The sequence below is a fragment of the Streptomyces laurentii genome, from assembly GCF_040635425.1.
GTDB classification, from domain to species: Bacteria; Actinomycetota; Actinomycetes; order Streptomycetales; family Streptomycetaceae; genus Streptomyces; species Streptomyces laurentii.
In genome coordinates this window covers 1-56,006 of sequence record NZ_JBEYHT010000052.1, presented here as the reverse complement: position 1 = coordinate 56,006, position 56,006 = coordinate 1, and the positions used below count along the sequence as shown (strand labels likewise).

The following is a 56,006-nucleotide window of genomic DNA, read 5'->3' as shown; positions in this document are numbered from 1 at the left end:
GGGAGAGTCATTCGGCGACGGCCTGCTCACCAGCAGGCAGACGTTCCAACACCTCTTCGGGGCAAGCGAGCTCCGCGCCTACGTCGAGGAAGTTACTGGTGTACGGACAGTCTCCGCAGCACCAGGCATTGTCTACGCGTTCAAGGACGAGAGAGCGCGACTCGGCTACCTCGCTCGACGGATCGCTCCTGACGCGGAGTGGCTCGCATCCGAAGACACGACCTCGTCGATTGCAGCGGTGGTTGACTACGTCGAACGACGTGGGCGACTGCCCCGGATGGAAGAAGTTCCCCAGCCGATGGCCGAGTTGCTCGGCCACCTGCGCCTCAATGAGGTGCGTCGGCTCGTGCGGGACTCTGCCGACGCCAGCAAGGTCGAACGAGGAGGGAAGCGAACTACCCTCAACACCTTGCTCTTCCTCGCCGTCGAACTCTTCAACGGCCGTGGCCCCTTCGGCAGCCTTCCGCTCAGCGTGCAGCTCGACGTCCGTGCCTTCTTCTCCTCCTACAAGGAAGCCTGCCAGCGGTCCGACCGGCTGCTGCTCAAGCTGCGCGACGACGCGTACATCCGCGGAGCCATGAACGCGTCCACAGTCGGAAAACTCACCCCGACCGCTCTCTACGTCCACCAGCGGGCCGTTGACAGGATGCCAACGGTGCTACGCCTCTACGAGCACTGCGCCTCGATCGCCGCCGGCCGTCCGCAGGAATGGACCCTGACCAAGCTCCGCCACCAGGGCCGCGCGGTGAGCTGGCTGGACTACCCGGACTTCGACACCAACCCGCATCCACGGACACTGTCCTCGTACCACGTGGACCTGAAGTCGCTGGAGACGTCCTTCACCTCGTACGCAGACTCCCTGAACCGGCCCCTCCTCCACCGAAAGCACGAGTTCCTGGCCGCTGACGACCCGGACGTCGATCGCTACAAGCGGCTCACGGCAGCGGAGGTGAAGGCGGGTCTATACGAGCACCCTCACCTCATCGGCACAGAGGATGGCTGGGAAGCCGAGCTCGTTCGCTGCGGCCGTGAGCTTCGAGGCCACCGATTGGTGAGGCGCACTGCAGGCTGAGCGATCACGCAGGATCCGGCTGCATCTGCACGATCATCTCTGCAAGTTCTTCAGCGTCCAGGTCAGCAGCTTGGCTTGGGAACCAGGACAGACGGAGTCCGTTCGATGCCAACTCCTCCGGCAAGCCCATAGCTGTAAGCACGTGACTAGGCGTGTATGAGGCACTGGTGCATGCGGAGCCGGTCGCGACGGCAACGTGCTCCTTCAGCCTCACGATGAGTGCCTCGGCGTCGACGCCGTCGAACGACAGGTTGAGGATGTGTGGGACAACGTGGGTTTGATCGCCGTTGATATGGAAACGAGTTTTTTCCAGTGCGCTCAGGATACGGGCGCGAAGCTCCGCCGCACCCTTGCTCCACTGAGCGTGCTCCTTCTGGAAGATCTTCGCCGCTTCGGCTAGCCCCATGATCAGCGGCACCGCCAGGGTTCCCGGCCGCAGCCCTCGCTCCTGGCCACCACCGAACATGATCGGTTGGAGAGGCAACTCGTCAAAGCCCCGGTCGCGGGCGATCAACATGCCCACTCCCTTCGGGGCACCGATCTTGTGGCCACTAACGCTGATCAAGTCGATGGGAGCAGTGAGGTCCTGCGGCACCTTCCCATACCCCTGCGCCGCGTCCACATGAAAGAAGGTCGGAGTCTCACGCAGTCGCTCGGCAAGCTCTACGACGGGCTGGACGACACCTGTCTCATTGTTGACGTGCATCAGTGAGACGAGGAGTGTGTCCGGGCGTAGTCGGTCCATCACAGCATCGACCGTCACGCGGCCGGAGAGGCCAGGTTCGATAAAGTCGACTTCAAAGCCGCGGGACTGAAGATGCTCTAGCGGCTCGATGACTGCCTTGTGCTCGATGGCCGACGTGATGACGTGACGCCGGTCACTCTGCTCGCCGTAGGAAGCGAGGCCGAGCAGCGCGATGTTGTTGCTCTCGGTAGCGCCGCTCGTAAAGATCAACTCGTCTGCATCGGCATCGAAGGTCCTGGACAGGTACTCGCGCGCCTGCTGCACTGCCCGCTTCGCGCGGCTGCCGTATGCATGAGTGCGGCTGCCCGCGTTGCCGAAGTCTTCGGTCATCCAGTGCAGCACGACTTCGGCCACGCGCGGGTCCACGCGCGTGGTCGCTGCCGCGTCGAGATACGTCACCATTAGCTCCACCAGACCTCTGTGCGTTATTCCAGGACACCGTGTACGTGTAATGCCTGACGTACGATACCGTTACGCGGGTGGGATCACCGTCACCTTCGCAACTCGTTGACACCGCCACGTCTTCCGGCTTTGACTACATCTTTCCAGCCATCCGGGGCGTCCAGGCGGGGCGCGAGTTCTACGTGTCCATGTGTCCGCTTCGACTCATCCCGAAGATCTTCCTCTTCGATGAAGATGAGCTGGCGCCTGAGGTTCGCGCCCAGAGAGTCCTGAACAAGGGGCGCCTCCCGGCCCTCACTCGGTACATTATCGACAATCCGGACAATTACGTCTTCAGTGCGCTCACCGCTTCCGTCGACGGCGAGATGCACTTCGAGGGCATCTCGGACAGCGGAGTCGGGATGCGGGCCGGCCAGATCCGCATCCCGATGGCGGCCCGCTTCCTCATCAACGACGGTCAGCACCGCCGAGCAGCGATCGAGCAAGCACTCAAGGAGAATCCTGAGCTCGGGGAGGAGACGATCGCTGTCGTCTTCTTCCGTGACTCGGGCTTAGCTCGATGCCAGCAGATGTTCGCTGACCTCAACCGCCACGCTGTGCGACCGCCGCGGTCCATCGGGGTGCTCTACGACCACCGCGACGACCTGGCGATCATTGCCAGGCTCCTCGCGATGAGGTGCCCCGTTTTTAAGGGGCACGTTGAGATGGAGAGCAGCACTCTCGCCCAGCGGTCTCGCAAGCTTTTCACCCTCAGCTCCGTCTACTCCGCAACTCAGTCGCTGCTCCAAGGGTTGGAGATCAAGAAGGAGAAGGCGCAGGAGCTTGCGGAGCAGTTCTGGGAGGCTGTCGACGAGGTCATCCCTGAGTGGGATCTAGTGCGCCGCCGAGAGCTGGCAGCAGCCGAGGTGCGCAAGGACTACATCCACACGCATGGCATCGCTCTCCACGCTATCGGCAGGATCGGCAACACTCTCCTCCGGGGTTCTGAAGCTCCCAAGATCTGGCGACCGAAGCTGATTCGGTTGAAGTCAGTGGACTGGACTCGAACCAATTCGGATTGGGAGGGGCGCGCACTCATCGGCGGGCGCGTGTCGAAGAGCCATCAGAACCTGAACTTGACTGTGAACTACCTCCGACAGCACATGAAGCTCCGGCTGAGCCCCGAAGAGCAGCGTGTTGAGGACGCATATCTACGAGGAGACGCATGAGCACACCGACACGGACAGCCCCCTTCCAGGGGAGGCGCATGTCTGACGTCGTGAACGAGCTGACGGAGGAGGTCCGCGAGCTCTACACGGCGGACGAGGTGCCCTGGGTCATTGGATACAGCGGCGGCAAGGACTCCACGGCTGTTCTCCAGCTGGTGTGGCTTGCACTGAAGGATCTGCCGGCCGAGCAGCGCAACAAGCCCGTGCACGTGATCAGCACCGATACCTTGGTGGAGAACCCGGTGGTCGCCGCCTGGGTCTCCCGGTCGCTGGAGACGATGGGGAAGGCGGCGCAGGAGCAACAGCTCCCCATTGAGCCCCACCGTCTGACGCCAAAGGTTGAGGACACCTTCTGGGTAAATCTGATCGGCCGTGGCTACCCGGCTCCACGCCCGAAGTTCCGCTGGTGTACGGAGCGAATGAAGATTCGGCCTTCAAATACATTCATTCGTAAGGTAGTTCGCCGCCACGGCGAGGCCATCCTCGTCCTCGGCATCCGCAAGGCCGAGAGTCAGGCTCGCGCCCGAGCCATGGCCAAGCATGAGAAGGGCCGCGTACGGGATCGTCTCTCTCCTAACGGAAATCTACCCAACTCCCTTGTCTACAGCCCGATCGAGGACTGGACCAATGACGAGGTCTGGATGTTCCTCATGCAGCAGTCCAATCCTTGGGGCCATAAGAACAAGGATCTGCTGACCATGTATCAGGGTGCGTCGAGCGACTCCGAGTGCCCCCTGGTCGTGGATGACACCACCCCGTCGTGCGGCGACAGCCGATTCGGCTGCTGGACTTGCACCCTCGTGGACCAGGACAAGTCGATGGCTGCCATGGTCAACAACGACCGGGAGAAGAAGTGGATGGAGCCGCTCCTGAAGCTCCGAGACGAGCTTGACGATGTGTCGAAGGAGAAGGAAACCCGAGACTTCCGGCGTATGGACGGTCGGGTTCAGCTCTTCAATGACCGCGTCATCCCCGGTCCTTACACTCAGGCCGCTCGTGAGAAGTGGCTCCGCAAGTTGCTTGAGGCCCAAGCGATCGTGCGGAAGAAGGCTCCTGAGGACATGAGCAACATTGAGCTGATCACGATGGAAGAACTCCACGAGATCCGCCGGCTCTGGATCTTCAAGAAGCATGAGGTGGAAGACTCTCTCCCCAGGATTTACGAAGAAGCTACGGGAGAAGTTTTCCCGGGGAAGCCTCTCGATGAACAACTCGTTATCCGTGCTGGCGAGATCGAGATCCTGCGTGAAATCTGCGACGGTGACGAAATCCATTTCACGATGGTGCGCGAACTTCTGGCTGTCGAGCGGGAGTACCGGACAAAGACTCGTCGCTCCGGACTCTTTGAAGCCCTTCAAAAGGTGATCGAGAAGGGATTCTATAAAGACGAGCAAGACGCGACAGAATTCGCCAAGCGTAGGCGAGAGGCCCTTCAAGGAAATATCCAGCAGGAAGCCAAGACTGAGCCCCAGGCCCTGCCGCTAGACGAAAAGACGAACGACGATGCTCCTGCATAACATCACCCTGCGCGACTTCGGCGCGTACCAAGGTGAACAGCGACTTGAACTGCGCACGGAGCCCGGGCGGCCGATCGTCCTCATCGGTGGGTTGAACGGTTGCGGCAAGACGACACTGCTAGACGCCATCCAGCTGGTCCTGTACGGCCCCAAGGCAGACTGCAGTGGTCGAGGGAATCGTGCATACCTCGACTACCTCCACCAGTGCATCAATAGGAAGGCCAACATCGCCGAAGGTGCATCGATCGCACTGGAGTTCTCCGTCAGCGTGGAGGACAAGGAACGTGACTACAGGGTGGTCAGGAACTGGTACGTCAGCGGCAAGGCGGTGAAGGAAGTCCTCACAGTCTTGATTGATGGCGAGTTCAGCCGCACCATCACGGACGGATGGGCAGATCACGTCGAGACGATTCTCCCCATCGACGTAGCCTCCCTCTTCTTCTTCGATGGCGAAAAGGTTGAGTCGCTCGCAGATCCTGAGCGCGCAGCCAAGGTCATCGAGTCCGCGATCCAATCCCTGCTCGGGGTGAGCGCGATGGGACGGATCCGAAACGACCTCAAGGCCCTCCAGAATCGCCAGCGCCTGTCTGAGGAAAACCAGGAAGTCATCGACAGGATCCGCTTGCAGGAGCAGGAGCTGGCGCAGGCCACCCAGAACGCTTCGGATATCAAGCAGCGGTTGGGTGGTTACACGTCGCAGCTGGACGTCTGCAAGTATGACCTCCATAAAATTGAGAGTGATTTCGAGCGCGCTGGCGGTAAGGAATTTGAGCGCAGCAAGGAACTGGAAGCCGAGCGCGATCGCATCGCAGAGCAGGCTAAAGCAACGAACAAGGCTCTCATTTCCATCGCCGAAGGTTCCCTCCCTCTCCTGCTGCTACAGGAACAGCTCGTGGGCGTGAAGCAGCAAGCGCAGTTGGAGAAGGAAGCCGACGACGCCTCCCGGGTCATCGGGGTCCTCGAGCAGCGAGACGAATGGCTGCTCAGTCAGCTCGCGGACTCCCTGTCCGCAGAGGCGCGTACGGCGCTTAAGAGGAAGCTGACCACCGAGCGGAAGAAGCGTGCGGCCGCGGCGGACCTCGAGCAGAGTCTCGGGCTCCCACACGACGCGCTGATGCAGCTCTCCGCCCTGGACCAGGCGCTGGTATCCGATACCGCTCGGGCACGTGAACTGCTACAGGAAGCCTCGGACGTGGCTGAGGTCTTGGCGTCGGCAGACCGGCAGTTGGCCGCGGTCCCTGACGAAGTGCTTATCAAGGACCTGGTCACTCGGCGCAGGGCTGCCATGGAGAAGGTCACCGTCGCGCAGGCGCAGGTGGACCGCGGCGAAGCTTTGTATGCGGAGGCAGAAGCACGCTGTGTCCGCATGGCCGGCGACCTGAAACGAACGCAGCGAGATCGTGCGGTTGCCGAGTGGCGCTCAGAGTGGCTCGAGCGAGTCATCGAGTACTCGGAGAAGGGCCGCAACACGCTGGAGAAGCTCGGCGCCGCTCTACTCGACCGCCACATCGAGAACGTGGAAGTCGCGGTCCTCAGGAGCTTCAACACCCTCATGCGTAAGCAGGGACTCGTCCGCGACATTCAGATCGACACGGACAAGTTCACCCTCGTGCTGACCAACTCTGACGGAGAAGCAATCGATCCTGGCAGGCTCAGCGCCGGCGAGCGCCAGCTTCTGGCGGTGTCGCTCCTGTGGGGGCTGGCTCAGGTCGCGGTCAACCGGTTGCCCAGCATCATTGACACCCCGCTTGGTCGACTGGACAGCCGACACCGCCAGCATCTTGTGGACCGCTACTTCCCCAAGGCGGGACGGCAGGTACTGCTCCTGTCTACTGACGAAGAGATCGACGAGCACCTGTTCAACCGTTTGAAGCCCCACCTCGCACACACGTACACACTCGTTCATGACGACAAGAGCCTCACCACCACGGTGGAATCCGGCTACTGGTGGACCGAGGGAGCCCAGCATGTCGCTTGAGACAATTCGCCTCTCCCAGACTGCCAGGGACCAGCTCGTGTGGCTCAAGCGGCACACTGGGATCACCCATTGGAATGTGCTGTGCCGGTGGGCGCTGGCGCTGTCCCTGCGGGACGGTTCGACTCCGCTGGTGAAGGAGATCGTCACCGATTCCAACGTTGAGATGTCCTGGAAGACCTTCGCCGGGTCACACGGTGACATCTACCTTGCGCTCCTGAAGCAGCGGTGCATCGCCGACGGAGAAGAACCCACAGACGAAGCTGTGTCGCGCACGCTTCTCGTTCACATCCACCGTGGCGTTGGCTTCCTCCACGGACGTTCAGACCTGAGGAGTATCAGCGACTTCGTGTCGCTTGCTGTCGTCTGACAGAGGAGCGCCCGGTGGCCATGGGGCCTTCACCCCTTGCCACCGGGCGCCCTCGTACCCTGTTCCTGCTCGCTAGAGGACATCCTTGATCTTGGTCAGGTACTGCTCCGTGAAGCCGCCCCACCACTTCCGGAGTTCGCCGTACTGATCGATCGGGGTCTCGTGCATGGCCTCCGCCTTCGCGTAGGCCACGAGAAGTAGGACGATGGCCTCGATGGCTCGCCGTGCGGTGGCAGCCGTTGAGGAGGCATTGGCCGTGCTGTCCTTGGCCAGCACCTGCAGCGGTTCGTACATCTCGCGGTAGAAGCCATGGCGTTCATTGAGACGGATGATCGTCTGATCGCCGAGGTGGGTGAGCTGGAAGAGCTGATCGCCGGGGAAGTCGACCGTCTCAATCACGAACGGCAGATCCTTGATCTCCTGAACGTAAGCCTCCTTCTCCTCCTGGGACGAGCCACGCCCAGCATCCTTCGCCAGGTACTCGTACTCCTTCTCACGCTGCTCAGGAGTGGGCACGTGCTTGACCCGGCTTTTAGGCATCGTCCGGTCCGCCTCCCTCACCGCGCGCGCGATGGGCGCGTTCTCCCCGGACTTGACGGCGTCCTTTCGGGCTTCGACACCCCACACACGCTGGATCTCCTCGCGGGCCTTCGGGATCACACTCTTCGCGATGGTGTCCAGCGTCTTGCGGAGCTCGTCAGCCGGCACTGCTCCGCGCTTCACGTTGCGGACGCCCATCATCCGATCCAGCTCGGGTGTGAAGTGCACCTCGAAGCCGATGTACCGATCCGGAGTCTCGATGGAACCCGGGAAGAGCTTGGCCACGCGGCCGTAGCTGATCTCCCGGTCCAGCCGCATGAAGCTGATTTGCCCCTCTTCGCCGTTGCCCGGTACGCGGAGCTTCTTGGCGAGGGCATCGCCGCCGGCTCCCTTGTGCCGCAGGACCTCGGGCGGCGCCAGGGTGATGACGACCCTGATCTTGTGGTCCGACCCCTGAACCTTCACCTGCTCGTTGAAGAACACCTGACCGTGGAAGTGCAGCTCCTCCCCGTCCTTGCGAGTGACCTCGCCTGCTCGGGAGAGCTCCTCGGTGAGCACGTGGTCCACCCATGTGCCCTTCCGCAGGAAGGTCGGATCATGGGGCTTGAGGTTCAGCTGGTCAACACTGATGGCGATCCCTCCGCACAAGAACTCCCGGAAGATGCGGGACAGTTCCTTGTTCAGTTCGTTCCGCACGTGGTCCGGGGTGCTTCGACCATGGCCGTCGGAGACACGGTCGATCTTCGACCACAGGACCAACGTTCCGGAGCCTTCAGGGAAGTGCTCCTCCAGATGAGGCGGCAGAGGCTCGTCGTCCGGCGGGTTGATGCCGACAGCCTCCCCCCGCTTCTCCGCGTCAATACCTTCGAGGAGGTCGAAGGAGACGTGCCTGATGGCGTCGCTGTCGGCCGTACGTGACCAAGCCTCGATGCGCGTGCCCACGCTGAGGCCGGCGAGCTTGGCACCGACGCCGAACTTGCCGATGGTCTTCTCGGACATGAACCGCTTCGAGAAGCCCAACTGCAGGTAGTGATGCAGGGTGTCATCATCCATGCCTTCGCCGTCGTCGATGAAGGCGATCTGGTCGATGGCCTTCCTCCGGCCCTTCATCACTTCCTCGGTGAGGATCTGGATGTTGTTAGCTCGGGCTTCGATACTGTTGTCGATCACCTCACCCACGGCCGAGGGAAAGTTGTGACCGGACTCGCGGAGGCTCAGGAGGGCCTGTCCAGACAGGACCACGGGGATGACGTCCTTGCTGTTCTTGCTCATGCTGTACTCCTGATCTAGGGGTGTCGAGGGTGAGGAAAGGCCCGGAGCAGAGCGCGTGCAGTGGCCTGCTCAGGGCAGAACGGGCACCGACGGCCTGTGCCCGCGGGGCTGGCGGGGTGGATCTGGTTCCTGATTGAGCTGCCCGCGGAGCGGTACTGGTGGAACCAGAAGGACTCGGTCGCGTAGGCCTGGAGGGAGTTGCGGGCTGGCGCTATGACGAAGTGGGTCGCGCCCCCGCGCAACGGATGACGGGACAGCCTTCGGCGAAGGCAGGTATCTGACCGCCCAACGTAGAGGGCCTGGACACCTTGTTGTGTGTGCTCCAGCAGCAGGTACGCGCCGATGGTCCCGGCGGGAATCTGCATGCGCACGACGCTTCGTATGAAGCGAAGGGCCACCTTGGAGCTGCCCCTGTACGGTTCTCCTAACCGAACGGGGGTGCTGCGGGACTGACTCATGCGGTGATCCCGCTGATCAGTGAGCGAGCGTGCTCTCGGAGAGCGCGACGGGCACGCTCAACCGTCGCCACGGATACCCCAATCTGCCTCGCCGAACGAGGGACGGTCGCCATGTCGAGCATGCCCTGGAGACAGTCGGGACCATGAGGGCCAAGGGTTGCTGCAAAGGCAGCCAATTCCCGGAGGGTTTCCGACACGAGGGCTCGGGCCTCGGGAGTGTCGTGCGTGACCATTTCGACTACGAGCGAGCCGTCTGCTGCAGTGGCGGATGCGCGACGACGCCCGGCGTCTGCCAAAGGCCGGCAGGCGGCGCTCCGGCGGGCGTTGGCCTGCGAACGGCGGAGCGTGCGACGTGCGTCACGGATGACGTTCCGGCACAGGAGGTCAGGGTTGTCCGCCACGCGCTTCGGACCGAGCGAGAAGCTCAGGGCAGTGTCAAGGACGTCCAGGTACTCCCCGTCCCAGGCCCTCTTCGTGCTCTCCTTGTACAGACGACGCATCGTCTCGATGCGCACGTCGTTGAGCTGGAGCATCAAGCTCCTCCCCGGGTGCCCGGCTACTGTAAGCCGGACCCACTCAGTTGTGACCCACTCTCCCTTTGGCCGTTGTCGCCGTACGGTCGACTTCGGCATGAGCAGGTGTTTGAAACTGTAGAGCCTGCCACCGACAGCCGCTGGCGGAACGCTCTCATCTCATAGGGGACAGCTCAACGGCCCATCCCGTCAGACAAGTTGCAACATCACCTGTGTGATCGTCTTCGCCGCAGGTCAGGGGCAGGTGCTGAGCGGAGATCCAAGACCGACGGCGTAGGGCGGGCTCCACCAGGTAGCGTTGGCGTCATCTTGGATCAGTGCTCTGGAGGACCCCGCGTGAACGCGAAGATGATCACTTATACGTACCCGGCTCATATGACTCACCAGACTCCGTCGGGCAAGCCCCTGGTCTTCTTCGCCGCGCCGGCCACGCAGATTGATCAGTGGGTCGGTGTGCCTCAGCGCGGTCGTCTCGATAACGAGGAGACCATCGGTTTCCAGCGGCAGGAGAGCAAGTCAAGGATCCGAGAGCTGTCCAGCTTCTATCACGATGAACGCAACATCGTGCAGAACCCACTCCTGGCAGCGCCGCAGAGCGATACCTCCGTCACCTTCAAGCCTCTCGACGGCATGCCCGAGTTCGGCACGCTGGAGATCACGAGTGAAGACTTGAGTGACACCCCCTTGCTCGACCTGATGTCCCGGGTGGTTGCACGCCTCGAGTCTCGTATGTCAGAGCTCAAAAAAGCCACGCTGGACCAGGAGCGCCTCTCGTCGATCATAGATCGAGCGCGGAAGGAGCACGGACTCGAGGCGGTGGCAGATGAGGAAGATGATGACGAAGAGGCGGGAGCGGAAGAGGCGGGTAATGGTGACTATGCAGATGCGGCGAGCGTACTGCTGACCGACGAGACCCATCTGATCGACTTCTACACAGAGCTCAAGGGCCGCATCAAGGTACTCGAAGCCTTGGACCCTGATGTGAAGCCGAAGAAGATCCTCGGGTTCGACCGGGAAGCCATGATCAGCTATCTCAAGCCGATCATGCTTGTTGATGGGCAACATCGCCTGAAAGGTGCGGTCTTGGCCGCAGCGAGCCGTGCTGAGAGCCAAGACGGAGAGGTGTTCCTGTTGGAGGCGGCGGAGAACGGCCAGGATCCGGCTCAGGCCAAAACCGACTTCATTGCGGCACACGCGCGGCGGCTGCCCGTCTCCCTCTTGCTCGACCCCAGCCCGAGCGAGCACGTCTTCCAGTTCGTCGTCGTGAACCAGAAGGCTACGCCTATGGGCAAGGCCCTTCTGGGTACGATCGTGTCGACGAGCTTGAGCAAGGACGAGCTGGATCCGGTGGCGCAGCGACTGAAGGACGCCGGCATCAAACTGGACGACTCTCAGGCCATCGCCTATCTCACGCGTGCGGAAGAGAGCCCGTTCAAGAACTTCGTGCAGACCGGTATCGCGGGAGACAACAGGACCCTGCTGCAATGGCCGGTTCTCAAGGGGCTCGTAGGCATCTTCCGTGAGCTGTCCGGAGGCAAGCTCTACGGGCAGAGGGACGACTGGGCCCGCGTTTGGCGCAAGTACCATCTCGACGAAAGTGCGTTCGTCGCGGACTTCGACACTCACGACGAGAAGGTCGCGGCATGGGCCAGGCCTGACGGACCCTGGCGGGATGTCTTCATCAGGTTCTACTCGAACATCAGGGGGAAGTTCGGCGCCGAGGACCCTGAGGCCAAGAATGCCTGGGGGACCACACGCAGCAACCTGTACAACAAGATCAGCCTCACGATCTTGGCGGCTGACTATTTTGAATTCCTGCGCATGCACAGGAAGACGCTGAACAGCCTCGACGATGTCGACGCCACCATGGAGGCCTGGCTCACAGACGTCAATCCGGCCTACTTCAATCGGTTGTGGAATGTCGAGAAGAAGGACACGCCTCTCATTCGCAGGACCTGGAGCCGCCTCTGGCATGATTACCGGAGGAATCCCGAGTCGCTACCCAAGGAGGGCGAGTACAACCCTGCTGCTGGGGCGTGATGCAGCCTCAGGAGGTCGGCGAGTTCTTCGCCGAGATCAAGAATGCTTTGGATAGCAACTGGTCCGACGAGGCTCTCAAATCCCTTTCAAGGTGCAGCGTGCCGGAGGTCGTATCCGGAAATCACGGCTGGCTCTTGCGTGGGGACCTGTCAACGGTCTGGGGGCGATGGTTCATCGAGGGTTTGGTCGACCTGGCGCCCTATGAACTCGACTGCGAACTAAGTATCGGGCACCTTCATGCGCCCATACTGGAGTACTTCAATACTGTCAGTCCACAGGTCCCTGCGGACGAGCGAAAGAAGTACGCGCGTGTGGTGACGAAGTTTGCCTGGCAGCTTGTCGCTGCCAGGAGGAGGCGCAAGCGATCCGCAATCGGAGTCGCGATGCGTGAAGACCTGTGGGCGATGGGTCAGCCACAGCCTCGCTGTTACCTGTGCGGGTACCAGTTCGGAGACCACGCGCGCGATAAGTTTCTTGGCCTTGCCCCTGACGAACCGCCTACGCCACAGCTAGTTGACTTCACGCGCCCTCGTGGCGTGCGTGCCAGTCAGCTTTGTATCGAAGTGGACCACGTAGTTCCTGTTGTGGAGGGTGGGAGGACGACAGTCGAGAACCTGCGCCTCTCCTGTGGGTGGTGTAACTCCGTCAAGAACAGGTACACAAGCATCTATGACACGATTCCATGGCCTGCTGGCATATTTGACCACCAGGCCCTCGGGCCTGTGACGCAGCCTCAGCCTCTCTGGGTTCTGCGCACCGTGGCCACGCGCAGACGATGTGAATTCTCAGAAGGGTGCGCAGCAAGGATTGAGGACAGCGAACTCTTCGCTGGACCGCGGAACATCAAAGGTGCACTGACGCCGGTCAACCTGGCAGTTTTTTGTGAGCAACACGATCCGTGGCGACTGGATAGATGGATCGGACCCAAGCGCCTCGCAGCCGCTACCGCCAACTAGGAATCGCGAGATTCCCGGAGCGACGCAGGCTGCGCCGAATTGCTCAAGGCGCGCAGTATGCGGGCTGCCCAGCGACACGGCTGGATCTGCCGCACGATCGGGTGACACCTGAATTGGCTTGCCCTGTGAGGCGGGTGGGAAGGATGTCGCTGGGCCCAAGCCCTATCCGGAAGGGTTCCGCCAGGACGTCGTGCGGGTCGCGAAAAACCGCGCCCCGGGTGTGACGGTCGAGCAGGTGGCCACCGACTTCGGAGTCCATCCGATGACGTTGTGGAAGTGGATGCGCCGGGCGGGTATCGACGACGGCTCCAAGCCCGGAACCTCCAGCCAGGAGAGCGCGGAGCTGCGGGAGGCGCGTCGGCGGATCAAGCTGCTGGAGCAGGAGAACGAGGTCCTGCGCCGGGCCACGGCCTATCTGTCGCAGACACATCTGCCAGGAAAAGGATCTACCCGCTCGTGAAGGAGCTGGCCGGGGACGGGGTGCCTGTCACGGTGACGTGCCGGGTGCTCAAGCTCGCCAGACAGCCCTATTGATCAGAAACTCATGGGGTTCACTCGTCGATGACGTAGCGGACGTGCCGAGCGCCGAAGTATCCGCGCACGATGTGGGGCTGGCGTTGTCGGCGTTGGAAGAACCTGCGGGTTTCGGTGGCGAGTTCGGCCTGGTTCCTGGCCCGGTGGGTGTGGGGCAGACTGCGTTTGAGGTCGGCGTTGACGAGCTCGTCGGGGTTCAGCTCGGGTGAGTACGAGGGCAGGAAGTGCAGCTCGATCTGGTCCTCGTGGTCGGCGAGCCAGGTCCGGACGGACTTCAAGCGGTGGGCCGAGTGCCGGTCGACGATCAGGTGGACCTTGCGGTCGAAGTGGCCGACGAGCCGGGCGAGGAAGCGGCACATGACCTTCGCGTCGAAGGTCTCGGTGAAGACCATGAAGTGCATCCGGCCGCGGGTGCTGATCGCGGACATCGCGTTCACGGAGAACCGGTTGCCGGTGCGACGGACGACCGGCGTCGCACCTTTGGCGCCCCAGGTGCGGCCGGTGACCTGGTCCGAGCGGATCCCGACCTGGTCACCGAAGAGGACTTCGGCGCCTTCCGCCTTCGCCTTGGCCCGGATCGCCGGCCAGGTCTCCTCGCACCAGACGCGGACGGCCTCCGGGTCCTGTTCGACAGCCCGCTTGTCCGGCCGCTGGAAGGTCAGGCCCCACCGCTTGAGGTACTTGCCCACGCCGGGCTCGGTGAACCGGACTCGATACAGCTTGAAGATCAGTTCACCTATCAGCCCCCGCGTCCACAGCTGACCAGAAAGCCCCAGGTCGCAGGGGATGTGGTCGAGGACCGCCTGCCGCACGGCGGCCTGCTCGGCCTCGGACAGCACCTGGTGCTCGCCTGTGCAGCGGCCTCGCGGCCGGGACAGCAGCGCGTCCCGGCCACCCGTCTGCCACCTCGCCCACCAGTTGTCCACGGCCCTGACCGACACCTTGAACAAGGCCGCGACCTCCGACCGGTCCCTGCCCTCCACAAGCGCGGACACCGCCAGCAGCCGCACAGCCTCCTGCGCGTCAGGCGACCACGTCCGCGCATCCCCCACCAGATCACTCACGAACAGTCCACGAGCCTGAACCCAAAGCGTTTCGGATCAATACTTGCCGCGTACGAACCGCATGTCGACGTTCTCGCTGTCCAGGAAGGAGAGGCGGGTGGAGTCGCGGCTGATGGAGTGCTCGGAGTTTTCATACGCCAACTCACGTTCCAGGTTGCGTGCCAATGCAGACCTGCCCGTCGGCGACGCAGAGAGCGTTGATGGTGGTGAGAACCCAGTGCTGGTAGTCGAGGCTGGTGGTGGCGTTGATGACGGAGTCGAGGACCACCACTTCGTACAGGCCGTTGTCGCGCAACTCCCGTTCGATACCGCGGATCTGGCCGACGAGGTCAGGTCCCCAGTAGTGGGGTAGCCGATCAATCGGCGGTTGTGTTGGTGGTGTTGGGTAGTGCGGGGGACGCTTTCGGGGAGTTCGGCGGGGTAGATCTGGTCCATGCTGCCCTCGGGGCGGTAGCGGCGGGGGAAGGCGATCCACTCGTCGTGCATCTCGACGAGCACGGCGGTGACCAGCCGCAGGAGCGCGTCGTCGTTGGGGAAGACCTGGACGACGTCGATGCGGCGTTTGATCTCGCGGTTGACCCGTTCCAGCGGGTTCGTGGACTGGTTCTTCTTCCAGTGCCGTTCCGGGAAGGCGGCGAAGGCGGTGAGGTCGTCCTTGGCGTCCAGGAGCATCCGCTTGACCTGGGGGAACTGTGTGCCCAGCATGTCAGCGACCATGTCGAGCTGACGGCGGACGGCAGCCTGGTAGGGCTGGGCAAAGATGACGCGGATGGTCGCGGCGACCATCTCCGCGGCGTCCTTGGCGATCACGCCGAAGACATTGCGCAGAAAGTGAACCCGGCAACGCTGGTAGGCGGCGCCGATCATCACCTTGCGGATCGCCTTGACCAGACCCGAGTGGTGGTCGCCTAGCACGAAACGGACCCCGTTCTGGCCGCGTTCGCGCAGGTAGCGGAGGAACGGGCTCCAGAACACCTCGCTCTCGCTGTCGCCGACCATCACTCCCAGGATCTCGCGGCCGCCGTCCTCGGTGATGCCGGTGGCGATCACCACGGCCCGGGAGACGAGCTCGTGTGCGACCCGCGCCTTGCAGTACGTCGCATCCAGGTAGCGCTGCGACAGGACATGAAGTGAGCGCCACGCCGCGATGCATGGCTTCTACGACAAGGGCGTGCCGATCGACGCGATCTCCAAGACCCTCGGGCTCAACCGCAAGACCGTACGCCGTTACGCACACGCCGCCACCCCTGACGACGCCTCCTGCGTACCAGGCTCCCGCCGCTACGGCCAGATCCACGCCTACTCGCCCTACCTGTATCGGCGCTGGAACGAGGGCTGCACGGACGCGGCACGTCTTCACGCCGAGATCGTCGAGCTCGGCTACCGCGGAAGCAAGCAAACCGTCCGCCGCCACCTCCAACAGATCCGGGCCGACGGCAAACCCGCGCCCGACAAGCCTAAAGAGCTGACCGTCCGGAAGGCCCCATGGCTGATGACCGCCCACCCCGACAAGATCGACGAGAGCAACTCAAGCAGCGTTTGGCCCCCTGCCCGGAGCTGGATGCTGTCGGCAAATGCGTGCGCGCCTTCGCCCGCATGATGACCGTGCGTCGCGGCACCGACCTCGACGCCTGGCTCACCTGCCCCGAGGACACCGGCCTCAAGCCGCTCTGCAGCCTTGGCCCGTGGCCTGCGGCAGGACTTCGACGCGCCGGACTCACCCTGCAATGGAGCTTGGGCAAGGTCGAGGGCAACGTCAACAGGGTGAAGCGGATCAAGAGAGACGGGTATGGCCGGGCCGGATTCAACCTACTCCGCCGACAGATCCTCCTCACGGACTGAGCACGGTGACGCTCCGTGATCGGACCACACAAAGTGGATCAGAGCCCACGGGAAGTGACACAGCCACCCGCATCGGTCCTGGAGTGGTGGGCGTTGACCTCTTCTCCTCCACTGCCGGTGAACATGACGTCGCGCTGTCGGGTGGTTGCCTGGGCTCGTACGACGTCGAAGGCTTCTTGGTAGAACGCCCCTGCCGGATCATGCGGCCGGGGCCGACCGTATTGCCGTCGACCGACCGTTCTACTCGGGCAAACACAAGCTCGCGGGCCGCACGGACGTCATGGACGGACCGACAAGGGATACCAAGGAGCCGGGGGCACGGTCCGTGTTCCCTACCGCGGCCGGTGGGAGACGCTGTCCACAGGCCAGCAGGCCGTCAACCGGTCCCACGCGAAGATCCGGGCCCTGGTCGAGCAGGCCGTCGCCACCCTCAAGTCCTGGCGGCTTCTCCGCAAGCTCCGCTGCTCGACCACCCGCATCACGAGCCTTGTTCAGGCTGTCCTCACCCTGCATCTGGCCAGCTCAGGCTGAAGATGGAAAAGGCTCACGGCGCTCTTCGCCACCCATGACCACGAGTACCTGTTCCCGGCCATCGGCGGCGGGCTGCTGGCCAGCGCAAACCTCGGCTACTGGCAGCCGGTCTCGCGCGGTCGACCGGCCTCCGAGGAGTTCACGAGGGTCCGCCTGAACCAGCCTCAGCTGGTCACCTCCCGCCGTCCCCTTCCAGAGGTCCCCGCGACCGCGTACGCCGGGAAGCGGCTGTACCTGCTTCGTCACGGCGGCAAGGAGTGGCTGGACGAAGATCGACACAGTCGCATAGCCGTGGAGACCCGCATGGGCCACGAGGTCGCCGGTCTCGCACGTTCCCTTGACCATGGAGCAGGAGATCGCCAATTCGCTGCAAACCAGGTGGCTGCGCTTCGTGGCCGGCGAGGGAGAGCACTGGAAAGCGCCATCTCCCACTGCTCTCCCATTCAATCTTGATGAGTGGTGGAAACAGCAGGTCAGAGCCGCTCAGAACCTCGACTTGAACTTGTTCATGAAGTTCATCACGACGAAGTCCTTCATGCCGTTCGTGATCTACCGGATCGCCCTCGGCATCCTGCTGTTCATCCTGGTCGGCATGGGAGTCCTCAGCCCGGACGCGGGCGAGCCCGCCGCCGGCTGACCCCGGCCGCTCGTCCCGGCTTCACGGCGTCCGTCCAAGACCGTCCGAGACGGACGCCGCGAAGCCCACCCGCGCACGCCCCTTGGCCCCGCGCCCCCGCTGTCCGACACTGAGCCGATGACGCAGCGCGTGGATCTCGCCGCCGTGATGGCCCGGCTCGCCGTCGACGATCTGGTCACCGGCTACGCGATGGCCGTGGACGACGCCGACTGGACGGCGTACCGGGCGCTGTTCGCGCCGGGCGCGCGGGCCGACTACCGCTCCTCGGGCGGGATCGAGGGCCCGGTGGAGGAGGTCGCCGACTGGCTCGCGGAGTCGATCCGGCTGTTCCCCGTACGCCAGCACCTCATCGTCAACCGCCGGATCACCCTGCGGGACCCGGACGGCTACGCGGGCGACACGGCGACCGTCCGGGCCGACTACCTCAACCCGATGCGGTTCGCCTCCGGCGCGGAGTTCGTCGCGGGCGGGCGGTACGCCTTCACCGCGCTCCGCGGGGCCGAGGGCTGGCGGCTGGGCTCGGTGGTCGTCGAGGAGAAGTGGCGCCGGATGTGAGGCGGCCCGGCGCCCGCTCCGCTCCCCGGCCCGCCCCGGATCCCGCCCTCCCCCGTCCGGCTCCTCGCCGGCCAGCCCGGGCGCCCGGGCGCGCGCACACTGGAGGCGACTCCTGGAGGCACGGCATGCGGACAGCGTTCGCCGCGAGCGCCCGGGCCACGACCGCGCAGGGGGGCCGCTGGTCCGGAACCGGGCGGTCCGCGCTCGCGCTCGTCCTCGGCGGCCTGCCGGTGTTCGCCTTCCCCACCCCCGACCTGTGGTGGTGGGCGTACGTCTGTCTCGTCCCGCTGCTCCTGCTGATCCGTACGGCTCCGACCGCGCGCCGCGCCGGGTACGACGGCTGGTGCGGGGGCACCGGCTTCATGCTGGCCGTGCACCATTGGCTGCTGCCGAGCCTGAACGTCTTCCTGGTCGTCCTGGCCGTGCTGTTCGGTCTGCTGTGGCTGCCGTGGGGCCGGCTGGTACGGGCGCTGCTGGGCGGGACGCCGTCGCCGTGGCGGGCCGGGGCCGCCCTCGTCCTGATCCCCTCCGGCTGGCTGATGATCGAGCTGGTCCGGTCCTGGCAGGGCCTCGGCGGCCCCTGGGGACTGCTGGGGGCGAGCCAGTGGGAGGTGCCGGCCGCTCTGCGACTGGCGTCGGTCGGCGGGGTGTGGCTGCTGAGCGGCCTCGTGGTGGCGGTGAACACGGCCCTGGCGCTGCTCGTCGCCGCCTCGTCGCGGGTCCGGCGCAGTGCGCGGTCCCGCCATGCCGCGCTCGCCGGTCTGGCCGGACTCCTCGGCTGCGTCCTCCTCCTCGGTCTCGCCCCATGGGCGGTCCCGGCTCCGCGTACCACCGGCAAGGTGGTCCGGATCGGCGTCGTCCAGGCCGGTCTGCTCGGCGGGGCGGTCGGCGCGGCGCGGCGCTTCGACCGGGGCGAGGAGCTGACCCGGACGCTGGCCGGGCAGCGCCTCGACCTGGTGGTGTGGGGGGAGAGCAGCGTCGGCGCCGACCTGCGGACCCGGCCGGATCTCGCGGCCCGCGTCGCCGCGCTCTCACGGGAGGTCGGCGCGGACGTCCTGGTGAACGTGGACGCGCACCGCTCCGACCGGCCCGGCATCTACAAGAGCGCGGTCCTGGTCGGTCCCGAGGGGCCGACGGGGCAGCGGTACGACAAAATGCGGCTGGTCCCGTTCGGCGAGTACATCCCGCTGCGGCCGCTGCTCGGCTGGGCGACCTCGGTCGGCAAGGCGGCGGAGGTGAACCGGCGGCGCGGCACCGCCCCGGTGGTGATGACGCTGCCGCCCGGGGCCACGGGTTCGCCCGGGCTGCGGATCGGCCCGCTGATCTGCTTCGAGACGGCGTTCCCCGACATGAGCCGGCATCTGGCCGACATGGGGGCGCAGGTGATCGTCGCGCAGTCGGCCACGTCGACCTTCCAGGACAGCTGGGCCCCGGCGCAGCACGCCTCGCTCGGCGCGCTGCGGGCGGCGGAGACGGGGCGGCCGATGGTGCACGCGACGCTGACCGGGATCAGCGCCGCGTACACGCCCGACGGGCGGCGGACCGGTCCGGTGCTCGGCACCGACCGCAGCGCCACCGCCGTCTACACGCTGCCGCTGTCCGACACCCGGACCGGATACGACCGGCTCGGGCCGTGGCCGGTGTACGCGGCGGGCCTGGCGCTGCTCGTGGCCGGCGCGGTGGGCGCGGCGGGCCGGTTCAGGACGCCTGGGCGAGGACCTCGCGCACCACGTACTCGCACAGCTCGTGGGTCCGCAGGGCGTCCCGGGCACTGAGCGGCCGGCCCTCCCGTACGGCGTCGAGGAAACCGAGCACGGCCTGCTCGATGCCGCGCTGGCGGGGCACCGGGACCCAGTCGCCGCGCCGGTGCACGGTGGGGTCGCCGTGGTGGTCGACGATCTCGGCGAGGTTGACGACCTGGCGCTTGGCGTCCTGCCCGGAGACTTCGAGGATCTCCTCGGTGGAGCCGTTGGACCGGTTCATCACGCCGAGGGCGGTGAAGCCGTCACCGGAGAGTTCGAGCACCACGTGGTGCAGGAGCCCGTCCCGGACCCTGGCCCGTACGCCGGTGTGCTCGACCTCGCCGGGTGCGAGGAAGCGCAGGGTGTCGACGACGTGGATGAAGTCGTCGAAGACGAAGGTGCGCGGGTCCGCGGGCTGTCCGGTCCGGTTCTTCTGCAGCAGGATCAGGTCGCGCGGATGGTCCAGGCAGGAGGCGTAGCCGGGGGCGAGACGGCGGTTGAAGCCGACGGCGAGGCCCACGGCGCGCTTCTCGGCGAGTTCGACCAGCCGCTCGGAGGTGGCGAAGTCGTAGGCGAGCGGCTTGTCGACGTACGTGGGCACGCCTGCTTCGAGAAGCCGGGTGGTGATCTCGGGGTGCGCCTCGGTGGAGGCGTGCACGAAGGCGGCGTCGAGGCCGGCGGCGAGCAGCGCGTCGAGGTCGTGGTGGCGGCGTTCGGCGGGCAGGTGGTGGCGGTCGGCGACCCGCTCCAGGGTGGCGGGGGTGCGGGTCTGGAGGTGGAGTTCGACCCCGGGAAGGGCGGACAGGACGGGCAGATACGCCTTCTGCGCGATGTCACCGAGTCCGATGCAGCCGACCTTCACAGGGCCTCTCCTTCTGGTTCGTTCCCGTTCCGCCGTGCGTGTCGTCGCACAGGCCGTCGCACGTCTCGTCGTGCGTCCCGTCGTACGGGAGTTCGCGGCGGTCAGCTTACGCGCGCGGGCGAGTCGCCCACCGGGGGCCGCCAGTCCGCGATGCCGTCGAAGCCGCGCAGGATCAGGCCGGGTCCGAACAGGGAGACGGCGGTCATCGCGGTGTCGCGCAGGACGACGGCGGGGCGGGCGGAGAGCATCGAGAGGCGGCCGGTGCGGGCGGCCCTGCGGACCACGGCGGTGGTCCGCGGGAGCCGCTCGGCGGTGTACGCGGCGAGGGCGGCCGGGACGGGCCGGCCGGGTCCGGCGTGGTGGGCGAGGACGACGGCGTCCTCGATGGCCTGGTTGCCGCCCTGGCCGAGGGTGGGCTGCATGGCGTGGGCGGCGTCGCCGAGCAGGGCCGTGCGGCCGAGGTGGAACGCGGGCAGCGGGTCGATCAGCTGATGGACGTCGTGGCGCAGGACGGTGCTCTCGTCGCAGGCGGCCAGGATCGCGGGGACCGGGTGGTGCCAGTCCCCGAACAGCCGCTGGAGCAGGGCCTTCTCGCCGCCTGCCGCGTGCTCCCCGGCGGGGGCGGCGGCCATGGCGTACGCGTAGACGCGGCCGTCCGCGAGCGGCTGGCTGCCCCAGAGGCGGCCGGGGCCCCAGGTCTCGTGCGGGGCGAAGGGGCCGTCGGGGGTGGGCACGACGGCGCGCCAGGTGGTGAAGCCGGAGTAGCGCGGGCCGGGGTGGCCGGGGATGAGGGCGGGGCGGACGGCGGAGTGGATGCCGTCGGCGGCGACGACCAGTTCGGCCTCGATCTCTCCATCGGGGGTGGTGACGCGGGCGGGCCGGCGGGCGTCGCCGGGATCGGCGAGGGCGGCGGGGGCACCGGTGCGGACGACGCCCTCGGGCAGCGCGTCGGCGAGCAGGTCGACGAGGGTGGCGCGGTGCAGCCCGACGAGTGGTCCGCCGAAGCGCTCGATCGCCGCCCGGGCGCTGGTCCGGACGAGCCAGCGGCCGTCGGGGCGGCGCATGCCGCCGTCACCCTGCCAGGCGGCGAGGGAGCGGACCCGGTCGCCGAGGCCGACGACGTCGAGGGCGCGCAGGGCGTTGGGTGCGAGGCCGATGCCCGCGCCGACGGGGGCGAGGGAGGCGGCGCGTTCGAGGACGGTGACGTCCCAGCCGCGGGCGCGCAGGGCGAGGGCGGCGGTGAGGCCGCCGATGCCGGCTCCGACGACGACGGCACGGTTCCGTTGCTGTTCCATGGCTCCCCCTCGGGGATCGCGGGACGGACGACGAGACGGCCGGCGGCCGGGGCCGCCGACTACAGATGTAGTTACCCTTCGACCGTACTACAGCTGTAGTTCAGGGGGTAGCCGAAGCGCTCGATAGGTTGTCCTCATGACCGCGACACCGGCCCCCGCCGTCCCGCCCAGCCGCGCCGAGCGCATCGGCGACGCCGCTCTCGACCTGCTCGTGGAGCGCGGGATGCGCGGACTCACCCACCGCGCCGTCGACGAGCGGGCCGGACTCCCCCAGGGCTCCACCTCCAACCACGCCCGCACCCGCCAGGCCCTCCTGGAGACCGCCGTACGGCGACAGGCGCAACGAGAGGCGGGCGTGCTCGCCCCGCACGAACTGCCGGGCCCCGGCGCCACCGCCGACACCCTCGTGGACACCCTCGCGCTGGCCCTGCACCGCTACCTCACGGACCACCGGTCACTCCTGGTGTCCCGCTACGAACTGGCATTGGAGGCCACCCGCCGCCCCGAGCTGCGCACCTTCTTCGACTCCGCCGGGGCCGTCTTCCGCACCCCGGTGATCGCGATGCTGCACGCGGCCGGCTCCCCCGCGCCCGAGCGCCACGCGCTCTCCCTCATCGCCTGGTGCGAGGGGCTGATGTTCTCCTGCGCGGCCGGCTCCTTCCACGCCGAGGTGCCGAGCCGCGCGGAGCTGCGCACCGGCTTCGACGAGCTGCTGCGCGGCATGCTCGGCGGACGGCCGGGCGCGGAGAGCGCGACGACTCCCTGAGGAGCCACCGGACGTGACGTCCGTCGAATTCGCTGGCTCCCGTGCCGGACCGTCGGCGACCATACGGGGCATGATCACCGACGACAGCGCCCCCGCTCCCCGCGTCCGCCCCGACACCCAGAGCACCGAACGCGTCGCCCTGGAGCAGTGGCTCGACTTCCAGCGCGAGACCCTCGCCCTGAAGTGCCAGGGTCTCGACGACGCCCAGCTGCGCACCGCCTCCGTCCCGCCCTCCGACCTCACCCTCCTCGGCCTGGTCCGGCACATGGCCGACGTCGAACTCGCCTGGTTCCGCAGGATCCTGACCGGCGAGGACGCGCCGTGGAACTACGACGACGAGAACGACGAGGACCGGGACATCCACGTCACCGAGGAGGACACCTGGGAGGAGGCACACGCCACCTGGCGCAAGGAGATCGCCCAGGCCCGGGCCAACGCCGCCGGCCGCGGCCTCGACGAGCCCGGCGTGCGCAAGACCCGGCGCGGGGAGACCGTCGATCTGCGCTGGATCTATCTGCACATGATCGAGGAGTACGCCCGCCACAACGGTCACGCCGACCTCATCCGCGAGCGCATCGACGGCTTCACCGGCGTCTGACCCGGCCGCGCCACCCCGGCGCACGGGAGCATTCGGACGGGGCGCGCGGGTCAGTCCGCGCCACGGCGATCACCCATGCGGGGCATTCCCCGCGAGTAGGGGCGCGCCGGACGGGGTCCGGCCTGCAAAGTGGCGCGAGTGCATCGAACGAGAACCACCGTGACAATCCTCGCCGGGATGGCGATGGCCGCTCTGTCCGGCTGCGTCGCCGTCGAGCCGGCCACCCCGCGCCCCGCACCCGCCGCCTCGGCCGGCCCCGCCGGCGGACAGGCCGTGCCGCAGATCGTCCCGGGCCCCGCCCGGGAGGCCCTGGAGGCGGCGATGCCCGATCCACCGGAACCCGAACCCCGCTCGTCGCTCGCGGGGCACGAGGAGTCGGACGCGAAGGCCCCGGCGCACTCGCGCCCGCCCGCGAAGTCGCACTCCGGGCACGTACCGGCGCCGCTCGTCCGCCGTCCGCCGGAGGGCCACGCCACACCGCCGCGGCTGCCGGGCTCGCGCTCGGACATCTGCCGGCTGGGCGCGGCGTTCGGCGGCTGGGGCGCGGACAGCACCCAGGCCAAGGTCTGCCAGAACACCTACGCGAAATAGAGCGCCCCGGCAGCGATGGGGTGGCCTACGCGGGCCGGTCCCGCAGCCGCAGCTCCAGGCGCTCGATCGCGGCCCGCACCCCGTTGCCGTACCCGTCGTCGTCCAGGCAGACGGCGGCGGCGCGGGCCCGGTCCAGATGGATCCGGGCCGCGTCGAGGCGGGCCAGCTTCACGTAGTCGGCGGCCAGGTTGAGGTGGAGCGAGGGGTAGAGGGCGCGCAGGGCGACCGCCGAGTCGTGCCGCCCCAGCCGCTCCTCGTCCAGGGCCCCGGCGGCGGTCAGGGCCCGCAGGTCCCAGGCCAGCTCGGTGTCCGGGTCGTCCTGCGCGTCCGCCATGTAGTGGGCGAGGGTGCAGCGGTGAAGGGGGTCGCCCTCGGGTCCGAGCTGGTCCCAGATGACGCCGAAGCGGTTGCGGGCCTCCTCCCGGTCGCCGCCGTGGAGCAGCATCATCGCCTGCCCGATCCTGGTCATGACGGCGTCGTCCGACACCTGCTGCCCGGTCACTACGGCCTCCACGCGCTGTCGTCCGGCACCCGTACAAACTGCCGGATCCGACGCTAACCGCCACCGCGCCGGATCCGGGCGAGGCTCAGCCGAGGTCCGGAACGCGCCAGTCGATCGGCTCGTGGCCCTGAGCGGCGACGGCCGCGTCGATCTGAGTGAAGGGCTGGGAGCCGAAGAACTTCTTCGCCGACAGCGGCGACGGATGGGCGCCCTTCACCACCACGTGCCGGGTCTCGTCGATGAGCGGCAGCTTCTTCTGCGCGTAGTTGCCCCACAGGACGAAGACGGCCGGGTCGGGGCGGGCGGCGACGGCCTTGATGACGGCGTCGGTGAACTTCTCCCAGCCCTTGCCCTTGTGCGAGTTGGCCTCGCCGGCGCGGACCGTGAGCACCGCGTTGAGCAGCAGGACGCCCTGCTCGGCCCACGGCATCAGATAGCCGTTGTCCGGGATCGGGTGCCCCAGCTCGGCCTGCATCTCCTTGTAGATGTTGCGCAGCGAGGGCGGGGTCTTCACGCCGGGCCGCACGGAGAAGCACAGACCGTGGCCCTGGCCCTCGCCGTGGTACGGGTCCTGGCCGAGGATCAGCACCTTGACCTTGTCGAACGGGGTGGCGTCGAGGGCGGCGAAGACCTGGTCGCGCGGCGGGTAGACCGGACCCTTGGCCCGCTCCTCCTCGACGAACTCGGTGAGCTCCTTGAAGTAGGGCTTCTCCAGCTCCTCGCCGAGGACGCCACGCCAGGACTCGGGCAGCTGGTCGGTGTCGGTCACGGTCAACAACCTCCGGTGGGCTTGCGTTGTACTCCGAACGAGAACCTACCGGGGGCCACTGACAACGCCGTACCCGCCGCCCGCCGACCGCTCTCCGGCCGGGCCCGTCGTCCGGGCCCGGCCGCTTCCGTCACCAGCTGGTGCGGCGGCTGAGCTCCCACAGCTGCATGACGGTCTGCGGGTCGAGCGCCCGCTCGCCGCCGCCGATGTCCTCGCCGGCCGCGACGTACAGCTTGCCCTGCCACACGGGCAGCAGCCGGACGTCCTGGACCATGATCTCCTGCGCCTCGGTGAACTCGTCCGTGACGGCCGCGCGGTCGGTGTCGCGGCGCGACTTGGGGATCAGCTCGTCGGTGATACGGGAGTTGATGTACGGGGTGCCGAGGACGTTCTCCTTGCCCAGGAAGGGGGCGATGAAGTTGTCCGGGTCCGGGAAGTCGGGGAACCAGCCACGCCCGTAGACCGGGTACTCGCCGTGCTGGAAGCCCGCCTGGAACTCCTTCCACGGCTTGCCGTGGATCGTGATCTTGAAGAGCCCGGACTCCTCGAGCTGCTTCTTGATCTCGGCGAACTCGGCGGCGGTTCCGGAGCCGTAGCGGTCGGTCGCGTACCAGAAGTCCATCGCGACGGGCTCGGTGATGCCGGCGTCGCGCAGGATCTTCTCGGCCTTGTCCGGGTCGGGCCCGCCGAACCGGTCGAAGAACTTGGTGGTGTGACCGGCGATACCCTTGGGCACCATGGAGTACAGGGGCTCGGCGGTGCCCTGGTAGATGTTGTTCACCAGCCGGTCGCGGTCGACGAGCTGGGCGATGGCGCGGCGTACGGGCAGCTTGGCGGCCGTCTTGTCCTTGCTGTTGAAGACCAGGTAGCGGATGTCCGAACCGGTCGACTCGACGAGCTGGAGACCCTTGTTCTCGGGCTTGTCGTCCTCGAGGTCGACGACCTCCGCGGAGGTCAGACCGCGGTAGGTGGCGTCGATCTCCTTCTTCCGGAGCGCCGCGACCATCGGCTCGGACTCCTTGAAGTACCGGATGGTCACCCCGGCGTTCTTGCGGTCCGCGAAGCCCTTGTAGTTGTCGTAGCTGCTCAGCTCGGCCTTGTCGCCCTCCTTGTAGGAGTCGAGGACGTACGGGCCGGAGCCGGTGACCTTGCCGTCCTCGCGGAGCTTGTCCGCGGGGTACTCGGCCGGGTCGACGATGGACATGGCCGGCGTGGCGAGGATGAACGGGAAGGTCGCGTCGGGCTTGTTGAGCCGGAAGAGCACCGTGTTCGCGTCGGTGACCTCGATCTTGTCGAGGGAACCGAGCATTCCGTTGGGGCCGGCCTCGACGTCGATGGTGCGAATGCGCTCGATCGAGTACTTGACGGCCTTGGCGTCGAGCTTGTGACCGTTGGTGAAGGTCAGCCCGTCGTGGACCTTGCATTCGAAGAGCCGGCTGTCGTCGTCCTTGAACCGGCAGTCGGCGGCGTCGGGCTTGGGCGACGCGCTTCCGGTGGGATACGCCACGAGCGTCTGGAAGACATTCCGGAAAAGCTCCCAGGAGTTGTCCCAGGCGGCTGCCGGATCGAGCGTGGTGGGGGAACTCGTCGTCCCCACGACGATTCGCTGTTCCTCCGTGGATCCACTGTCCGAAAACACGCCGCATCCGGACAGGAGGGATATGGACGCAAGGGCTGCAGCGGCCTGCAGACTGGTCCGGTTGAACACGTGCACGCTCCTCGTTCAGCCTGGGATCGGCCGACCATACCGCAGCACCCTGCCAGGTCAATGATCCGCCCTGGCAGGGCACTTGAGGCATTCAGCGTGCAACCGGGGCCAAACCGGTCACGCTTTCAGGAAAGTGTCCGGATACCGGTCACCCGACACCGGCGTTCAGGAAAATGCCGCCGTCGACGACCAGCGTCTGACCGGTGATCCAGTCCGACTGTGACGAGGTCAGGAAGGCGGCGGCACCGCCGATGTCCCGCGGCTCGCCGAGCCGGCCCATCGGGTACGGGGCGGCCGCCTCGACCTCCCGGCCCTCGTACAGCGCGGCCGCGAATTTCGTCTTCACGACGGCCGGGGCGATGGCGTTGACCCGGACCACGGGCGCGAATTCGTGCGCCAGCTGGAGGGTCAGATTGATCATCGCCGCCTTACTCATTCCGTACGCGCCGATGAAAGGCGACGCGGAAAGGCCGGCGATCGAGGCGATGTTCACGATCGCCCCGCCGTTCTCCTTCTGCCAGGCCCGGTAGGTCTGCTGGGCGAATCCGAGGGCCGAGACGACATTCGTCTCGAACACCTTCCGGGCGACACCCAGGTCGAGTTCGGCGATCGGGCCGAAGACCGGGTTCGTACCGGCGTTGTTGACCAGGAAGTCGACGCGGCCGAATGCCTCCATCGTGGCGGCGACGGCGGCGGCCTGGTGGGCCTCGTCGTGGGCCTTGCCGGGCACCGCGATGACCCGGTCGGACCCCAGCCGCTCCACGGCCTCCCTGAGGGCCTCCTCACCGCGGCCGGTGATGCAGACCCGGTCGCCGCGGGCGACCAGGGCCTCGGCGACGCCGTAGCCGATGCCCCGGCTCGCGCCGGTGATCAGGGCCACCTTGCCGGACAGCGCGGGCAGTTCCTGCGTGCTCATGCGTGTGTCTCCTTCTGCGGCGGGGCGTCAGTTGAGCGGGCCGCCGGCCACGTACATGACCTGGCCGGAGACGAAGCCGGCGTCGTCGCCCGTGAAGAAGGCGATGGCGTTGGCGACGTCCTCCGGCCTGCCGACGCGCTGCACCGGGATCATGGAGGCGGCGGCGGCCTGGAAGTCCTCGAAGCCCATGCCGACCCGCTCGGCGGTCTGCGCGGTCATCTCGGTGACGATGAAGCCCGGGGCGACGGCGTTGGCGGTGACGCCGAACTTGCCCAGCTCCTTGGCCAGCGTCTTGGTGAGGCCCTGCAGACCGGCCTTCACGGCGGAGTAGTTGGCCTGGCCGCGGTTGCCGAGCGCCGAGGACGAGGAGAGCGAGACGATCCGGCCGAAGCCCGCGTCCACCATGTGCTTCTGGCATGCCTTGGCCATCAGGAACGCGCCCTTGAGGTGCACGTTCATGACGATGTCCCAGTCCGACTCGGACATCTTGAAGAGCAGGTTGTCGCGGAGCACGCCCGCGTTGTTGACGAGGATGGTCGGCGCGCCCAGCTCGGCGGCGACCCGCGCGACCGCGGCCTCCACCTGGGCGGCGTCGGAGACGTCGCAGCCGACGGCGAGCGCGGTGCCGCCGGCGGCGGTGATCTTCTCGACGGTGTCCTTGCAGGCCGCCTCGTCGAGGTCGAGCACGGCGACGGCGCGGCCCTCGGCCGCCAGGCGGATCGCGGTGGCGGCGCCGATGCCCCGCGCCGCACCGGTGACGACGGCTACGCGCTGCTCGGTGGTGGACATGGTTGTTCTCCTCGCCCTTGGGTTCGTCCCTGGATACGGCCCGCACCCGCGCCGCCCCACTCCCCCGAGCATGAGCGACCGCTTAGTATCGTCCGCAGACGAGACGCTAGAAGCCCTGGCACCCGGTGTCAACGGCCCACCGGGTGCACCCGCTCACAGGGGGTGACGAGGATCCGGGCTACCGGACGAGCAGGTCGAGCAGGCGTTCCACCTCGGCCTCGGGGTCGGCGGTCAGACCGGTGTGCACCGGGCCGGGCTGGACCACCGTGGAACGGGGCGCCATGAGCCAGCGGAAACGCCGGCCGGCGTCGTCGGGCGCGGCCTGGCCCGCGGCCTCGCCGCCCGCGCAGACCCCCTCGACCGCGCGCAGCGCGGCCCGTACGCCGGTGACGTCGGCACCCGGGTCGAGCGCGGCGAGCTTGGTCTCGTCGAGATGGACCCGGGCGGCCACGAAGGACCGGGCCCGGCAGTAGACGACCACCCCGGCGTTGAAGCACTCGCCGCGCTCGACGCGGGGCACGACGCGCAGCAGCGCGTACTCGAAGACATCGCGGTCGGTCACGTGGTGCTGTCCTTCGGGGTGCTGACCAGGGAGGTGCCGTCCGGGGCGGAACCGTCGCCGGCCGTGCCGTGCGACCGGGGGGCGAGGCGGTCGGCGAGCCAGCCGGGCGGCTGCTGGGGCCGGCGCTCGACGCGCGGGCCGAGGGTGATCCGCTCGTGGATGGTGGCCGCGCGCGGCAGCAGCGCCGTCACGTACGCCTCCCGCAGCTCGTCGGCGCTCGCGAAGCCGGGCTCGTCGACCAGCCACGCGTCGGGCACGTCGGCGGCGACCTCGGTCAGCAGCTCGCGGGTGACGAGCGGCGCCAGCTCGGCGGCGGCCGCGGCGATGTCGGGCGAGAACGGCGCGAGGGCGTGGTCGGAGGCGTCGTACGGCTTGGCGGCGGACGCCTGGGCGCCGGGCCAGTTGTGGTGCCAGATCATGCTGGCGCCGTGGTCGATGAGCCACAGGTCGCCGTGCCAGACCAGCATGTTGGGGTTGCGCCACGACCGGTCGACGTTGTTGATGACCGCGTCGAACCAGACGACCTTGCCGGCCTCCTTCGGGTCGACCTCGTACGCGAGCGGGTCGAAGCCGAGCGAGCCGGGCAGGAAGTCCATGCCCAGGTTGAGCCCGCCGCTCGCCTTGAGCAGCTCCTGTACCTCCTGGTCGGGCTCGGACAGCCCGATCACCGGGTCGAGCTGGATCGTCACCAGCTCCGGCACCCGAAGGCCGAGCCGCCGGGCCAGCTGCCCGCAGACGACCTCGGCCACCAGGGTCTTGCGCCCTTGGCCGGCGCCGGTGAATTTCATGACGTACGTGCCGAGATCGTCGGCCTCGACGATCCCGGGGAGCGAGCCGCCCTCACGCAGGGGCGTGACATAGCGGGTCGCTACGACCTCTTCCAACACTTTCCCGGGCCACCCATCTCTTCAGCCTTATAATCCACGGACGACTTCTCCGGAGCGCAGAGGCAGGAATCACGGGTCAACGGCGCTGGGGAGAATCCGGGGAGTCTCGGCGGGCGCGCCGATCCCCCCGCTCCCCAAGCAGACCGTCGATCGTGCCGCGCCCCTTGCAGCCGGCTTCCGGCATGAAGTGAGCATAGTAACCGAGGGTGATCGCCGGCGAGGAGTGTCCGAGCCACCGAGCCAGGGTCACGACGGACTCCCCGGCTTCCAACATGATCGAGGCGTAGGTGTGCCGAAGCACATGGAAACCGTCCTTCGGGGCCGCCGCCCACTGCCAGGCTTTCGCCCCCTCGGCGCGCGGCGGGATGACGCCCGCCTTGGCCAAGGCGGGCTTCCAGGTGCAGGTGTTCCATGTGTTCACCGCGACAGCGTTGCCGAAGCGCGTGGTGAACAGCAGGGAGAACTTGTTCCTCTCCCTCTCCGGGCCGCGATGTCACGCAGGCGTACCTCGGGGTCGCGGGCGATCCGCAGCAGCACCCGTCAAGCGCTCCGGCCTCGGTCCGGCTTCCGCGTCGGTGCGGGCGGTGCTGGCCCGCGTGATGCCGCGGGTCGATCCGCTCCATGTGGCTGACGCGGCGCGGCACTCCCGTCGACCCCGTGACCGTCCTGTGGGAGGCACAGCAGCACGGACTTCTCAACGCCAGGACTGTGCCGAAGGAGCTGCTCGACCTCCTCGCCGTGCCAGTCGGCGCCCCGGAGCACTGGGGCGAGCGCATCCTCCAGCGCTCGGTCCTCGCGACCGCACACCAAGCGGGCCGGCACATCGAAGCATTCACCGACGACCCGGCCACCACGCCGTACCAGCTCGTCGTCGGCAGCCACCGCGCTCTCGCCGACCTGTCCGCGGTACGCACCCGCTGGCAACACGCCACCGCGCCGGAGCCGACGAGGAGGCCCGCACGCACCAGGGCCACAGCTGCGCCCCGGGCCGGTCCTCCGACCACGGCTCCACCCGCCGTACGCATCTCCCGCCGACCCCAAGGCCCGCCGGCGGCCGACCTTCTGGTCTGGCCGCCGGCAGAAATGAGCACCGTTTCGTGGCATCCCAGCCCATCGACGCGCACGTCCGCCTCGACACGCATCCCACTCACCCCAGCGCCGTGACCGCCACTCTCACCGAGACCCAGGCCCACGTCCCCCACTTCGGCCTGGAGGCCGCCGGCTGACACGTCGCGGCGCCGAACACCCTGGTCCTGGCCCGCATCGACCACGAGGAGCCCTACTGGGCAGAGGAGGCCGCTCAGCAACTGGCCGCCGACGGGATCACCGTCTGGACGATCAGCGGCATCGTGTCCGGCAGGCTCCCGAAGTGTGCGCCCCCTCGGACATCAGGGCGTCCCGAAGATGGCGCCAGCGCAGTTCCATGACGGCATCGGGATGCTCGACGGCGGCATCGCGGGACGTGTCCAGGTAGACGGACGCGAAGGGACCCGGCTGGTTGCAGAGGGGTTCGAGGAAGGAAAGTCTCATCGACACTCCTGAGAGGGCTCTCGGCACCGCGTACCACCATGCCCGGGATGCCGCCGCACCGAGACACATCGGGTGGGCACCGCGATTCGTTCCAACTCCAGGATGCGCCTGCTCCAGGAGCCGCGCCCGCGCCGCGGAACGAGCCGCGTCGCGTCTCGCGCCGGCCTGATCACAGGCCCCCTCGCCCTCCGGAAGGACCCGAACGGCCCGTCACCACGACCCGGCTCCCGGCGTCATCCTGGTCAAAGAACAGGAAGACGGCAGCGAACGAGGTGAGCCTCGACGAAAGCGCACGAAGGCGACGTGCTGCGATTCACCGGCAGAACCGTGGGAACGCCCGAACACCGTGCCACCGTCGTGAAAGTGCTCGGCCACGACGGGGAAGCGCCCTATCGAGTGCGTTACGAGGACGGTCACGAGTCAGAGATCTTTCCCGGCCCCGGCTGCGTGGTCGAGCCCGGTCCGGTACGCGATCCCTCATCCGGGTAGCCCCGCCGCGAGCGGCAGTGACCGGCTTCACCGCCCGCGACGACCAGGGCTGCCGACTGCCGAGGACATCCCGAGGACCGCAGCAGCGCCCGCCCCGGGCTGCCTGAGCAGCCGGGGCGGCACACGCCACACAGTGACACGGCTCGGGTCCGGTTCAGGATCGCCGACGGTGGGTCCACAGCGGTTCCACGACGGCCCACTCGCTCTCCCATTCGTCCAGGGTGGCGGCCTCGGTACGCCGCAGCCGCAGGCCGACCACGCCAGCGGCGGTCAGGGAGAGCGCCCCGGCGACGAAGGCGCCGCCGACGATTGCGCCGAACTGTCCTTCGGCCGCGCTGCGCGGGGCGCGGGTGACCGCCCCGGCGTCGTCGACCCAGATGGTCACCGTGGTGCCTTCGGCGGTACGCGGCTGAACAGCGACCTTGCCGGTACGCGAGGTGCCGTCGGGGGCGCGCCAGGAAGCGGCGACGAGTGCCTCGGGCGTACCGAAGCGGGCCGCCGTCGACGAGCTGTTGACGCGGGCGAGGGTGGTCGCCGTGGTCTCGTGGCGGTGGGCGGCCTCGTCGCGGGCGGTTCGTGCCGCGTCGCTCCACAAGCGGGCACCCGCGATCACGCCACAGATCAGGGCGACGACACGGCGAAGGCGAGGCCGACATGCCAGCGGGTACGGATCCGGTCGCCGGGACGGCGCGGGGGGTTGGCGTCCGGACGGGCAGGGTCGCCGTTCCGGCCGTCGTGCCACGGCCGGAACGGCCGCCCGGGTGTCGGTGTCGCTCCGTCGCGCATGGCGGACCTCCAAATGGGACAACCTACGCCGGGCCGCACGGGCTCAGCGCGGTGTGATGGTGTCGGCCTCGCGGGGTGGATCCGGGATCGCACCGAGCTTCATACTGCGGATTCCGCCTCGCCGGATCCCCCCGCGCGGGTCACGGGAACGGTGTGGGAGCGGCTCTCCTGGGGCTGTCGGATGAAGACGCTGACGGTGAGGATGCCATCGGCGTACTCCGCCTTGACGTCCTCGGGGTTGATCACCTCCGGCAGACGCACCGCGCGCTCGAAGGAGCCGTAGCGAAACTCGGAGTGATCCTTCGTCTCGCTGCTCTCCTCGTGCTCGGCGCTGACCTTGAGCACGTCGCCATCCACCGTGATGGCGATGTCCTTTCCCGGGTCCACTCCGGGCAGCTCCGCCTTCAGCACGTACTGTCCCTCCCCGCTCGTCACCTCAATCGGGATGGCGTGCCGACCGAAAGCCGTGCGCCACGTCGGGAAGCGGGGAAAGTCGCCGAACCAGTCCCTGACGTCGGGGAACTCGGGGAAGAAGCTGCGACGGCGCTCCATGTCGCTCGACATGATCGTTCGCTCCTTGCGTCGTGGATCGGCCTGTCATCCCCACCCTGACGCCCGTCGGCCTGCTCTCCGAGTGCCGGACGGGCCGTGGAAAGGGCCGACCGGGGCACTGCTGTCAGGGACTACCGGCCCCTCCGGCGCCACAGCGCTGCCGGTCCGGCACGTCGCGGCCCGCATGCGCGGCAGGACTATCTGGGGTACTCCTCGAATGAGGAGTAAGGCAGGTGCTTCGGTCTGCGGCTGCAGACGTCCGCGCATCCCTGCCTGCGGCGTCGTTCGAGAGGGAGGCAATTGCCATGGAGCCCGTCGTCACGGTCGGCCTGGACGGCTCGCCCGAGAGCATGGCCGCCGCTCACTGGGCCGCCGACGAGGCCGAGCGGCGCAAGGTCACGCTGCGCCTGATGCATGCCTGGCCCATGCTCGCGCCCGAGCCGGTCCGCGCCGCATCGGAGATCGATCAGAACTACTGGGCAAAACAGATCGTGCACAAGGCGCAGGCGGAACTCCAGGCCCGCCATCCGGGCCTCCTGATCATCGGCAACCTGGTCGCCGACGACGCGCATGACGCCCTGCTGAAGGCGGCGTCCGAATCCGAGCTGACCGTGCTTGGTTCGCGCGGCCTAACGTCCGCCGAGAGCTATTTCCTCGGCTCCGTCAGCATGGCCGTCGTGGCACGGGCCACGCGGCCGGTGGTTCTGGTCCGTCCCGGGCCCCACGTAGAGGGCACGTCGCCCGCCACCGGCGGCGTCGTGGTCGCTCTGAAGCTGCACGGCCCCTGCGACGCCCTGATCGCCTTCGCCTTCGAGGCCGCCGCGGCCCGCGACGCGCCTCTCCGGGTAGTCCACGGCCGAAGCCTGCCGCTCCACGCGCACACCCCTTGGGGGGTGGATCACGACGTCACCAAGGAGATCACGGAGGACACGCAGAAGCAGCTGGGTCAGGTCCTTGGCCCCTGGCACGAGAAGTTCCCCGGGGTGGAGCCGGTCGATGCCGTCCGCCTCGAAAGCCCCGCCGAGGCTGTCGTGCGCGCCGCCGAAGGCGCCGACCTGCTGGTCGTCGGCCGGCGCAAGCACCGTCCCCCACTCGCACCACGCCTCGGCCCCGTAGCCCATGCCGCCCTGCACCACGCGCGCTGCCCGGTCGCCGTCGTCCCCCATGACTGAGCCAACCCCATTGAACGACCTGATCGCGACGGTGCGCCAAGAGCACACCGCCACGCCCCAGCCGGGCGCCGCCTCTGACACCGGCGCACTACCGCGGGCGGAGGTGCGCGAGACCCATACCGCAGTCGTGTTCTTCGTCGGCGACCGCGCCTACAAGCTCAAGAAGCCGGTCGACCTGAAGTTCCTGGACTACACCACGGTGGAGGCCCGGCGGGCCGCATGCGAGCGGGAAGTCGCTCTCAACCGCCGCTTCGCCCCGGACGTCTACCTGGGTGTGGGCGAAATCCGCGTCCCGGACGTGGAGACTCCCGAGCCCCTCGTGGCGATGCGCCGCATGCCGGCGGAGCGCCGCCTGTCTCAGCTCGTACGGGAAGGAGCCGTAGTCGACGATGCCCTGCGAACCGTCGCACGGCTCCTCGCCACCCGCCACGCGAACGCACCCCGCACACCCGACGTGGACGCGCAGGGCACACGGGACGCCCTGTCGTCGCGGTGGGAGGCGAGCTTCGCGCAGGTGCGGGAGATGTGCGGGGAAGGCCGCCTGCCCGAGGGCATGGAAGAGGTGGAGTGGCTGGTCCGCCGCTATCTCGCCGGGCGTGAGCGGTTGTTCGAGATGCGCGTCGAGCAGGGCCGCATCGTCGACGGCCACGGCGATCTGCTCGCCGAGGACGTCTTCTGCCTCGACGACGGCCCCCGCGTCCTGGACTGCCTGGAGTTCGACGACCACCTGCGCTACCTCGACGGCCTCGACGACGCCGCCTTCCTCGCCATGGACCTGGAACGGCTCGACGCCCCTGATCTGGCGGCGTTCTTCCTCGCCCGGTACAGCGAGTACTCCGGCGACCCCGCACCACCCTCACTGCGGCACCACTACGTCGCCTACCGCGCCTTTGTCCGCGCCAAGGTCTCCTTGATCCAGGCCCGCCAAGGCGCTCCCGATGCCGGCCTCACCGCACGGCGACTGATCACGACGACTCTGCGGCACCTGCGCACCGCCGCCGTCGGCCTGACCCTCGTGGGAGGACTCCCAGGCAGCGGAAAGTCCACCCTCTCCGGTGCGCTGGCCGACCGCCTGGGCGTCACACTCCTCAGCAGCGACCGCCTCCGCAAGACACTCGCCGGCATCCCGGCGGACCAGCCCGCTTCAGCCCCCTATGGCAAGGGCCTGTATACGCCCGAGCGGACCGCCTCGGCCTACGCGGCCCTGCTGGAACGCGCAGCCACCCTGCTGTCCTGCGGCGAGTCCGTCGTCCTCGACGCCACCTGGTCGAACGCCGCGCAGCGCGAAGCCGCCCACCGCGTGGCCGAACGCACCAGCGCCGACCTCGTGGCCCTTCACTGCCGGATCCCGGACGAGATGACGGCGGCTCGCCTGGAAGGCCGCACCACCGGACCGTCCGACGCCGACCTCGACGTGGCCCTCGCCATCGCGGAGCGGGAGCCGCCGTGGGCGGAAGCCGTCACGATCGACACCAGCGGCCCCCTGGAGACCGCGGTCTCCCGGGCACTGACAGCCGTACGCCCGCACGACACCGGCCCCCTGGTCTTCCGCCGCCCCTATACGGGGCCGGACTAGCGGCGAAGACACCGATGCGACCGACCCCGACCAGGACCGCGCACGACTCACCCCGACATCCGGGAGCGTCCGCTCCCCTTCTCCCCCGACAGAAAAGCGAACCGTGATGACCGAGAACATCGCCCCGAACGAGCACGAGAGGCTGCGCACCCTGGAGACCCAGGTGCGGGTCCTGGCCCAGGCCGTCAAAGCACTGGCCGAAGGGCTGGAGGAGATCCCCTCGGAGGATGTCGAGCGGGAGAAGCAAGCGGCACACGGCGCCCGGCTGGCGCACGAACTGCTCCTGTCCCAGGGGCTGTAGGAACCACGCTGATGAAGGTCTCCGAAGCGATGAGCCATCCGGCGGTGTCCGTGCCCGTGGGGACACCGCTGCAACAAGTCGCCCGCGAGATGGCCGAATACGGGATCGGTTCCGTGATCGTCACCGAGGACGGCGCCCTCCGCGGCATCGTCACCGACCGCGACCTCGCGCTGGCCGCCCTCGCCAGGGGCCTCGACGCAAACGACGTGGTCGATTCGCTGATGACCTCGCCCGTGATCACGGTGCACGTCACCGACGACGTCCACGTGGCCTACCGGACCTTCCGCACGGCCGGGGTCCGCCGCCTGCCCGTCCTGGAGGATCACCGGGTCGTGGGCATCCTGACCGTGGACGACATGCTCATCGACGTCTTCCAGCGTCTGGCCGACCTCCTGGGCCCGGTCGCCTGGAGCGTCCTGGAGGAACCACCCGGACCGCCCTCCGTGGACACCCGTTCACGCGGGGCCTGACCCTGCGCGCCCTGGCTGTTCATCCCTTGACGACCCCGAGCGGTACCAGGCGGGCGACCAGCCGGGCGAGCCCCGCGCCCTCCGTGGCGGCGGCCACGGCGTCGACATCCTTGTAGGCGTCGGGCGCCTCCGCGGCGAGCGCAGGCCAGGACTTCGGCCGGACCGCGATGCCGTGCGACTCCAGCTCAGCATGCAGTTCCTCGCCGCGGACCCGGCGCAGCGCCTGATGACGGCTCCAGACCCGGCCCGCGCCATGGGCGGAGGACCAGAAGGCGTCGTTGTCGGCGGTGCCGGCCATCACGTACGAGGCGGTCCCCATCGTGCCGGGAACGAGCACGGGCTGCCCGGCCTCCGCCAGGTCGTCGGGCAGGTCGGGGTGGCCTGGCGGCAGGGCCCGGGTCGCTCCCTTGCGGTGTACGCACAGCCGGCGCCGTACCCCGTCCACGTCATGGGTCTCGATCTTCGCCATGTTGTGAGAGACGTCGTAGACCAGGTCAAGCCCCGCCCCCGCGGCGACGGAGAACGCGTGGCGCGCGGCCTCGGTCAGCAACTGCCGGTTGGCACGCCCGTAGTTGGCGGCGGCTGCCATCGCCCCGAGGTAGGCGCGGCCCGGCGTCGAGACGGCCGGCGCGCAGGCCAGCTGCCGGTCCGGGAGGCTGATGCCGAAGGAGCGCAGCGACTGGTCCATCACGCGGACGTGATCGCTGCACACCTGGTGCCCCAGGCCGCGCGAACCACAGTGGATCATGACGCACACCTGGCCGGTGTGGAGGCCGAAGGCGGCTGCGGCCGGCTCGTCGTACACCCGGTCCACGGCCTGCACCTCCAGGAAGTGGTTGGCGGAGCCCAGGCTGCCCACCTGCCGCAGCCCCCGGTCCACCGCCCGCCGGCCGACCTGCGACGGATCCGCCCCTGCCAGCGTCCCGCGGTCCTCGCAGCGCTCCAGGTCACGGGGGACGCCGTGGCCGCGCTCGACCGCGTACGCCGCCCCGGCCACCAGCAGCTCCTCCATCTGCGGACGTCCCGACAGCTTCAGCAGCCCGCCGGGACCCAGGCCCCGCGGAACGGTGTCGCCGATGATGTCCATCAGGCGCCGCATCCGGGGCGCCAGCGGCTCGCGGTCGGTACCGGCGGCGAGCAGCCGGACGCCGCACGTAGCGCTCAGGATGGCGCAGGAAGGGACGCGCAGCAGGACCACGAGCAGGACGGCCAAGGTGGCGATGGGCAGCAGCCGGCGCGTCCAGGAGCGCGTCGGCGTGGGCGCCGGTGGCTTGGGCGGCTCACGGGGAGGGCCTGATCTCGCCGAGCGTGAGAGATGCTGGCCCGAGAAGAGGACTGATGCGATCACCGGACGACGCCCTTGGCATAGGGGCAGACCCCAGACGAGTCGGTTCCCGGATCCGGAGAAGAGGCGAAGAGGGCCGGAACGGGCTGTGCCCTGCGAAGCGCACGCGCTGTGACTCACGTGGGCCAGGCCAGTCCCCGGCGCCCGCCCGCTCAGCCGTCCCGTACGGTCAGCTCGTCGAGCACGTCGGTCACCGGCTCGAGCCCTTTCACCTCGGCGAGCAGCCGCGCCGCTTCGTCGCCCGTCACGGAGCCGCGGAGGCGGACCACTCCCTCGTGGACCGTGACCTCCACGGTGTCGGCGGCGTCGGGAAACGCCTGCTTGATGCGGCCCCGCACGCCCTCAAGGACGGCAGGGTCTTCCTTGAGCAGTGCGTCAAGCAGGATGTGCCGGTGGACGGTGCCCACGAGCCGACCGTCCGCTTCCGCCACGGGAACGCGCTTGAGACGGGACAGAGCCAGCAGCCAGGCGGCCTCGGGGACCGTCGTGTCCGGCTGGACGGTGATAGCAGGGCTGGTCATGAGGGTCTCGGCCGTCTCCTCGCCCGGCTCGACCGACGGCCCGGTCCCTCGCACCTGGCGCACGGCGCTGGGCCGATACGCCCGGGCGGCGACGACGGCGAGCAGATCGGCCTCGGACACGACGCCCATGACCCGGCCATCAGTGTCGGCAACGGGCAGCGACCCTGTCTCGTGCGCCGACAGCGCGCTGACGATGTCGGTCAGGGTGGTATCCGGGGCGACCGACGGCGGGGGCGCGTTCATCAGGTCACGTACGAGGAGGGCCGTACGGGGTGCCTGCTCGGCGGGCCGAGCCGTCTTGGCGGCGGACACGTTCGCGATCGCGCCGACGTAACGAATGAGGGCGTCCTGCCGCTGCTGCTCGTCGGGCCGCCAGCCGTGCCGGGGCACAGCTCGTCGGGCCTTGGCGCCCGCTGCGGACTTCTCACGCTCTTTCATGACGATGTCTCCAGATGGGCCATGTCGCCCGGGCCTGGGACGGCGCGGTGGCTCGTCCTGTTCAGGCGGCTGTAGTCGACGGCTCGCGGGCGGTGGGGGTAATGAGACCGTAGTGGCCGTCGTAGCGGTGGTAGAGGCCGTTTCCGCGGCCGATGCCGGCGTCGGCGAAGAACACGAACGGCCAGCTGGTGACATCCAGACGCTCCTTCGCCTCCATGATCGTCATGCGAGGGGCGGCGGCCGGGCTGACGGTCACCGGCACTGCCACCGGGCCGATCAGGTCGGGACGCGGATGCACCTGCGCCAGCCGGTATCCCTCCGGGTCCGAGCGGTACAACACGCTGTCCTCGGCCGGGCGCGGGAAGTAGTCGGGGCGGTGGGTCGGCTCGTCACCGTGTCGCCATGGGTGGGAGGTGCCCGGCGGATGCCTCCGGTCACGCCGGGCCTCCCAGTGCTCCGCCATCCGCGCCAGCACGCCTTCGATCCGGTCCCGGAGAAGATCGGCCGCCTCCGTGGCGTTGACACCCGCCACGTGCGCGCGGGCGGGCTTGCCGTTGACGTCCAAATTGGCCTGGGCCGTCACGGGCCGCTCCATCGCCGGGTTCGCGTACCGGGTCAGCTTCACCCGGGCGAAGAGCACGGGCCCCGGCGCCTGGCCGAACACGGCCCGCACCTTGTCCCGGGCGTAGGCGGCTTCGTCGCTGGACACACCGCCCCGGGTCTCCACCTGTACGTCGCTGAGGGGTTGTGCCGAGTTTCGTTTCATGATGGCCTCCGCCGAGGGGAGGAGTTCGCGTGGTCGGCCGCCCTTACGACCTCCTGGTCAAGCAGGCGTTCGTGCGCCAGTGGGGCCGCCGAGAACTCTTCGTCCCACGTGTGAGGTGCCGACGGCCCCTCGTACGTGGGTCCCGTCGACGCCCCCGGCCCGGGAGCTCGGCTCCAGCCACAGCTCTCACCCGCCATCCAGTCTTCCCTCGATCCACGAGACCCGCAGGGGCCGAACGGCCCCCTCTCGGGGACTGACAGTCCGCCGGGGAAGGCTCCTGGCTGGGCGCAGGCCACACCGACGCGCGGCGCCCCAGTCGCCCCCACCGTCGCACCCGGCGGTCAGAACCGCTGCGATCCGCATTGCCGTCGGGGTGGTTCGCCTCCGGACGAGTGCGGTCAGGGCATCATGCTGCTGGTCACGGCCCGACCCAGGCCGCCCGTACAGCGGCATGCCGGCCTGGGCCGACTACGTGCCCACGAGATCGTCATCGGAGCAGTGAGGTAAAGACCATGCCGTACGACCACACCGTCAAGCTGACGGGAACCTTCGAGGAAACGGCGGAGGCCGTCCGCCGCGCGCTGGCCGGCCAGGGCTTCGGCATCCTGACCGAGATCGACGTCCAAGCCACGCTCAAGGCGAAGCTCGACCACGACATGGAGCCGTACCTGATCCTCGGAGCGTGCAACCCCCCACTCGCCCGTCAGGCGCTGGACGCCGACCGTTCGGTCGGCCTTCTGCTGCCCTGCAATGTCGTGGTCCGCACCGAAGGCGACCAGGTGATCGTGCAGGCCATCGCCCCCTCCACCATGGTCGCTCTCACCGGCGTCGACGCGATGGCCCCCGTCGCGGACGAGGCGGCTCGCCGCCTCGACGCGGCACTCGCCTCCCTCGTGGAAGGCACTGCGTGAACGGTCAGGTCGCCGTGCAGGACCGGCCGGCCCTCCGCGGGAGCCGGTCGGCCATGGAAGCGCGTCACTCCGCGGGACCGTGTGCGGGCAGCTCGTCAAGCTGTCCGGCGATCTCGTCCGCCCATGCCTCGACCGCCGCCCAGTCCCGGTGATCTCCGTAACGGCAGCCGAGCAGGCGGAAGAGCACGGCCCCCTCGCGGTCCAGGTGTTCGCGCCGGATCACGCCGGAGAACCGCCGATGCTCCTGGGGACGGACGACATCGACGAGCGCGGCGATAGGCGGCTGCTCGGCACGGTCAGCCAGCAGGCGCAAGGGTTTGGGCAGCGCGGCGGACATACCGACGCTGAACATCCAGACCGGCTGTTCGCGCAACTGTTCGGCGCCACCTCGGACGGCGGCTTCGGCCTCCGGCAGCCAGGCCCCGTCATGAACCGCGCTCCCCATCACGAGCGCGTCAGCCTGGTCCAGCCCCTGCCTGCCAGGGGCCGGGTCCAGCGCCTGTACCTCGGCACGGTGACCGTGAGTTCTCAGCCGAGCGCCGATCCGCTCGGCGATCTCCTGTGTGGAGTGATGCTCGGAGGCGTACAGGATCCGCACGAAAGCCATGGCCTTTCTCCGTGTCCGATTCGGCTCGGGGCGGATGCACTACGTACCCCGGCCGCCGCCGCGCCCGCGCGGAATGGTCGTCATCAGCCAGGTGACCATGCGGCTGACGTCCGACGCCGAGACGATGCCGACCAGTCTGTCCCGGTCGAGCACCAGAACACGATGCTCCGCGCCCGGCTCGATACGGGTCAGCAGGTCGGCCAGAGGGCTGTCCGCGCCGACGACCGTGACCTGCGACAACGGCAGCATGACCTGCTCCACCATCACAGCGTGCCGCCGGTCCTCAGGGACCTTCCTGGCCAGGTCCAGAGTGATGAGGCCGACCGGTGCCGAGCCGTCGCCGGTCACCGGGAACGCCGAGTGGCGATACCGGTACCGGGGGCCGACCAGGAACTCGGCGACCGTGAGGCCAGCGGGGACGGTGACCGGTTCCGGTGTCATGGCGTGCCGTACCGGAATCCCGGCGAGGACGGCACGCAGCTGCGCCTGCTGTCCCTCGGCGGTGGCCGCGGCGACCAGGAACCAGCCGATCATCGCCAGCCACAGTCCGCCGAGGATGTCTCCCCTGACGAACAGGAACAGGCCCACCACCGTCAGGAACCAGCCGAAGGCGCGCCCGGCGGCGCTCGCGCCCGCGGTCGCCCGCAGCCGGTCTCCCGTACGCCACCACAGGAAGGCACGCAGCAGTCGCCCACCGTCCAGCGGGGCGGCCGGAACGATGTTGAACACCGCCAGCAGGATGTTGATCGCGGCGAGCCAGGCCAGCGCTTCGACGGCCAAGCCCGGCGCGGACGTGGTGTCGAGCAGCCACGCGGCGAGCGTGAAAAGCCCGCCCAGGACGAGGCTGACCAAGGGGCCGACGCCCGCGATCCGCAGTTCAGCCGCCGGATTCGGCGCCTCCGCCTTGAGCCGGGCCGCACCGCCGAGGAGCCAGAGGACGATGTCGTCCACCTCGACCCCGTTACGCCGGGCGAGGATCGCGTGCGCCAGCTCGTGCGCGAGCAGGGACGCGAAGAAGACCACGGCGGTCAGCAGCCCGACCGCCCAGTACACCGGCCAGGCGCGGCCCGGGTGCGCCTCGGGAAGGCGACCTTCCGCGAGCCCGAGGGCGATCACCGCGAAGATGAGCAGAACGCTCCAGTGGACTCCGATCCGCACTCCGGCGATCCGCCCCAGAACGAACGTCGGTCGCATGGTGCTCTCCCATCGTCAGATACGTGACGAACCCGTGCCCGCCGCTCCGGCCGGTGCGGAGGCCCACCGTCTGCGGACGGACCCCTCGTGCTCTGTCTGCTCCAGGCTCTGTTCGGCGGCGGCCAGTTCTCCACTCAGACGGGGGATCCGGTGGTGGCGCAGCGTGCGGACGCGTTGCCGTGTCCTGCGGATCTCGGCGGCCACGAGGCGGGTCGTCTCGCGCGCGGACGCGTACTCGGCCGCCGTCCTGACCACGTCGTGGTAAGCCGCCTCGGCCTGGACCAGCGCGCTGTTGCGCGGCGTCGGATCATCCGGTGAGTGGGCAGTGGGTTTGCACGTCACGTCGGCGGGGTGCCGTACCCCCATGGTGGTCGTGTACGCGATCGTGACCGTCGCCCTGTCTGCCGTGGTCCCTTGGGCGAGGGCCTGTTCCCCGCTCAGCAGCATGCCACGGAGCAACCACTTCCCGGCCTCGCGGAGCCGGGACGTCCAGAGCCGCTCCCCGGGCTGCGGGCGGCGGCTTCCCGGTAGGTCGAGCCGGCCAGACCGCGCAGGGCATGGGCAAGGGTTGGGCTCGCGGCCAGCTCGTGGGTGGCGGCGGACCCCAGTCGCTGGGACGTCAGAGCTCTGGCCCTGATCACACCGGCGACCCACCCGGCGCCCATGCGTCGCTCCCCAGACTGTCGGGGCGGCCGAGAGCGTACCCGGCCACCCGGTCGGCGAGACCGGGGATCCGCTCGCCGGCCCGCCTGCGCACCTGCTCCGCCGCGCTCCGCCCGGCCGCGAGAAGGGCGATCTCCTCACGGCGGGCCGCGGCCAGCGCGGAAGCCATGGCTTCCGTACGCACCCGACCGGCCTGTTCCTGGGCGTCGGCCACGATGTCGGCGGCCTGCCGGGCCGCCTCCCGTAGGAGGGCCGCGGCCTCGTCCCCGGCTCTGGCGCGGATCTCCGACGCCTGCTCCTGGACGCCCGTGAGCCGGGAAAGCACCGGCCCGAGTTCTGCGGCGGGGTCGCCCGCCCGGTCGTCCGGCACGGCGACGACGGCCGCACCGGGCGCGCCCATGAGCCGGAACCGTGCGAGGAAGGTCCGAAGTCGCATCCGGCGACCTCCTCTCTCACTTCGTTTCCAGTCTCGCCACCCCCGCGCGAGCTGTCGCCTCGAACCGCGACCTGGTGGACCGGGGGCGGGGCCCTCCGGACCGACCACCGGAGCGAGCCCCCGGGTCAGCGCTCGGCGGGCTGTCGCACCACGGCGACCGGGCTGTGCGCGTGGTGCAGCACCGCCTGGCTCACCGAGCCCAGCAGCAGGCCCGCGAAACCACCGCGCCCCCGTGCGCCGACGACCACGAGCTGCGCGGCGCTGCTTGCCTCGATCAGAGCCTCACGCGTCGCACCGTGCACGACGCGGAGCTCGACAGCGACGTCCGGGTACCGCTCCCGGCGGCCCGCGAGCGCCTCGGCGGGCAGACGCTCCTCGGCCTGGGCGAGCATGCCCGGTCTGCTCGCGTACGGTTCGGCGGGATCCTGCGGCGGAGGCACGGGCGCGTTCCACGTGGTCCAGGCATGCAGGGCGACGACGCCCACGCCGCGCATCGCGGCCTCCGCGAACGCGAAGTCCACCGCCGCCGCGCCGGCCCGGGAGCCGTCGACCCCCAGCACGATCGGCCCGGTCGGCTCCGGCTGGTCCCGCACCACGAGCACGGGACATCGGCCGTGCGCTGCCAGGTTCACAGCCGTGGAGCCCACCACCAGCCCGACGAAGCCGCCCATGCCCCGGGACCCGACGACCACCAGCTCCGCGGCACGCGACTGTGCCTCCAGCACCGCCACTGGCTCCCCCATCACCACAGCGGGGGTGACGTCAACCGACGGTGCCACCGTCCTGGCACGTTCTATCGCCTCGCTCAGCAGCCCCTCGGTCATCTTCCGGATCTCGCCCTCGTCCGGCATCGGCAGGGCCTGCCACAACGGCACACGTGCCACCGGCCAGTGGAAGGCGTGCACGATCCGCAGCCCCGCATCTCGCCACCGGGCCTCGCTGGCCGCCGTCTCGACGGCGGCCAGGCTCGACGCCGAGCCGTCCGCTCCCACAATCACCAGTCCGCTCACGGCATTCCTCCGCCCAGCCCCCATGTCAAGGCTCCCCCGGCGACGCTCGACGGCCACAGAGCACACCGACCGGCAGATCCTCCTGATGCCTGAACCAGGCGACCTGAATCGACCCGCCGCGCCTCGGAGCCGGTGGCTGGCTCGCGTGCCAGGACACGGTCAGGGTGGTCCCCGAATCCCTCATTCCTCCGAGGACCAGCCACCGTCTCTGGCAGCGGTGGTCGGGTGCCGTGGCCGTTCAGGCGCAGACGGCCTCGACGAACATCCCGACCTGCTGCTCGTCCAGGTGCCTGGCGAGGTCCGCTTCGCTGATCATGCCGACGAGCCGGTGGTCGTCGATCACGGGGACACGGCGAATGTGGTGCTCCGTCATGGTCCGCAGCACCTGCTCGCTGTCGGCGTCCGCGTCTACGGTGATCGGCTTGCCCTGGGCGAGGTGTCCGGCCGTCATATGGCGCGGGTCCTTGTCCTTGGCGAGACACTTCACCACGATGTCCCGGTCAGTGATCATCCCGTGGAGCCGGTCGTCCGGCCCGCAGATGGGCAGGGCGCCGATGCCGAGTTCGTCCATACGGCGCGCGGCGTCCACGAGAGTCTCGTTCTCCTGCACACAGACGGCGCCCGTGTGCATGATCTCGCGTGCGGTCGTCATGGCTGCTTTCTCCTTCGTTGATGGCCTGCTTCTTCCGGAGTGGTCCCGAGCTGTCAGAGGAAGAGGGCGCTCACACGAATGGTGTGCACTGGTCGCCTGGGACGTGTCCTGATCCCCTTCACCGGGACGTACGCCGTCACGCTCGGCGTGGGAAGCACGCCGCTCGGGATCTGCCGGCGGCCGGACCGGACCTTTTCCCTGGTCTCCCGTGTTTGGGGCGGCTGCGCCCTGGCGGTCACTGATGTCCTCCTTCCTCCGTTGTGCGCGGCCACTGTCCGTCGCCGTACATCTGCTCGGGTGAGACGAGGAGCACTTTCCCGCGCGCCTCGGCATCGCGGAGGTCCGGGCCGAACCCTGCGGCTCCGTAGCAGACGAGGCGGGTCCGGTCGGCGTCCTCGCCGAGAGCGGCGAGGTGCACCAGATGACCGCGCAGCCGTTCGAGGTGGGGCGTGTCCATGGGCTCCGTCCATGAGACCTGGCCGATCGACAGCAGCGGACCGCGGCGGAGGGCTTCTCGGCCGCGCACCACGATGTCGATCCCCGCAGGCTGATCGGTGACGTGTGGGACGGAGCCCGACAACGCGGATGCCGGTGCGTCTCCGAAGATATCCGCCGGGGCGAACCGGACCGCCCACTCCCGGCAGATCTGGGCGAAGTGCGGGCCCGCCACGTCTCGTTCGAACACGGACCGGGCCTGCCGCCAGATCTCGTCGATCGCTTTGGCATCCGCGTCCACGAGGTCGGCGCGGCGGGGGCGGATCACAGCGTGGTCGAAGGCCAGAAGCGGTTCGGTGATGCGGTAGTGGATCAGTCCGGGCTGGAAGGCGTCGGGCTCGCCGCGCACCAGGCCACGTGCTTCGAGGTGGGACAGGATGTGCGGCACCTCCGTCGCCGGCCGGTCGAGGAAGTCGGCGATCTCCCCGGGCGTGGATCGGCCGGCAGCGAGCGCGGCCACGGTGGAATGGCACGCGGCGATGTCCCAGCTGTCCGGTACGCGGTCCAGGATGTGCCCGGCCCTCCAGAACAGCGGCAGCCGGGGGCTGAGCACGCACTCGCGTATCCACCGGTCGAAGTCGGCGAAGCCGGCCGGGGGCCGGTCGCCTGCGGGGTCGAAGCGGAAGGCCGCGCTGCCACCGACAACGGCGTGCACCCGCAGCGCGAGCCCGAGGTCGTCGATCGCCCACATTTCTCGTGCCTGCCGGAAGTCCAGGGGGGCCAGCTCCACGACCTGGTCCACCCACATGGTCGAGGCGCTGAGCAGTCGGCTCATCACCGGTGTCGTGCTGCCGCAGAGCAGCAGCCGTAGCCGGGAGGAACCGCCCGGGCCGTCACCCAGCCGATGACACACCTCGCTGATCGTGGCCGGGAACCCTGGGCTCTGCCGCACGACCTCGGGGAATCCGTCTATGACGACCAACGCGGTCGGGCCACACCCCGAGACCGCCAGCGTGAGCAGCGCGTCCCTCCATCCCGTCCAGTGCGGCGCCCGTGCGAGATCAGCATGGCGCGCGTACCGCTGGGCGAGCGCGCGGAGGGTCTCGGCCTGGGCGGCCTCCTGAACAGCGAAGTAGAACCCACCCGTCGCACGGGCCAGGGCCTTGAGAAGAAACGACTTACCGTGCCCCCGTGGACCGGTGACGACACCGATCGCGGGCCTGGGACGCGGATCGTCGACGAACGCGACAAGGCGCTTCCACTCGGCCTCACGGTCGTAGAGCCCCTGCGGTCGGGCGACAGGGGTGATCAGATCTCCCACGGTTATCTCCCCTTCCCAGGGCACTCTCGTGCCTGTGGACGACCCGAACGCCAGGGGGGCGAGGAGAGGGGGGTCTTCGCCCCGTGCATCTCACGATACGAGCTGCGGGCCCAGGCCGTGAGGCTCCGATCAGCCCCTCGAAGAACCCGTTCGGCCCCTGCCCGAGCGCTACCCGTACGTGCTGCACTGGATGCCGACCGCTCAGGAGACGCTCTCGTCCAGAAGTCGCTGAGCGTCGGCACCGAGCCCGGTGAGCGCGAAGTCGACGCCCACATTTCTGCACATACGGTGGGTGCGAACCAGCGCACTCAGAGTCGCCGATGAGGGCTCGGTCAGCGGGACCTCCACGAGCACCCGCATGGGGTGGTGCGCCTGGACCAGGGTCTGGAGTGCCAGCGCAACCGCGGCTCGGTTGGTGACATCCAGGTCGCGATGGAGCGTGACACGGAGAATGTCTCCATCGACGCTGTGAGTGATGATCACGAGGGTCCTCCCGTCCACGGCGGAACGACGCCACTCGGCGACGTCTATCAGATGCCCCTGGAGCGGAGCCGGGGCTCTCGGGGATCCGGACGCGTGAGCGAAGACAAACGCCCTCCAAGGGTGGCACCCGACGAAGACGAACGCACCCGCAGTCGTCGGGTTCGCTCGCAGCCCGACTGCACGAGTGGGCCGCACCGACGCTGGACGAGCCGACCGGTTCCGCCGTGTGCGGGACCGGTGATCCTGAGATAATCGGGGGCACACGTCCAAGGTTCTCTTCCCTTCGTCGACTGGGGACCGACATGGCCGAGATACCCACCCCACCTGCCCGGGTCTTCCTCGTGGACGATCACGAGGTCGTGCGTCGAGGCGTGCGTGAGCTGATCGACGACGAGCCGGACATGGAGGTTGCCGGGGAGGCGTCGTCGGCGGAGCAGGCGCTGGCCCGTGGGCCCGCGCTGCGACCCGATGTCGCCGTTCTCGATGTCCGGCTGCCGGACGGGAACGGCGTCTCGGTATGCCGCGAGCTGCGTTCCCGGGTACCGGGGCTCGCCTGTCTGATGCTGACCTCGTTCGACGACGAGGAGGCTCTGCTGGACGCGATCATGGCGGGGGCCGCCGGCTACGTCCTCAAGCAGATCGAGGGTTCCGACCTGGTCGCGGCGATACGGACGGTGGCCACGGGCGCGTCGATGCTGGATCCAGCCACTACGGCTCGCCTCATGAGCACCCTGCGCGACCCTCAGGCCGGGAAGCCGCCGGAGGACCAGCGCCTGGCGGTGCTGACGGAACGCGAACACGCGGTACTCGACCTGGTAGGCGAAGGACTGACCAATCATGAGATCGCCAAGCGTCTGTACCTGTCGGAGAAGACGGTCAAGAACCACATCTCCCGTCTCCTCGACAAACTCGGCGTCGAGCGGCGCGTACAAGCCGCCGTGATCGCCGCCCAGGCACACGAGCACGACCACGGCCATGACGTGCCACCCCTCCGACGCCGACAGTCACGTTAGCGGCAACTGCCGCTCCTGCCGTGTGCCGAACGGTTTCCTCGCCTGTCGCCCTCCGGCACGCCAGCGCCGTCGGCGGGCATCGCATGGACCAGCGCGACGCGCACATGAGCGACGCCCGCCGGCCCGGCGCCCTTCGGCCCCTCCGCCGTCCCGATGCGGCGCTGGTGACCTCGCTCGTCGAGGACGCGGTGACCGCCCGGACGGTCACGGGGGATCCGCGCTCGATGGTGGGATACCTGCAGATGATCACAGAGTCGACTGCGGCCCCGCTGGACGGGTCACGCACCGCAGAGCGGTGGCGGAGGCTCGACTTCGCCTGAGCGATGTCCTCCTCCGGTCCACGGAACTGGCGGGGCAACCACAGGAACGACGCGAAGTGAGGGGGCGCCCGGCGGCGTACGGACATGAGGGAGCTGAGTGGCGTGTCGAAGGTGACGACGACAGACCTCTACGAGATCACCATGGCCCTCTCGTACTCCCGCGAAGGCATGCGATCACCTGCCACGTTCAGTCTCTTCGTGCGGGATCTGCCGCCGGGGCGCGGATTCCTCGTCGCCGCAGGTCTGGAGCCCGCGCTCGACTACCTCTCCGGCTTCACGGTCGGGCCGGCGGACGCCAGGGACTTCGCCGAGGTGTTGCACCGGCGTGAGCAGGACCTGCGGCCGCTTGTCGGACTTCGTTTCGACGGCGAGGTGCGGGCCGTACCGGAGGGAACGATCGTCCTCGCTGGCGAGCCGCTCCTTGAGGTGACCGCGCCGCTTCCGCAGGCACAGCTCGTCGAGACGTATCTGCTCTCGCTGGTCTGCCACCAGACCGCGGTCGCCTCGAAGGCCGCTCGCTGTGTGCTGGCGGCCGCTGGACGTCCGGTGATCGATTTCTCGCTGCGCCGCAGTCACGGCCCGCAGGCCGGTCTGGCCTCGGCGCGGCTCGGAGCGCTGGTGGGGTTCGCGGGCACGAGCAACGTGGCCGCGGCCGTCCGGTACGGGATCCCGGCGTCCGGCACGATGGCCCACTCATATGTCGAGGCGTTCCCGAGCGAACTGGACGCCTTCCGCGCGTTCGCCCGGGCCCACCCGGGGCCCGTGACACTGCTCGTCGACACGTACGACACCGAGCGCGGCACCCGGACCGCCGCTCGCGTCCTGAATGAGCTGGGGTCTCCGGACGGATGCGCGATCCGTCTCGACAGCGGCGACCTCGGCATGCTCGCGCGGCGCGCCCGCACCCTCCTCGACGAGGCGGGACTGCCGGGGGTGCGGATCATCGCCAGCGGTGGCCTGGACGAGTACGCGCTGGACGCGCTCGTACGGTCCGGGGCACCGATCGACGTGTACGCCGTCGGCACGAAGGTGGGCGTGGCCGCCGACGCCCCGTACCTCGACGCGGCTTACAAACTCGTCGCCTACGACGGACGCCCGGTCATGAAGCTGTCGTCCCGCAAGGTCACCGCCCCCGCCGCCAAGCAGGTCTTCCGCCGACCAGACCTCGTGGATGTCATCGGACTGCTTGACGAACCGGTCCCGCCCGGCGCGGAGCCGCTGCTCCGGACCGTGATGCGCAACGGTCGCAGGATCGGGCCGCGCCCCTCCCTCGCCGCGGCGCGCGCCCGCTTCGAGACGGACCTGAAACAGGCACCGGCGGCGGCGCGCCGCATCGACGAACCGCAGGCACCGGTGGCCTCCGTATCGCCACGCCTGGCGGCCCTGACGAACGAAGTGAGGCGGCGCATCGCCGCCACGACCGGGAGTGACAGCCATGAGGCACCGCAGCGTCGCTGATCTGATGACCCCCACCTCGGTGAGCGTCCGCCCCGACACTTCCTTGAAGGAGGTCGCCCGGCTGCTCGACGAGTTCGACATCACCGCCGTGTGCGTCGTCGACGAGGCGAGCCACCCACTCGGTGTGGTCTCCGAGCGTGATCTGGTCCGCCGCCAGGCGGACGGCGGTGGAGGAAGCACCGCCGGGGAACTCATGACGAGCCCCGCTGTGGTGGCACGGCCCGAGTGGAGCGTGGTGCGCGCGGTCCGGGTCATGGACCGGCAGGGCGTGAAGCGGCTGCCGGTCGTGGACGAGGAGGGCGTGGTCCTGGGCGTCCTGAGCCGCAGTGACGTGGTCCAGCTGTTCCTGCGCCGCGATCGCGCGGTCCAGGAGGAGATCGTCGAGGACGTCCTCACCCGCACCCTGCGTCTGTCTCCCTCAACAGTGAACGTCGAGGTCGCCGACGGCGTGGTGACCCTCAGCGGTGTTCTGCCGCGCCGCGACCTGGCACCCGTGGTCAAGCGGCTGTGCGGCAGCGTGGACGGCGTCGCGGGTGTCGTCGACCGGCTGCGGTACGACGACTGAGATCGGCGACGGCGCGGCCAGCACCGCCAGACCCGCCGGCGGGCGCGCCGTCACTGTCGCGGATGAGCGTCGTGTATGACCACGGTGCCCCAGGAGTGGCTGTGAGCGAACTCGGCGCCAGGGGCGGGGGTGCAAGTGCTGCCACGTCCCCGGCAAGCGCCTCGGTTCTTCGGCCGTACATCCCCGTCGGACTCGGCCATCTCCGTCACACTCTGCCCAGACGCGCCCAAGACGGGGCCGAACGGTCCACGTCGCGTCGGCATGGCGCGTACGAGGCCGCCTCAGACGTCACTCAGCGTTGGACCCGGGACGGGACTCTGGGGGTGCAGGTCACAGGGGATCTCCGTACGACACGGCCGCGACGGCCTCGTCCAAGGCGGACTCCGCCTCCGCCACGGTCCGTTTCACGGTGGGGAAGCTGTCGGGCGCCACCGAGATCGAGTCCAGTCGGGCGCGGACGAGGAGCGCGGTGAATCCGGGGTCGTCGCTGGGCCGCTGGCCGCACAGGCCGACCGGGCGGTCGACGGCGTGGGCGCGTGCGGCGAGGAGTCCGATGCTGCGGACGACGGCGGGGTCCCGCTCGTCGAAGACGTGGGCGAGGGCCTCGGAGTCGCGGTCGATGCCGAGGGTGAGCTGGGTGAGGTCATTGCTGCCGATCGAGAAGCCGTCGAACCGCACCGCGAACTCCTCCGCGAGGATGATATTGGCCGGTATCTCCGCCATGACGTAGACGTGGAGCCCGTTCTCGCCGCGCACGAGTCCCTCCTCTGCCATCACCCCGAGCACCCGGTCGGCCTCGCCGAGCGTGCGGCAGAAGGGGATCATGACGACGACGTTGGTCAGGCCCATCTCGTCGCGGACCTTGCGCAGCGCCCGGCATTCGAGTGCGAACCCCTCCCGGTAGCCCGGGCTGTAGTAACGGCTCGCGCCGCGCCAGCCGATCATCGGGTTGGCCTCATCGGGTTCGAAGGGGCGGCCACCGAGCAGCCTGGCGTACTCGTTGGTCTTGAAGTCGCTGGTGCGCACGATGACGGGGGCGGGCCAGCGGGAGGCGGCGATCCGGGCGATGCCACGGGCGAGCCGGTCGACGAAGTACTGCCCACGGTCGGGATATCCCTCGGTGAGGCGCTCGATCAGGTGCCGGTCGTGGGCGTCGAGGCGTTCGGGGTGCAGCAGCGCCATCGGGTGGACCTTTACCTGGTGGGCGACGATGAACTCCAGCCGGGCGAGGCCCACGCCGTCCGCGGGCAGCCGCCACCAGCGGAACGCGGCCGACGGATCGGCCAGGTTGAGCATGACGTGCGTCCGGGTGGCGGGCAGGTCCGCGAGGTCGGTCTCGGTCTCCTCGTACGGCAGTGATCCCTCGTACACCCGGCCCCGCTCGCCCTCGGCACACGAGACCGTTACCGGCATGCCGTCGTGCAGGAGGCGCGTGCCGTCGCCGGTGCCGACGACGGCGGGGACGCCGAGTTCGCGGCTGACGATGGCGGCGTGCGAGGTGCGGCCACCGTGGTCGGTGACGATCGCGGAGGCCCGTTTCATCACGGGTTCCCAGTCGGGGTCGGTGACGGCGGTGACGAGGACGCCGCCGGGTGGGAAGCGGTCGAGGTCTACCGGCGCGTCGAGAGCGACGACGGGGCCCTGGCCGATTGCCTCGCCCACAGCGATGCCCTCGACGAACGGGCTGGGTACGGGGGTGGCGGTCAGACGGCACCGGCGCAGCGTCGTGGTGCGGCGTCGCGACTGCACGGTCTCTGGGCGCGCCTGGACGATCCAGAGCTCGCCGGTGAGGCCGTCCTTGGCCCATTCGAGGTCCATGGGGCAGCCGTAGTGCTGCTCGACGGCCGCGGCCCACTCGGCCAGGACGCGCACCTCGGCGTCGTCGAGGACCCGCGCGCCGCGTTCCGTGTCGGGCGTGTCGACGGTCCGGGTCAGACCGTCCTCGGCATAGACGGCCTTGACGCGCTTCGCCCCGATCCGCAGGTCGATGAGCGGATCGAGCGCGGGATGTTTCAGAGTCGGTTTGAAGACCGTGTACTCGTCGGGATCGACCTGGCCACTGACGACGGTCTCCCCCAGGCCCCAGGCCGCGCTGACGACGATCACCTCCGGGAAGCCGCTCTCCGGGTCGAGGGTGAAGACGACGCCGGCACCGGCGAGGTCGGAGCGGACCATGAGCTGGATTCCGACCGACAGGGCGACGGTGAGGTGGTCGTAGCCCATGCGTTCGCGATAGTCGATGGCCCGGTCGGTGAAGAGGGAGGCGTAGCAGCGCCGGCACGCGTCCACGAGTCGGTCGACGCCCCGCACGTTGAGGTATGTCTCCTGCTGGCCGGCGAAGCTCGCCTCGGGCAGGTCCTCGGCAGTGGCGCTGGAGCGGACCGCCACGTCGGGATCCGTCCGGCCGCAGCCCTCAGCCAGTTGCCGGTAGGCGCCGATGATCTCGTCCCGCAGGAGCTCGGGCAGTGGTTCGGCGAGGAGGAGGGAGCGGATGGCGGCACCGACCTCTTCGAGCGGTGTCCCGTCGTGGAGGCGTCCAACCTGCTCCTCGATCCCCTCGCGCAGCCCATGGCCGGCGAGCAGCTCACGGTACGCCTCGGCGGTGGTGGCGAAGCCCGGTGGTACATGGATGCCCGCCGCGCCGAGTCGGGTGGTCAGCTCCCCCAGGGAGGCGTTCTTGCCGCCGACCCGGTCGACATCCTTCCGGCCGAGCACGGTGAACGGCACGACCCTGGACTCCGGCTTCCTGTTGGTGCTCACGATGTCCTCCACGGCTCTGGCCGGGGCCTCAGTACGGGAGCGGGCGACCGGAAGGCGTCCGCAGATCGAGGAGGCTGGGCCGACGGGGCGGCCGGGGCCGGCGGCTGATCCGGATCTGCTGCATCGTCCTCATCTCTCCGGCCCCGGGCGCGGTGCCGACGGTCCCTGTCGCCCGGGGCCTCGGGACGGTGATGACGGGGCAAGCCGCTCCGTGGAGGAGCCCGTGACCGTGGAGCCGAGCCGTACGGCGGAGCCGCCGCCATGGCCCCTTCGGCCGATGACGAGCGCCAGGGATTCCCGGGAAGCGCGGGTGAACTCCTCAACGGGGTGGCCGCGCACGACCTCCTGCTCGATGTCGACATCCGGGTACCTCTCCGAGCAACCGGCCACGGACTCGGCGAGCAACCGACTGCGTTCGGACAGTTCCTGGGCCACGTTGTCGTGGGACAGGAGGAGGGGGACCACACCCAGAGGGCACGCAGTCGTGCCTCGCGCAGGCTCGCCTCCGCCACGGCGAAGGCGACGGCCGCCCGGCAGTCCCTGCTGCCGCCCACGCCGACCACGCCGACCACGCCGAACGGAGGATGGACGGCGACGTGCCTGGGCACGCACGACGATCACAGGAACGGTGGCTCGGGCGGCCACACCCAGCCCGACCGATCCGAGCATCAGCGCGGCGAACCCGCCGAGGCCCCGGTTTGCCACCACGATCGTGCCCCGGCGGCCGGCGATCGCGCTGAGTGCCGCGACCGGCTCCAGTTTGCTGAGTTCCTTGACCACGGTCAGATCGGGGTGATCCTTCTGGAGTGCGGCAGCCGTCTCGTCGAGCAGGTCGCGACCCGCCTCCCGTATCGCTTGAAGAGTCTCCGCACGGACGAACAGGGCGCGCCGGTCGGTATCGGCGGCGTGCACGAGATGCAGGGACTGGCCGCGCCGCGCCGCCTCGTCGGCGGCCCACAGGGCGGCCATCTTGGCGGACGGGGAGCCGTCGACCCCCACAATGACGGTGCCGAGCTCCGAGTGGACGGGAAAGTCACTGCTCATCGCTCCTCCTCGGCAGTACGTCCCGGGGCCGGGGATTCCGTCCGCCCCAGGTGCGGCACCTTCCACGCTGGCACCACTCCGATACACCCGCGACTGGGCCCTTCGGTCCATTTCGAGCCCTCCCGGCCCCTCTCCGCGCGGAGCGGCCCAGGACGCCCCCGCAGGGAAGCCCGCCATGGCAGCCCCGGTCGTCGTCGGTCTTGACGGCTCGCCGACACCGCCGCAGCGAACCGGGCCGCACGAACCACGGTCCTGTGCGAGCGTCCACTCCGCCTCGTCCACGTCGATGCATGGCCGAGCACGCCCCCTCTCACGTTCGCACGGGAACCGGCGGGCGCACCGGCCGCCGCGCGCGCCGCCTACCATGATCTTGAGATGAGCGCCGATCAGCCGGGGGCGGGGAGGCCGAGGAGTTGACCGGCCGGGCGGACAACGCCGATCTGACAGTCCCCGGCTCCCGCCTGCACAGCCCTGCGAGGTCGTAGTGGGCGGGGAGCTGCACCGTCCCTGCGAGCCGCTGCTCGGTTTCGCCTTCGGGGAGAGAGCCCGCCGCAACTGCCCGCTGCGCTTCCCGCACAGTCGGACGCTGCCGCCGCGTACGGCTACGCGGCGATCACGGACCCGGCTTCTGCCCTGGTCAGCGACCTCGGCGCACTGCCGCGGCCGTGGCGGCGCACTCTCCGAAGGTCGAGGCGACGGCGAAGGCCGCCGTCGGGTCCGCCGCGTACCAGCTGGTCGAAGCGTCTCAGAAGCGTTGTCTGTGGTCGCCGGCCGCCGCCAGCGGCGGGATACCGCTCGGGCCCCATCTCGGCCATGTGGCGCACGCGCCGATCCACCACTGCCCGGTGCCCGTCGCGGTGCACCGCCACAAGCCCGGCCCTCACGGCCCGGCGTAGCGCGGCTTCGACCTCCTGGAACGGATGGCCGACGCGGGCGGCGAGGTCGGGCTG

The 56,006-nt window shown here is 68.9% G+C and carries 56 protein-coding genes and 4 pseudogenes (1 of these 60 running past the window's edge); 29 read left to right on the top strand and 31 right to left on the bottom strand.

All coding sequences use genetic code 11. The features are described 5' to 3' along the window. Positions 1-1,072, top strand: the 3' portion of a protein-coding gene (locus tag ABZ693_RS27220; protein ID WP_359882329.1) for a DNA phosphorothioation-associated putative methyltransferase. The gene continues 368 nt to the left of window position 1, outside the view; only the last 1,072 of its 1,440 coding nucleotides appear in the window; the start codon falls outside the window, past its left edge; it ends in the stop codon at positions 1,070-1,072. 4 nt (positions 1,073-1,076) lie between these two features. On the opposite strand, the gene dndA is transcribed toward ABZ693_RS27220, so the two are convergent. Next, complete coding sequence (gene dndA, locus ABZ693_RS27215) at positions 1,077-2,219, bottom strand: cysteine desulfurase DndA (protein ID WP_359882327.1); 1,143 nt, start codon at positions 2,217-2,219, stop codon at positions 1,077-1,079. Positions 2,220-2,296: 77 nt separating this feature from the next. Between dndA and dndB the strand changes: the two genes are divergently transcribed. The 4 genes from dndB to dndE are packed head-to-tail and all read left to right on the top strand — an operon-like array spanning position 2,297 to position 7,289. Then, positions 2,297-3,427 carry a DNA sulfur modification protein DndB gene (gene dndB, locus ABZ693_RS27210; RefSeq protein ID WP_359882324.1) on the top strand — a complete coding sequence of 377 codons (1,131 nt, stop codon included), beginning with the start codon at positions 2,297-2,299 and terminating at the stop codon, positions 3,425-3,427. Beyond that, positions 3,424-4,944: a DNA phosphorothioation system sulfurtransferase DndC gene (gene dndC, locus ABZ693_RS27205; protein WP_359882321.1), complete on the top strand. Its 1,521-nt coding sequence runs from the start codon at positions 3,424-3,426 to the stop codon at positions 4,942-4,944. The genes dndB and dndC overlap by 4 nt, the downstream gene beginning before the upstream one ends. Then, a complete protein-coding gene (dndD, locus tag ABZ693_RS27200; protein ID WP_359882319.1) occupies positions 4,931-6,922 on the top strand; it encodes a DNA sulfur modification protein DndD in 1,992 nt (663 codons plus the stop codon). Before dndC ends, dndD begins: the two co-directional genes overlap by 14 nt. Further along, positions 6,912-7,289, top strand: coding sequence for a DNA sulfur modification protein DndE (gene dndE / locus ABZ693_RS27195; RefSeq protein ID WP_359882316.1), 378 nt, complete (start codon positions 6,912-6,914; stop codon positions 7,287-7,289). Before dndD ends, dndE begins: the two co-directional genes overlap by 11 nt. A gap of 72 nt (positions 7,290-7,361) precedes the next feature. Here the strand turns inward: dndE and ABZ693_RS27190 are convergent, their stop codons facing one another. Further along, positions 7,362-9,101, bottom strand: a complete 1,740-nt coding sequence (locus tag ABZ693_RS27190) for an ATP-binding protein (protein ID WP_359882313.1) — start codon at positions 9,099-9,101, stop codon at positions 7,362-7,364. Positions 9,102-9,555: 454 nt separating this feature from the next. Next, positions 9,556-10,092 (bottom strand): hypothetical protein, encoded by a 537-nt coding sequence (locus ABZ693_RS27185; protein ID WP_359882310.1) that lies wholly within the window; start codon positions 10,090-10,092, stop codon positions 9,556-9,558. 336 nt (positions 10,093-10,428) lie between these two features. Between ABZ693_RS27185 and ABZ693_RS27180 the strand changes: the two genes are divergently transcribed. The 3 genes from ABZ693_RS27180 (at position 10,429) to ABZ693_RS27170 (ending at position 13,548) form a co-directional block, all read left to right on the top strand. Beyond that, complete coding sequence (locus ABZ693_RS27180) at positions 10,429-12,132, top strand: ParB N-terminal domain-containing protein (protein ID WP_359882307.1); 1,704 nt, start codon at positions 10,429-10,431, stop codon at positions 12,130-12,132. Further along, complete coding sequence (locus ABZ693_RS27175) at positions 12,132-13,088, top strand: HNH endonuclease (protein ID WP_359882342.1); 957 nt, start codon at positions 12,132-12,134, stop codon at positions 13,086-13,088. Before ABZ693_RS27180 ends, ABZ693_RS27175 begins: the two co-directional genes overlap by 1 nt. Positions 13,089-13,206: 118 nt before the next feature. After that, positions 13,207-13,548, top strand: coding sequence for a transposase (locus ABZ693_RS27170; protein ID WP_359882304.1), 342 nt, complete (start codon positions 13,207-13,209; stop codon positions 13,546-13,548). Between the two features lie 91 nt (positions 13,549-13,639). Here the strand turns inward: ABZ693_RS27170 and ABZ693_RS27165 are convergent, their stop codons facing one another. Both ABZ693_RS27165 and ABZ693_RS27160 read right to left on the bottom strand, forming a co-directional pair. Then, entirely contained in the window at positions 13,640-14,686 is a 1,047-nt protein-coding gene (locus ABZ693_RS27165) for an IS630 family transposase (protein WP_359882301.1), read from the bottom strand. 402 nt (positions 14,687-15,088) lie between these two features. Beyond that, positions 15,089-15,796, bottom strand: a pseudogene (locus ABZ693_RS27160) (IS256 family transposase); the annotation flags it as partial. 37 nt (positions 15,797-15,833) lie between these two features. On the opposite strand from ABZ693_RS27160, the gene ABZ693_RS27155 reads away from it, so the two are divergent. The 6 genes and pseudogenes from ABZ693_RS27155 to lnt all read left to right on the top strand — a co-directional run bounded on the left by ABZ693_RS27155 (position 15,834) and on the right by lnt (position 20,026). Beyond that, positions 15,834-16,286, top strand: coding sequence for a hypothetical protein (locus ABZ693_RS27155; protein ID WP_359882299.1), 453 nt, complete (start codon positions 15,834-15,836; stop codon positions 16,284-16,286). After that, a complete protein-coding gene (locus ABZ693_RS27150) occupies positions 16,265-16,528 on the top strand; it encodes a hypothetical protein (RefSeq protein ID WP_359882345.1) in 264 nt (87 codons plus the stop codon). The genes ABZ693_RS27155 and ABZ693_RS27150 overlap by 22 nt, the downstream gene beginning before the upstream one ends. A gap of 214 nt (positions 16,529-16,742) precedes the next feature. Further along, positions 16,743-17,059, top strand: a pseudogene (locus ABZ693_RS27145) (transposase family protein); the annotation flags it as partial. Positions 17,060-17,564: 505 nt separating this feature from the next. Continuing rightward, positions 17,565-17,696: pseudogene (locus tag ABZ693_RS27140) on the top strand (undecaprenyl-diphosphatase); the annotation flags it as partial. A gap of 117 nt (positions 17,697-17,813) precedes the next feature. Next, positions 17,814-18,251 (top strand): nuclear transport factor 2 family protein, encoded by a 438-nt coding sequence (locus ABZ693_RS27135; protein WP_359882297.1) that lies wholly within the window; start codon positions 17,814-17,816, stop codon positions 18,249-18,251. Between the two features lie 125 nt (positions 18,252-18,376). After that, positions 18,377-20,026 (top strand): apolipoprotein N-acyltransferase, encoded by a 1,650-nt coding sequence (gene lnt, locus ABZ693_RS27130; protein WP_359882294.1) that lies wholly within the window; start codon positions 18,377-18,379, stop codon positions 20,024-20,026. Here lnt and ABZ693_RS27125 read toward each other — a convergent pair. Continuing rightward, complete coding sequence (locus ABZ693_RS27125; protein WP_359882291.1) at positions 19,950-20,855, bottom strand: Gfo/Idh/MocA family protein; 906 nt, start codon at positions 20,853-20,855, stop codon at positions 19,950-19,952. The two genes, lnt and ABZ693_RS27125, sit on opposite strands and share 77 nt — an antisense overlap. A gap of 101 nt (positions 20,856-20,956) precedes the next feature. After that, a complete protein-coding gene (locus ABZ693_RS27120; protein ID WP_359882289.1) occupies positions 20,957-22,150 on the bottom strand; it encodes an FAD-dependent monooxygenase in 1,194 nt (397 codons plus the stop codon). Positions 22,151-22,286: 136 nt separating this feature from the next. Here ABZ693_RS27120 and ABZ693_RS27115 point away from each other — a divergent pair, with 136 nt between their 5' ends. From ABZ693_RS27115 to ABZ693_RS27105, 3 genes are all read left to right on the top strand, one after another. Next, a complete protein-coding gene (locus ABZ693_RS27115) occupies positions 22,287-22,916 on the top strand; it encodes a TetR/AcrR family transcriptional regulator (RefSeq protein WP_359882286.1) in 630 nt (209 codons plus the stop codon). Between the two features lie 70 nt (positions 22,917-22,986). Beyond that, the gene (locus ABZ693_RS27110) at positions 22,987-23,514 is read left to right on the top strand and encodes a DinB family protein (RefSeq protein WP_359882284.1); all 528 of its coding nucleotides are present in this window, start codon (positions 22,987-22,989) and stop codon (positions 23,512-23,514) included. A gap of 159 nt (positions 23,515-23,673) precedes the next feature. After that, entirely contained in the window at positions 23,674-24,105 is a 432-nt protein-coding gene (locus ABZ693_RS27105) for a hypothetical protein (protein ID WP_359882281.1), read from the top strand. A 25-nt stretch (positions 24,106-24,130) separates the two neighbouring features. Here ABZ693_RS27105 and ABZ693_RS27100 read toward each other — a convergent pair whose 3' ends face one another. From ABZ693_RS27100 to ABZ693_RS27065, 8 genes are all read right to left on the bottom strand, one after another. Further along, positions 24,131-24,574: a hypothetical protein gene (locus tag ABZ693_RS27100; RefSeq protein ID WP_359882340.1), complete on the bottom strand. Its 444-nt coding sequence runs from the start codon at positions 24,572-24,574 to the stop codon at positions 24,131-24,133. Positions 24,575-24,692: 118 nt separating this feature from the next. Continuing rightward, positions 24,693-25,376 carry a uracil-DNA glycosylase gene (gene ung / locus ABZ693_RS27095; RefSeq protein WP_359882278.1) on the bottom strand — a complete coding sequence of 228 codons (684 nt, stop codon included), beginning with the start codon at positions 25,374-25,376 and terminating at the stop codon, positions 24,693-24,695. 130 nt (positions 25,377-25,506) lie between these two features. After that, positions 25,507-27,084, bottom strand: coding sequence for an ABC transporter substrate-binding protein (locus ABZ693_RS27090; RefSeq protein WP_359882275.1), 1,578 nt, complete (start codon positions 27,082-27,084; stop codon positions 25,507-25,509). A gap of 148 nt (positions 27,085-27,232) precedes the next feature. Continuing rightward, positions 27,233-28,000 carry an SDR family oxidoreductase gene (locus tag ABZ693_RS27085; RefSeq protein ID WP_359882272.1) on the bottom strand — a complete coding sequence of 256 codons (768 nt, stop codon included), beginning with the start codon at positions 27,998-28,000 and terminating at the stop codon, positions 27,233-27,235. Positions 28,001-28,027: 27 nt separating this feature from the next. Next, positions 28,028-28,789, bottom strand: coding sequence for a 3-oxoacyl-ACP reductase FabG (gene fabG, locus ABZ693_RS27080; RefSeq protein ID WP_359882270.1), 762 nt, complete (start codon positions 28,787-28,789; stop codon positions 28,028-28,030). Between the two features lie 178 nt (positions 28,790-28,967). Further along, complete coding sequence (locus ABZ693_RS27075) at positions 28,968-29,351, bottom strand: DUF3037 domain-containing protein (protein WP_359882267.1); 384 nt, start codon at positions 29,349-29,351, stop codon at positions 28,968-28,970. Then, positions 29,348-30,238: a HipA family kinase gene (locus tag ABZ693_RS27070; protein WP_359882264.1), complete on the bottom strand. Its 891-nt coding sequence runs from the start codon at positions 30,236-30,238 to the stop codon at positions 29,348-29,350. The genes ABZ693_RS27075 and ABZ693_RS27070 overlap by 4 nt, the downstream gene beginning before the upstream one ends. Positions 30,239-30,314: 76 nt before the next feature. After that, positions 30,315-30,659, bottom strand: a complete 345-nt coding sequence (locus tag ABZ693_RS27065; RefSeq protein WP_435842556.1) for a tyrosine-type recombinase/integrase — start codon at positions 30,657-30,659, stop codon at positions 30,315-30,317. Between the two features lie 676 nt (positions 30,660-31,335). Here ABZ693_RS27065 and ABZ693_RS27060 point away from each other — a divergent pair. After that, positions 31,336-31,464: a hypothetical protein gene (locus ABZ693_RS27060; RefSeq protein WP_359882262.1), complete on the top strand. Its 129-nt coding sequence runs from the start codon at positions 31,336-31,338 to the stop codon at positions 31,462-31,464. A 112-nt stretch (positions 31,465-31,576) separates the two neighbouring features. Here ABZ693_RS27060 and ABZ693_RS27055 read toward each other — a convergent pair whose 3' ends face one another. After that, positions 31,577-31,768 carry a hypothetical protein gene (locus ABZ693_RS27055; RefSeq protein WP_359882259.1) on the bottom strand — a complete coding sequence of 64 codons (192 nt, stop codon included), beginning with the start codon at positions 31,766-31,768 and terminating at the stop codon, positions 31,577-31,579. Between the two features lie 297 nt (positions 31,769-32,065). On the opposite strand from ABZ693_RS27055, the pseudogene ABZ693_RS27050 reads away from it, so the two are divergent. Further along, positions 32,066-32,257, top strand: a pseudogene (locus ABZ693_RS27050) (DUF1918 domain-containing protein); the annotation flags it as partial. Positions 32,258-32,411: 154 nt separating this feature from the next. On the opposite strand, the gene ABZ693_RS27045 reads toward ABZ693_RS27050, so the two are convergent. Both ABZ693_RS27045 and ABZ693_RS27040 read right to left on the bottom strand, forming a co-directional pair. Continuing rightward, positions 32,412-32,999 carry an Rv1733c family protein gene (locus ABZ693_RS27045; protein WP_435842555.1) on the bottom strand — a complete coding sequence of 196 codons (588 nt, stop codon included), beginning with the start codon at positions 32,997-32,999 and terminating at the stop codon, positions 32,412-32,414. A 143-nt stretch (positions 33,000-33,142) separates the two neighbouring features. Next, a complete protein-coding gene (locus ABZ693_RS27040) occupies positions 33,143-33,607 on the bottom strand; it encodes an Hsp20/alpha crystallin family protein (protein WP_359882254.1) in 465 nt (154 codons plus the stop codon). Between the two features lie 293 nt (positions 33,608-33,900). On the opposite strand from ABZ693_RS27040, the gene ABZ693_RS27035 reads away from it, so the two are divergent. From ABZ693_RS27035 to ABZ693_RS27020, 4 genes are all read left to right on the top strand, one after another. Beyond that, entirely contained in the window at positions 33,901-34,767 is an 867-nt protein-coding gene (locus tag ABZ693_RS27035; protein ID WP_359882251.1) for a universal stress protein, read from the top strand. 103 nt (positions 34,768-34,870) lie between these two features. Further along, complete coding sequence (locus ABZ693_RS27030; protein ID WP_359882250.1) at positions 34,871-36,343, top strand: bifunctional aminoglycoside phosphotransferase/ATP-binding protein; 1,473 nt, start codon at positions 34,871-34,873, stop codon at positions 36,341-36,343. Between the two features lie 106 nt (positions 36,344-36,449). Next, entirely contained in the window at positions 36,450-36,644 is a 195-nt protein-coding gene (locus ABZ693_RS27025; protein WP_359882247.1) for a hypothetical protein, read from the top strand. Between the two features lie 11 nt (positions 36,645-36,655). Then, entirely contained in the window at positions 36,656-37,114 is a 459-nt protein-coding gene (locus tag ABZ693_RS27020; RefSeq protein WP_359882244.1) for a CBS domain-containing protein, read from the top strand. A 19-nt stretch (positions 37,115-37,133) separates the two neighbouring features. On the opposite strand, the gene ABZ693_RS27015 is transcribed toward ABZ693_RS27020, so the two are convergent. The 3 genes from ABZ693_RS27015 to ABZ693_RS27005 all read right to left on the bottom strand — a co-directional run bounded on the left by ABZ693_RS27015 (position 37,134) and on the right by ABZ693_RS27005 (position 40,184). Continuing rightward, positions 37,134-38,327 carry an RtcB family protein gene (locus tag ABZ693_RS27015; protein ID WP_359882241.1) on the bottom strand — a complete coding sequence of 398 codons (1,194 nt, stop codon included), beginning with the start codon at positions 38,325-38,327 and terminating at the stop codon, positions 37,134-37,136. 284 nt (positions 38,328-38,611) lie between these two features. Next, positions 38,612-39,418, bottom strand: a complete 807-nt coding sequence (locus ABZ693_RS27010; RefSeq protein ID WP_359882239.1) for a CBS domain-containing protein — start codon at positions 39,416-39,418, stop codon at positions 38,612-38,614. A gap of 61 nt (positions 39,419-39,479) precedes the next feature. Then, positions 39,480-40,184 carry a sigma 54 modulation/S30EA ribosomal C-terminal domain-containing protein gene (locus ABZ693_RS27005; RefSeq protein WP_359882236.1) on the bottom strand — a complete coding sequence of 235 codons (705 nt, stop codon included), beginning with the start codon at positions 40,182-40,184 and terminating at the stop codon, positions 39,480-39,482. A gap of 512 nt (positions 40,185-40,696) precedes the next feature. Between ABZ693_RS27005 and ABZ693_RS27000 the strand changes: the two genes are divergently transcribed. Next, a complete protein-coding gene (locus ABZ693_RS27000; protein ID WP_359882233.1) occupies positions 40,697-41,095 on the top strand; it encodes a DUF302 domain-containing protein in 399 nt (132 codons plus the stop codon). Between the two features lie 64 nt (positions 41,096-41,159). Here the strand turns inward: ABZ693_RS27000 and ABZ693_RS26995 are convergent, their stop codons facing one another. The 8 genes from ABZ693_RS26995 to ABZ693_RS26960 all read right to left on the bottom strand — a co-directional run bounded on the left by ABZ693_RS26995 (position 41,160) and on the right by ABZ693_RS26960 (position 47,896). Next, entirely contained in the window at positions 41,160-41,702 is a 543-nt protein-coding gene (locus ABZ693_RS26995) for a flavodoxin domain-containing protein (RefSeq protein WP_359882230.1), read from the bottom strand. A 39-nt stretch (positions 41,703-41,741) separates the two neighbouring features. After that, the gene (locus tag ABZ693_RS26990) at positions 41,742-42,896 is read right to left on the bottom strand and encodes a site-2 protease family protein (RefSeq protein WP_359882227.1); all 1,155 of its coding nucleotides are present in this window, start codon (positions 42,894-42,896) and stop codon (positions 41,742-41,744) included. Between the two features lie 15 nt (positions 42,897-42,911). Continuing rightward, the gene (locus ABZ693_RS26985; protein WP_359882224.1) at positions 42,912-43,550 is read right to left on the bottom strand and encodes a V-type ATP synthase subunit D; all 639 of its coding nucleotides are present in this window, start codon (positions 43,548-43,550) and stop codon (positions 42,912-42,914) included. Then, positions 43,534-43,995, bottom strand: a complete 462-nt coding sequence (locus tag ABZ693_RS26980) for a hypothetical protein (protein WP_359882221.1) — start codon at positions 43,993-43,995, stop codon at positions 43,534-43,536. Before ABZ693_RS26980 ends, ABZ693_RS26985 begins: the two co-directional genes overlap by 17 nt. Positions 43,996-44,120: 125 nt before the next feature. After that, a complete protein-coding gene (locus ABZ693_RS26975; protein WP_359882219.1) occupies positions 44,121-45,005 on the bottom strand; it encodes a universal stress protein in 885 nt (294 codons plus the stop codon). Positions 45,006-45,243: 238 nt separating this feature from the next. Continuing rightward, positions 45,244-45,657, bottom strand: a complete 414-nt coding sequence (locus ABZ693_RS26970) for a CBS domain-containing protein (RefSeq protein ID WP_359882218.1) — start codon at positions 45,655-45,657, stop codon at positions 45,244-45,246. A 235-nt stretch (positions 45,658-45,892) separates the two neighbouring features. Then, positions 45,893-47,413, bottom strand: a complete 1,521-nt coding sequence (locus ABZ693_RS26965; RefSeq protein ID WP_359882216.1) for an AAA family ATPase — start codon at positions 47,411-47,413, stop codon at positions 45,893-45,895. Positions 47,414-47,614: 201 nt separating this feature from the next. Then, positions 47,615-47,896, bottom strand: a complete 282-nt coding sequence (locus ABZ693_RS26960; protein ID WP_359882213.1) for an STAS domain-containing protein — start codon at positions 47,894-47,896, stop codon at positions 47,615-47,617. Between the two features lie 302 nt (positions 47,897-48,198). Between ABZ693_RS26960 and ABZ693_RS26955 the strand changes: the two genes are divergently transcribed. The 4 genes from ABZ693_RS26955 to ABZ693_RS26940 all read left to right on the top strand — a co-directional run bounded on the left by ABZ693_RS26955 (position 48,199) and on the right by ABZ693_RS26940 (position 51,252). Then, positions 48,199-48,909 (top strand): response regulator, encoded by a 711-nt coding sequence (locus tag ABZ693_RS26955; RefSeq protein ID WP_359882211.1) that lies wholly within the window; start codon positions 48,199-48,201, stop codon positions 48,907-48,909. Positions 48,910-48,992: 83 nt separating this feature from the next. Continuing rightward, a complete protein-coding gene (locus ABZ693_RS26950; protein WP_359882209.1) occupies positions 48,993-49,229 on the top strand; it encodes a hypothetical protein in 237 nt (78 codons plus the stop codon). Between the two features lie 102 nt (positions 49,230-49,331). Further along, positions 49,332-50,687 carry a nicotinate phosphoribosyltransferase gene (locus ABZ693_RS26945; RefSeq protein WP_359882206.1) on the top strand — a complete coding sequence of 452 codons (1,356 nt, stop codon included), beginning with the start codon at positions 49,332-49,334 and terminating at the stop codon, positions 50,685-50,687. Next, positions 50,665-51,252 carry a CBS domain-containing protein gene (locus tag ABZ693_RS26940; protein ID WP_359882204.1) on the top strand — a complete coding sequence of 196 codons (588 nt, stop codon included), beginning with the start codon at positions 50,665-50,667 and terminating at the stop codon, positions 51,250-51,252. The genes ABZ693_RS26945 and ABZ693_RS26940 overlap by 23 nt, the downstream gene beginning before the upstream one ends. Positions 51,253-51,582: 330 nt before the next feature. On the opposite strand, the gene ppsA is transcribed toward ABZ693_RS26940, so the two are convergent. Next, positions 51,583-54,012: a phosphoenolpyruvate synthase gene (gene ppsA, locus ABZ693_RS26935; RefSeq protein WP_359882202.1), complete on the bottom strand. Its 2,430-nt coding sequence runs from the start codon at positions 54,010-54,012 to the stop codon at positions 51,583-51,585. Between the two features lie 129 nt (positions 54,013-54,141). Next, positions 54,142-55,056, bottom strand: coding sequence for a universal stress protein (locus ABZ693_RS26930; RefSeq protein WP_359882337.1), 915 nt, complete (start codon positions 55,054-55,056; stop codon positions 54,142-54,144). A gap of 665 nt (positions 55,057-55,721) precedes the next feature. Between ABZ693_RS26930 and ABZ693_RS26925 the strand changes: the two genes are divergently transcribed. Beyond that, positions 55,722-55,952 carry a hypothetical protein gene (locus ABZ693_RS26925; protein ID WP_359882199.1) on the top strand — a complete coding sequence of 77 codons (231 nt, stop codon included), beginning with the start codon at positions 55,722-55,724 and terminating at the stop codon, positions 55,950-55,952. Positions 55,953-56,006: the final 54 nt, after the last annotated feature.

Coding starts and splice junctions, on each gene's coding strand:
- dndA (WP_359882327.1), bottom strand. CDS start 2,219: ATGGTGACGTATCTCGACGCGGCAGCGACCACGCGCGTGGACCCGCGC.
- dndC (WP_359882321.1), top strand. CDS start 3,424: ATGAGCACACCGACACGGACAGCCCCCTTCCAGGGGAGGCGCATGTCT.
- dndD (WP_359882319.1), top strand. CDS start 4,931: ATGCTCCTGCATAACATCACCCTGCGCGACTTCGGCGCGTACCAAGGT.
- dndE (WP_359882316.1), top strand. CDS start 6,912: ATGTCGCTTGAGACAATTCGCCTCTCCCAGACTGCCAGGGACCAGCTC.
- ABZ693_RS27190 (WP_359882313.1), bottom strand. CDS start 9,101: ATGAGCAAGAACAGCAAGGACGTCATCCCCGTGGTCCTGTCTGGACAG.
- ABZ693_RS27185 (WP_359882310.1), bottom strand. CDS start 10,092: ATGCTCCAGCTCAACGACGTGCGCATCGAGACGATGCGTCGTCTGTAC.
- ABZ693_RS27175 (WP_359882342.1), top strand. CDS start 12,132: ATGCAGCCTCAGGAGGTCGGCGAGTTCTTCGCCGAGATCAAGAATGCT.
- ABZ693_RS27155 (WP_359882299.1), top strand. CDS start 15,834: ATGCATGGCTTCTACGACAAGGGCGTGCCGATCGACGCGATCTCCAAG.
- ABZ693_RS27135 (WP_359882297.1), top strand. CDS start 17,814: ATGACGCAGCGCGTGGATCTCGCCGCCGTGATGGCCCGGCTCGCCGTC.
- lnt (WP_359882294.1), top strand. CDS start 18,377: ATGCGGACAGCGTTCGCCGCGAGCGCCCGGGCCACGACCGCGCAGGGG.
- ABZ693_RS27120 (WP_359882289.1), bottom strand. CDS start 22,150: ATGGAACAGCAACGGAACCGTGCCGTCGTCGTCGGAGCCGGCATCGGC.
- ABZ693_RS27115 (WP_359882286.1), top strand. CDS start 22,287: ATGACCGCGACACCGGCCCCCGCCGTCCCGCCCAGCCGCGCCGAGCGC.
- ABZ693_RS27110 (WP_359882284.1), top strand. CDS start 22,987: ATGATCACCGACGACAGCGCCCCCGCTCCCCGCGTCCGCCCCGACACC.
- ABZ693_RS27100 (WP_359882340.1), bottom strand. CDS start 24,574: ATGACCAGGATCGGGCAGGCGATGATGCTGCTCCACGGCGGCGACCGG.
- ABZ693_RS27085 (WP_359882272.1), bottom strand. CDS start 28,000: ATGAGCACGCAGGAACTGCCCGCGCTGTCCGGCAAGGTGGCCCTGATC.
- fabG (WP_359882270.1), bottom strand. CDS start 28,789: ATGTCCACCACCGAGCAGCGCGTAGCCGTCGTCACCGGTGCGGCGCGG.
- ABZ693_RS27055 (WP_359882259.1), bottom strand. CDS start 31,768: ATGAGACTTTCCTTCCTCGAACCCCTCTGCAACCAGCCGGGTCCCTTC.
- ABZ693_RS27040 (WP_359882254.1), bottom strand. CDS start 33,607: ATGTCGAGCGACATGGAGCGCCGTCGCAGCTTCTTCCCCGAGTTCCCC.
- ABZ693_RS27035 (WP_359882251.1), top strand. CDS start 33,901: ATGGAGCCCGTCGTCACGGTCGGCCTGGACGGCTCGCCCGAGAGCATG.
- ABZ693_RS27025 (WP_359882247.1), top strand. CDS start 36,450: ATGACCGAGAACATCGCCCCGAACGAGCACGAGAGGCTGCGCACCCTG.
- ABZ693_RS27020 (WP_359882244.1), top strand. CDS start 36,656: ATGAAGGTCTCCGAAGCGATGAGCCATCCGGCGGTGTCCGTGCCCGTG.
- ABZ693_RS27010 (WP_359882239.1), bottom strand. CDS start 39,418: ATGAAAGAGCGTGAGAAGTCCGCAGCGGGCGCCAAGGCCCGACGAGCT.
- ABZ693_RS27005 (WP_359882236.1), bottom strand. CDS start 40,184: ATGAAACGAAACTCGGCACAACCCCTCAGCGACGTACAGGTGGAGACC.
- ABZ693_RS27000 (WP_359882233.1), top strand. CDS start 40,697: ATGCCGTACGACCACACCGTCAAGCTGACGGGAACCTTCGAGGAAACG.
- ABZ693_RS26995 (WP_359882230.1), bottom strand. CDS start 41,702: ATGGCTTTCGTGCGGATCCTGTACGCCTCCGAGCATCACTCCACACAG.
- ABZ693_RS26990 (WP_359882227.1), bottom strand. CDS start 42,896: ATGCGACCGACGTTCGTTCTGGGGCGGATCGCCGGAGTGCGGATCGGA.
- ABZ693_RS26980 (WP_359882221.1), bottom strand. CDS start 43,995: ATGCGACTTCGGACCTTCCTCGCACGGTTCCGGCTCATGGGCGCGCCC.
- ABZ693_RS26970 (WP_359882218.1), bottom strand. CDS start 45,657: ATGACGACCGCACGCGAGATCATGCACACGGGCGCCGTCTGTGTGCAG.
- ABZ693_RS26955 (WP_359882211.1), top strand. CDS start 48,199: ATGGCCGAGATACCCACCCCACCTGCCCGGGTCTTCCTCGTGGACGAT.
- ABZ693_RS26950 (WP_359882209.1), top strand. CDS start 48,993: ATGGACCAGCGCGACGCGCACATGAGCGACGCCCGCCGGCCCGGCGCC.
- ABZ693_RS26940 (WP_359882204.1), top strand. CDS start 50,665: ATGAGGCACCGCAGCGTCGCTGATCTGATGACCCCCACCTCGGTGAGC.
- ABZ693_RS26930 (WP_359882337.1), bottom strand. CDS start 55,056: ATGAGCAGTGACTTTCCCGTCCACTCGGAGCTCGGCACCGTCATTGTG.